This window comes from Marinospirillum sp., assembly GCF_035271045.1.
Classification (GTDB): Bacteria; Pseudomonadota; Gammaproteobacteria; order Pseudomonadales; family Halomonadaceae; genus Marinospirillum.
In genome coordinates, this window is record NZ_DATESC010000002.1 from 115344 (window position 1) to 173014 (window position 57671).

Annotated in this window: 54 protein-coding genes and 1 other RNA gene (1 of these 55 only partly in view); 13 read left to right on the forward strand and 42 right to left on the reverse strand. The window is 43.9% G+C overall.

Going from position 1 to position 57671, the window contains the following annotated elements:
• Nucleotides 1-179: 179 nt before the first annotated feature.
• The 8 genes from VJY63_RS01405 to VJY63_RS01440 form a co-directional block, all read right to left on the reverse strand.
• On the reverse strand, nt 180-1238 hold the full coding sequence (locus tag VJY63_RS01405; RefSeq protein ID WP_324047905.1) for an AI-2E family transporter: 1059 nt from the start codon (nt 1236-1238) through the stop codon (nt 180-182).
• 51 nt (nt 1239-1289) lie between these two features.
• Nucleotides 1290-1550: a hypothetical protein gene (locus tag VJY63_RS01410; RefSeq protein ID WP_324047906.1), complete on the reverse strand. Its 261-nt coding sequence runs from the start codon at nt 1548-1550 to the stop codon at nt 1290-1292.
• 48 nt (nt 1551-1598) lie between these two features.
• A complete protein-coding gene (locus tag VJY63_RS01415; protein WP_324047907.1) occupies nt 1599-3407 on the reverse strand; it encodes a Na/Pi symporter in 1809 nt (602 codons plus the stop codon).
• Nucleotides 3408-3488: 81 nt separating this feature from the next.
• On the reverse strand, nt 3489-4340 hold the full coding sequence (locus VJY63_RS01420) for a peptidoglycan DD-metalloendopeptidase family protein (protein ID WP_324047908.1): 852 nt from the start codon (nt 4338-4340) through the stop codon (nt 3489-3491).
• 9 nt (nt 4341-4349) lie between these two features.
• Entirely contained in the window at nt 4350-5573 is a 1224-nt protein-coding gene (xseA, locus tag VJY63_RS01425) for an exodeoxyribonuclease VII large subunit (protein WP_324047909.1), read from the reverse strand.
• Nucleotides 5574-5617: 44 nt separating this feature from the next.
• The gene (locus tag VJY63_RS01430) at nt 5618-6208 is read right to left on the reverse strand and encodes a YggT family protein (protein ID WP_324047910.1); all 591 of its coding nucleotides are present in this window, start codon (nt 6206-6208) and stop codon (nt 5618-5620) included.
• Nucleotides 6209-6249: 41 nt separating this feature from the next.
• A complete protein-coding gene (proC, locus tag VJY63_RS01435; protein WP_324047912.1) occupies nt 6250-7119 on the reverse strand; it encodes a pyrroline-5-carboxylate reductase in 870 nt (289 codons plus the stop codon).
• The gene (locus tag VJY63_RS01440) at nt 7112-7864 is read right to left on the reverse strand and encodes a YggS family pyridoxal phosphate-dependent enzyme (RefSeq protein WP_324047913.1); all 753 of its coding nucleotides are present in this window, start codon (nt 7862-7864) and stop codon (nt 7112-7114) included. Before VJY63_RS01440 ends, proC begins: the two co-directional genes overlap by 8 nt.
• Nucleotides 7865-7897: 33 nt before the next feature.
• On the opposite strand from VJY63_RS01440, the gene VJY63_RS01445 reads away from it, so the two are divergent.
• Nucleotides 7898-8932, forward strand: coding sequence for a type IV pilus twitching motility protein PilT (locus VJY63_RS01445; protein ID WP_324047914.1), 1035 nt, complete (start codon nt 7898-7900; stop codon nt 8930-8932).
• Between the two features lie 186 nt (nt 8933-9118).
• On the opposite strand, the gene VJY63_RS01450 is transcribed toward VJY63_RS01445, so the two are convergent.
• The 25 genes from VJY63_RS01450 to rpmH all read right to left on the reverse strand — a co-directional run bounded on the left by VJY63_RS01450 (nt 9119) and on the right by rpmH (nt 34811).
• A complete protein-coding gene (locus VJY63_RS01450) occupies nt 9119-10384 on the reverse strand; it encodes a heme biosynthesis HemY N-terminal domain-containing protein (protein ID WP_324047916.1) in 1266 nt (421 codons plus the stop codon).
• Complete coding sequence (locus tag VJY63_RS01455; RefSeq protein ID WP_324047918.1) at nt 10381-11511, reverse strand: uroporphyrinogen-III C-methyltransferase; 1131 nt, start codon at nt 11509-11511, stop codon at nt 10381-10383. Before VJY63_RS01455 ends, VJY63_RS01450 begins: the two co-directional genes overlap by 4 nt.
• A gap of 12 nt (nt 11512-11523) precedes the next feature.
• Nucleotides 11524-12288: a uroporphyrinogen-III synthase gene (locus VJY63_RS01460; protein WP_324047920.1), complete on the reverse strand. Its 765-nt coding sequence runs from the start codon at nt 12286-12288 to the stop codon at nt 11524-11526.
• Between the two features lie 3 nt (nt 12289-12291).
• The gene (gene hemC, locus VJY63_RS01465; protein ID WP_324047922.1) at nt 12292-13224 is read right to left on the reverse strand and encodes a hydroxymethylbilane synthase; all 933 of its coding nucleotides are present in this window, start codon (nt 13222-13224) and stop codon (nt 12292-12294) included.
• A 40-nt stretch (nt 13225-13264) separates the two neighbouring features.
• Nucleotides 13265-15109, reverse strand: a complete 1845-nt coding sequence (glmS, locus tag VJY63_RS01470) for a glutamine--fructose-6-phosphate transaminase (isomerizing) (protein WP_324047924.1) — start codon at nt 15107-15109, stop codon at nt 13265-13267.
• A gap of 1 nt (nt 15110) precedes the next feature.
• Complete coding sequence (gene glmU / locus VJY63_RS01475; protein WP_324047925.1) at nt 15111-16481, reverse strand: bifunctional UDP-N-acetylglucosamine diphosphorylase/glucosamine-1-phosphate N-acetyltransferase GlmU; 1371 nt, start codon at nt 16479-16481, stop codon at nt 15111-15113.
• A gap of 39 nt (nt 16482-16520) precedes the next feature.
• A complete protein-coding gene (gene mgtE / locus VJY63_RS01480) occupies nt 16521-17864 on the reverse strand; it encodes a magnesium transporter (RefSeq protein ID WP_324047928.1) in 1344 nt (447 codons plus the stop codon).
• Nucleotides 17865-17921: 57 nt separating this feature from the next.
• Nucleotides 17922-18980 carry an FAD:protein FMN transferase gene (locus VJY63_RS01485; RefSeq protein ID WP_324047930.1) on the reverse strand — a complete coding sequence of 353 codons (1059 nt, stop codon included), beginning with the start codon at nt 18978-18980 and terminating at the stop codon, nt 17922-17924.
• Nucleotides 18981-19007: 27 nt separating this feature from the next.
• Nucleotides 19008-20366 (reverse strand): magnesium transporter, encoded by a 1359-nt coding sequence (gene mgtE, locus VJY63_RS01490; RefSeq protein WP_324047933.1) that lies wholly within the window; start codon nt 20364-20366, stop codon nt 19008-19010.
• Nucleotides 20367-20480: 114 nt separating this feature from the next.
• Complete coding sequence (locus VJY63_RS01495) at nt 20481-20885, reverse strand: F0F1 ATP synthase subunit epsilon (RefSeq protein WP_324047936.1); 405 nt, start codon at nt 20883-20885, stop codon at nt 20481-20483.
• Nucleotides 20886-20916: 31 nt separating this feature from the next.
• A complete protein-coding gene (atpD, locus tag VJY63_RS01500) occupies nt 20917-22296 on the reverse strand; it encodes a F0F1 ATP synthase subunit beta (RefSeq protein WP_324047937.1) in 1380 nt (459 codons plus the stop codon).
• Between the two features lie 76 nt (nt 22297-22372).
• Nucleotides 22373-23245, reverse strand: a complete 873-nt coding sequence (gene atpG / locus VJY63_RS01505; protein WP_324047938.1) for a F0F1 ATP synthase subunit gamma — start codon at nt 23243-23245, stop codon at nt 22373-22375.
• Nucleotides 23246-23313: 68 nt separating this feature from the next.
• Nucleotides 23314-24858 carry a F0F1 ATP synthase subunit alpha gene (gene atpA, locus VJY63_RS01510; protein ID WP_324047940.1) on the reverse strand — a complete coding sequence of 515 codons (1545 nt, stop codon included), beginning with the start codon at nt 24856-24858 and terminating at the stop codon, nt 23314-23316.
• Nucleotides 24859-24874: 16 nt separating this feature from the next.
• Entirely contained in the window at nt 24875-25411 is a 537-nt protein-coding gene (locus VJY63_RS01515) for a F0F1 ATP synthase subunit delta (protein WP_324047941.1), read from the reverse strand.
• Nucleotides 25412-25423: 12 nt separating this feature from the next.
• Entirely contained in the window at nt 25424-25894 is a 471-nt protein-coding gene (locus tag VJY63_RS01520) for a F0F1 ATP synthase subunit B (protein WP_324047942.1), read from the reverse strand.
• Nucleotides 25895-25969: 75 nt separating this feature from the next.
• Complete coding sequence (atpE, locus tag VJY63_RS01525; protein WP_027848325.1) at nt 25970-26197, reverse strand: F0F1 ATP synthase subunit C; 228 nt, start codon at nt 26195-26197, stop codon at nt 25970-25972.
• 106 nt (nt 26198-26303) lie between these two features.
• A complete protein-coding gene (gene atpB, locus VJY63_RS01530) occupies nt 26304-27137 on the reverse strand; it encodes a F0F1 ATP synthase subunit A (RefSeq protein WP_324047944.1) in 834 nt (277 codons plus the stop codon).
• Between the two features lie 32 nt (nt 27138-27169).
• Complete coding sequence (locus VJY63_RS01535) at nt 27170-27535, reverse strand: ATP synthase subunit I (protein WP_324047946.1); 366 nt, start codon at nt 27533-27535, stop codon at nt 27170-27172.
• Between the two features lie 158 nt (nt 27536-27693).
• A complete protein-coding gene (locus tag VJY63_RS01540) occupies nt 27694-28494 on the reverse strand; it encodes a ParB/RepB/Spo0J family partition protein (RefSeq protein ID WP_324047948.1) in 801 nt (266 codons plus the stop codon).
• Nucleotides 28494-29138, reverse strand: coding sequence for a 16S rRNA (guanine(527)-N(7))-methyltransferase RsmG (gene rsmG, locus VJY63_RS01545; protein WP_324047950.1), 645 nt, complete (start codon nt 29136-29138; stop codon nt 28494-28496). The genes VJY63_RS01540 and rsmG overlap by 1 nt, the downstream gene beginning before the upstream one ends.
• A 1-nt stretch (nt 29139) precedes the next feature.
• Nucleotides 29140-31020, reverse strand: coding sequence for a tRNA uridine-5-carboxymethylaminomethyl(34) synthesis enzyme MnmG (gene mnmG / locus VJY63_RS01550; protein ID WP_324047951.1), 1881 nt, complete (start codon nt 31018-31020; stop codon nt 29140-29142).
• Between the two features lie 131 nt (nt 31021-31151).
• Entirely contained in the window at nt 31152-32513 is a 1362-nt protein-coding gene (gene mnmE / locus VJY63_RS01555) for a tRNA uridine-5-carboxymethylaminomethyl(34) synthesis GTPase MnmE (protein WP_324047953.1), read from the reverse strand.
• Nucleotides 32514-32582: 69 nt separating this feature from the next.
• Complete coding sequence (gene yidC / locus VJY63_RS01560) at nt 32583-34262, reverse strand: membrane protein insertase YidC (protein ID WP_324047955.1); 1680 nt, start codon at nt 34260-34262, stop codon at nt 32583-32585.
• A gap of 4 nt (nt 34263-34266) precedes the next feature.
• Nucleotides 34267-34662 carry a ribonuclease P protein component gene (rnpA, locus tag VJY63_RS01565; RefSeq protein WP_324047956.1) on the reverse strand — a complete coding sequence of 132 codons (396 nt, stop codon included), beginning with the start codon at nt 34660-34662 and terminating at the stop codon, nt 34267-34269.
• A 14-nt stretch (nt 34663-34676) separates the two neighbouring features.
• Nucleotides 34677-34811, reverse strand: a complete 135-nt coding sequence (gene rpmH / locus VJY63_RS01570; protein ID WP_027850542.1) for a 50S ribosomal protein L34 — start codon at nt 34809-34811, stop codon at nt 34677-34679.
• 357 nt (nt 34812-35168) lie between these two features.
• On the opposite strand from rpmH, the gene VJY63_RS01575 reads away from it, so the two are divergent.
• From VJY63_RS01575 to gyrB, 4 genes are read left to right on the forward strand one after another with little or no spacing between them, the layout of a single operon-like run.
• Entirely contained in the window at nt 35169-35906 is a 738-nt protein-coding gene (locus VJY63_RS01575; RefSeq protein WP_324047958.1) for a helix-turn-helix domain-containing protein, read from the forward strand.
• 17 nt (nt 35907-35923) lie between these two features.
• Nucleotides 35924-37033: a DNA polymerase III subunit beta gene (dnaN, locus tag VJY63_RS01580; protein ID WP_324047960.1), complete on the forward strand. Its 1110-nt coding sequence runs from the start codon at nt 35924-35926 to the stop codon at nt 37031-37033.
• A gap of 42 nt (nt 37034-37075) precedes the next feature.
• A complete protein-coding gene (recF, locus tag VJY63_RS01585; RefSeq protein WP_324047962.1) occupies nt 37076-38185 on the forward strand; it encodes a DNA replication/repair protein RecF in 1110 nt (369 codons plus the stop codon).
• A gap of 44 nt (nt 38186-38229) precedes the next feature.
• Nucleotides 38230-40650: a DNA topoisomerase (ATP-hydrolyzing) subunit B gene (gene gyrB, locus VJY63_RS01590; protein ID WP_324047963.1), complete on the forward strand. Its 2421-nt coding sequence runs from the start codon at nt 38230-38232 to the stop codon at nt 40648-40650.
• Nucleotides 40651-40718: 68 nt separating this feature from the next.
• On the opposite strand, the gene gmhB is transcribed toward gyrB, so the two are convergent.
• The 4 genes from gmhB to VJY63_RS01610 all read right to left on the reverse strand — a co-directional run bounded on the left by gmhB (nt 40719) and on the right by VJY63_RS01610 (nt 45205).
• Nucleotides 40719-41261: a D-glycero-beta-D-manno-heptose 1,7-bisphosphate 7-phosphatase gene (gmhB, locus tag VJY63_RS01595; RefSeq protein ID WP_324047965.1), complete on the reverse strand. Its 543-nt coding sequence runs from the start codon at nt 41259-41261 to the stop codon at nt 40719-40721.
• Between the two features lie 90 nt (nt 41262-41351).
• A complete protein-coding gene (glyS, locus tag VJY63_RS01600) occupies nt 41352-43418 on the reverse strand; it encodes a glycine--tRNA ligase subunit beta (RefSeq protein ID WP_324047967.1) in 2067 nt (688 codons plus the stop codon).
• On the reverse strand, nt 43418-44377 hold the full coding sequence (gene glyQ / locus VJY63_RS01605) for a glycine--tRNA ligase subunit alpha (RefSeq protein ID WP_324047968.1): 960 nt from the start codon (nt 44375-44377) through the stop codon (nt 43418-43420). The genes glyS and glyQ overlap by 1 nt, the downstream gene beginning before the upstream one ends.
• A 102-nt stretch (nt 44378-44479) precedes the next feature.
• Nucleotides 44480-45205: a 3-deoxy-D-manno-octulosonic acid kinase gene (locus tag VJY63_RS01610; protein ID WP_324047970.1), complete on the reverse strand. Its 726-nt coding sequence runs from the start codon at nt 45203-45205 to the stop codon at nt 44480-44482.
• Here VJY63_RS01610 and VJY63_RS01615 point away from each other — a divergent pair.
• From VJY63_RS01615 to waaA, 3 genes are read left to right on the forward strand one after another with little or no spacing between them, the layout of a single operon-like run.
• The gene (locus VJY63_RS01615; protein WP_324047973.1) at nt 45204-46319 is read left to right on the forward strand and encodes a glycosyltransferase family 9 protein; all 1116 of its coding nucleotides are present in this window, start codon (nt 45204-45206) and stop codon (nt 46317-46319) included. The two genes, VJY63_RS01610 and VJY63_RS01615, sit on opposite strands and share 2 nt — an antisense overlap.
• On the forward strand, nt 46309-47730 hold the full coding sequence (gene hldE / locus VJY63_RS01620; protein ID WP_324047975.1) for a bifunctional D-glycero-beta-D-manno-heptose-7-phosphate kinase/D-glycero-beta-D-manno-heptose 1-phosphate adenylyltransferase HldE: 1422 nt from the start codon (nt 46309-46311) through the stop codon (nt 47728-47730). The genes VJY63_RS01615 and hldE overlap by 11 nt, the downstream gene beginning before the upstream one ends.
• Nucleotides 47730-49016 carry a lipid IV(A) 3-deoxy-D-manno-octulosonic acid transferase gene (waaA, locus tag VJY63_RS01625; protein ID WP_324047977.1) on the forward strand — a complete coding sequence of 429 codons (1287 nt, stop codon included), beginning with the start codon at nt 47730-47732 and terminating at the stop codon, nt 49014-49016. The genes hldE and waaA overlap by 1 nt, the downstream gene beginning before the upstream one ends.
• A gap of 11 nt (nt 49017-49027) precedes the next feature.
• On the opposite strand, the gene ilvA is transcribed toward waaA, so the two are convergent.
• A complete protein-coding gene (ilvA, locus tag VJY63_RS01630; RefSeq protein WP_324047979.1) occupies nt 49028-50545 on the reverse strand; it encodes a threonine ammonia-lyase, biosynthetic in 1518 nt (505 codons plus the stop codon).
• A gap of 118 nt (nt 50546-50663) precedes the next feature.
• Between ilvA and rpiA the strand changes: the two genes are divergently transcribed.
• Entirely contained in the window at nt 50664-51344 is a 681-nt protein-coding gene (gene rpiA / locus VJY63_RS01635; RefSeq protein WP_324047981.1) for a ribose-5-phosphate isomerase RpiA, read from the forward strand.
• Nucleotides 51345-51452: 108 nt separating this feature from the next.
• On the opposite strand, the gene VJY63_RS01640 is transcribed toward rpiA, so the two are convergent.
• From VJY63_RS01640 to VJY63_RS01650, 3 genes are all read right to left on the reverse strand, one after another.
• Complete coding sequence (locus VJY63_RS01640) at nt 51453-52097, reverse strand: 5-formyltetrahydrofolate cyclo-ligase (RefSeq protein ID WP_324047983.1); 645 nt, start codon at nt 52095-52097, stop codon at nt 51453-51455.
• A gap of 20 nt (nt 52098-52117) precedes the next feature.
• Nucleotides 52118-52300: non-coding RNA, 6S RNA (gene ssrS, locus VJY63_RS01645), on the reverse strand.
• 26 nt (nt 52301-52326) lie between these two features.
• Entirely contained in the window at nt 52327-52644 is a 318-nt protein-coding gene (locus VJY63_RS01650; RefSeq protein WP_324047985.1) for a cell division protein ZapA, read from the reverse strand.
• 137 nt (nt 52645-52781) lie between these two features.
• Between VJY63_RS01650 and VJY63_RS01655 the strand changes: the two genes are divergently transcribed.
• Genes VJY63_RS01655 through VJY63_RS01670 form a run of 4 tightly spaced genes read left to right on the forward strand, consistent with a single transcriptional unit; the run spans nt 52782 to nt 57286 of the window.
• On the forward strand, nt 52782-53378 hold the full coding sequence (locus tag VJY63_RS01655) for a UPF0149 family protein (protein ID WP_324047987.1): 597 nt from the start codon (nt 52782-52784) through the stop codon (nt 53376-53378).
• Nucleotides 53379-53435: 57 nt separating this feature from the next.
• Complete coding sequence (gene pepP, locus VJY63_RS01660) at nt 53436-54767, forward strand: Xaa-Pro aminopeptidase (RefSeq protein ID WP_324047989.1); 1332 nt, start codon at nt 53436-53438, stop codon at nt 54765-54767.
• Complete coding sequence (gene ubiH / locus VJY63_RS01665) at nt 54754-56010, forward strand: 2-octaprenyl-6-methoxyphenyl hydroxylase (protein WP_324047991.1); 1257 nt, start codon at nt 54754-54756, stop codon at nt 56008-56010. The genes pepP and ubiH overlap by 14 nt, the downstream gene beginning before the upstream one ends.
• 1 nt (nt 56011) lies before the next feature.
• Nucleotides 56012-57286 (forward strand): FAD-dependent monooxygenase, encoded by a 1275-nt coding sequence (locus tag VJY63_RS01670; RefSeq protein ID WP_324047993.1) that lies wholly within the window; start codon nt 56012-56014, stop codon nt 57284-57286.
• A gap of 9 nt (nt 57287-57295) precedes the next feature.
• On the opposite strand, the gene VJY63_RS01675 is transcribed toward VJY63_RS01670, so the two are convergent.
• Nucleotides 57296-57671, reverse strand: partial view of a S41 family peptidase gene (locus VJY63_RS01675; protein WP_324047994.1) — the 3' end only. The gene runs 959 nt beyond the window's last position; 376 of the gene's 1335 nt are visible here — the last part of the coding sequence; its start codon lies off the right edge, out of view; the stop codon is at nt 57296-57298.

Here is a 57671-nt window from a genome sequence, read left to right on the forward strand (position 1 = left end):
GCCCAGTAGGTAAGCAGCCATAAAATGGCTAATAAAGGCATAATTATTAGCAAGCGAGTGATGACACCTAGCTGTAAAAGGGAGAAGCTCCAGAATTTCATCTTGATCGCCAAATGTTATAACATAACAAATAATAGTGTAAAGATAGCAGAAGTTGGTTTCTACGACTAGCGCTAATTTTAGCTTAAAGGCATTTTCTCTGACTCAATTACACCATTACCCAACATAACGGCTACCCACTGAGTAGACTGTGATTGCTCTAAGGCGATTTTAGCAATCATGGTTAATGGAATAGACAAAAACATCCCTGCTGCACCAAATAACCAGCCCCATAAAATTAATGATAAAAAAACAACCAAAGGTGACAGACCTAAACCCTTACCCATAAAGCGTGGTTCGATTAAATTACCCATCACTAGATTAACCACTAAATAGCCACCTGCAACTAAGCCTGCTTGCGGAAAACCTAGTTGTACAACGGCTAATAAAACCGCAGGAATGGCGGCTAAAATAGAACCAACATTGGGAATAAAGTTCATTAACATAGCGATTAAACCCCACAAAAGTGGAAAGTCTAAACCTAAAAACCAAACCCACAATGCAATTAAGCAACCGGTTAATAGGCTGATGGTTGATTTAATAACCAAGTATTTATTGACTTGACCTACAAATTGATTGGCGTTGCGTAACGATTTTTCTGCATTCGGTAAGGCTTGACGCAGCTTTAAAGAAAAAGAGGCTTCTTCTAATAATAAAAAAATCACAATAAAAATAATTAAGAATAGATTCGTTAATAAAGAACCCAAATTGGTGAGTGCTTTGGCTACCCAATCCATTATTTGTGATGGGTTGAAATGCATTAGCAGTTGTTTACTTGACACAGGCACACCAAACTTTTCTAACGAAGGCAGTAAACCAATCATTTCTGCTTCTAAACGCTGCTGGTAATCGGGTAAACGATTAATAAAGTTGTCGATTGCTGTAGTAACGACCATACCCAGTAAGCCACCAAATACGACTAAAAGTGTGACAATAATTAAAATAGCCATAATTGGAGGTACTTTATGACGGGTTAGAAAATGCAACGGTGGCGTACAAATAATGCCAATAAACAATGCCAGCATAATGGGAATAACAATGGCTTCAGCCGACTTCAGTCCTGCCAAAATAATGATAATGGCAGCTAAACCCAATAACCAAATCAGCCCAGGGGTTTTAATATTAAATAAATGAGGCATTGTAACTAACTAATCCTATGATTTTTTTGACAAGTTTACATTAGGCAAGCTTTAAGACGTGTTTTTCTTTAAAGCCTGTACACGCTCGATACCTTTACGCCGCTGGGCATAAATGACATCCAGTTTAAGTTGTAACGCTTCAATTTCATCAGCCTCATAAGCTTGTCTATTCGCTAATTTAGCTTGCAGCTTGTGCTCTTTTTCTTTTAGCACTTTTAAAACTTTACGAATTGATTTGATTTCTTGTTGCTGCGTTTTATTGTTAGAGTCTAAAAACTGACTGAGTTTTCCTAACAGCCTTTTTAGTTTCATGCGCTTTACTCCAAAATAAATACTTCCTTTTAATGGCTTGTATTGCCACTACTTAGCTACATTTGACTCTTTATCGACTAGTCGCTGAATTTCAATTTCATCCAAATTAAACTGATCGGTTGTTGCCGCTTCTTCCTTGCTTAGCAAGGCATGAACCGCAGCAATCAAGTTATTGGCTATGTCTGCTACATAGTTTTCATCATTCATGATTGAAGTAGCAATGTTAGCATTCAAGCGGCGATAACGAATCATTTCATCCAAATCATCAGTCATGGCACGACTGGCTTTTTGTATCGAAAGTTTAAGTGAATCTAATGACAAAGCTGTGGCACTGGAAGGCTCTTCTTTTAATAACAGCCGTAATTCACGCAGCAGCCTAGCCAGTTGTAAACGTATTTGATCATAACGCTCACGCACCGCAGGGTTAGACGATAAGCCATAGCGCGACAAGTTATTATGCAAATGTTTCATGCCTTTAACCGCCCCTACAATATTACGGCTGGCTTGGCGCAACACATACAATTCTTCAGTGGCAACGTGGGTCGACTCACGCATTTGTGCTTCGCTAATAAACGCCACAATCTCGCTGTGCAGGCTTTTGATTTTTTCTTCGTAAGCATTTTCTACATCAATCGGAAAAATACGCCGCGTGTTTTTAACTTCGGTAGATAATGATTCTTCTGATTCAATGACGCTGCGCTTTAAACTTAAACCGTGGGCCAGTAAGCCAAAGGCATTGTCGAATAAATGCTCAACCTCTTTACGCACTGCTGCCACCACACTAGAAGGCGTTTCTAACACTTCAGGGTAAAGGTAAAGCGGTTGCTCAGTGCTTTTTGGTACAAATTGAATGTATTTAATCAACAACACTTCTATTTTGTTAATAAAAGGCATAAATATGACCGCACCTAATACTCTAAACAAGGTTTGAAATAGGGCTAATTTCAATAAATAATCCGCTGCTGCTATGCCTAAATACACTGCCATCCAATCCACAGCTATTATTAACGGATTAATTAACACCATCGCTAATAAAGTGGTGACAAGACTAAAGACCACTTGTGCAGCAGCGACCCGTTTACCGCCCAAATTGGCCGCCAGCCCGCCCAAAGCTGTAGTGACTGCGCTGCCTAAACCCGCACCAATCGACAAAGCCAAAGCATTTTCATAGCTAACCTGCCCCGTTGCTAAAGCCGCAATCACAATCATTAAAGTGGCGTGGCTAGATTGCATAAGAAACGTAATTAACGTGCCAATTAGGGTGAACAGCAGCACGCCATACACGCCGCTAACACTGTAAGCCGATAAATCAAAACTGCCTTGTAGCTGGGTGAAACCTTCTTTCATAAAGTGAATGCCAAAAAACAAAAAGCCGATGCCTAACACTAAATTCCCTGCACCTTTAATGGTTTTGCTTTTTTGCATCAACAAGAGCACACCAAACACCAGCATTGGCATGGCATAACTGCCAATATCCACTTTCAAACCCAAACCTGCAATTAACCAAGCGCCGGTGCTAGTACCGATATTGGCACCTAAAATAATGCCAATACCACCGGCTAGCGCAATCATTTCTGAACTAACAAACGAGATAGTAATTAAAGATACCAGCGTGCTGGACTGCATAATGGTTGTGCTGGTAAAACCTAATAACAGACTTTTCCATAAGCGGTTGGTAGAACGCTGCAAAATGGTTTCTAACGCCCCACCAGCAAAGGCTTTAAAACCGTCTTCTAAGCAAATCATGCCAAAAATAAAAAACGCCACACCTAGGGCAAGATCCATAAACTCAGCGCCAACCCACAAGACATAGGCAAGCAACAGCAACACGAAAGGCAAGGTAAACTTTCTTAGCATACAACCCACCCATTTAGTTGAACGTTATTTTTTTTATAAAGCTGTTTTTTTTTAAGTTCTAGTTTTTTAAGTTCTAGTTTTTTATTTTGTTGCAGGTAAAAACAATTCAGGATCAACCCGCGCAGCGTTTAAGCTAATCGTCCAATGCAGATGCGGCCCAGTCGAGCGCCCTGTTGTGCCCACTTCACCAATAAATTGCCCCGCTTCTACTTCATCACCGACTTTTAAATCAGCAAACTTACTTAGGTGACAATACAAGCTGGTTAAACCTTGCCCATGATCTATCACCACCGTTTTACCGTTAAAAAAGTAATGGTTTTGGGCTGTAATACGACCGGGTAGCGCTGCTTTAATCGGGCTGCCTTGCGGGGCGGCTATGTCTAATCCGCTGTGTGGGTTGCGCGATTCACCATTAAACACACGACGAAAACCAAACGGGCTGGAATGACGGCCTTCTAAAGGTTTAATCAGTGCTGGCAGTGGTAAAATCATGGGGCGAAAGTGATTCATCGCACCCCTTAATTCAGGTGTTTCGCGTTGTACTCTGGCAAGGTCTTCGGGTGAAAGGTTAACGTGCTTAGGCGCAACGGTAAGGCTTTGCTGCGCGTAAGCTTTATCCAACACATTAAACGTTAAGGGTAAATCACCGTCACGGGTGCGCCAAAATGCTTGGGTTTGCCCTGTTTTTTGACTTAACGGAATACCTACCCAAGCGAACCAGCGGTTCTCTTTTTTTACGGTATAAACGCGCTGATTGTTAAAAAATACGTGTGGCGGTGCATCACCCCGTTGCGGAACTTCTAATATAGCGACACCACCGGCAACGCGAGATTCACGCGGCCAAGTGTCAGCCTGTGCTTGCAAACTAAACGCTTGTAAGCTAAGAAAAACCAAACCCAAAATAACGCTTAATGGATACCGATGAAAATGCATACTCACTCCTTAAATGTTTTCTGTTGCACTTCTTATGGCTGCAACAGCAACCGTGTCTACGGTGCAATCTAATGCGCCTTGTGCCAACCAAATTCTGATTGAATCGCCTTTTTGTACTTGCTGAGCCGAGTGTAGCAATTGTTGGTCTTGGGTTTCTGCCAAAGCATAACCACGGTTTAATGTATTCAACGGGCTTAGCGTGTGCAAACGTGTGGCTTGTTGTTGCAATTTTAAATGCCTAATCTGCTGCTGATTGGTCATGGATTGCTGCAATTTTTTTACTAATATCTGTAACTTTTGTTGTGTCTGCTGCAAGCGCTGTTGTGGGTGTTGTGTGTTTAAACGCTGGGTCAAATAATCTAAACGCTGTTGTTCACTACGCCAACGCTGCATCATGGCTAGCTGTAAGCTTTGTGCTGATTTAGCTAGTTGCTGTCTCAAATTTACGGCATCGGGGCTAGCCGTTTCTGCTGCAACCGACGGTGTGGATGCACGTTGATCGGCAACAAAATCCACCAAAGTAAAGTCAGTTTCATGGCCAATACCGGTAATCACTGGTATGGCTGAGGCTGCCACCATTCGCGCTAAAGTTTCGTCATTAAAGGCTTGTAAGTCTTCTAAATTACCGCCGCCACGCACCAACAGCAATACGTCTGGATTACCGTGGTATTGCGCCAAAGCAAATGCCCGTCGCAAACTGGCTGGGGCATCCGCACCTTGCACTAACGCAGGGTAAATAAATACTTGCGCCAAAGGCCAACGCCGCTGCAACACTTGTAAAACATCTTGCAACGCTGCGCCTTGTAACGAAGAAACCACGCCTAAGGTTAACGGCATTTTAGGCAAAGTACGCTTGCGTTCTATTGCAAACAAACCTTCTGCTGCTAGTTTCTTTTTAAGGGCTTCTAACCGCGCCAGCCAGTCACCTTCACCGCTAAAACGCATGGCTTCAGCCAGCAACTGAAACTGTCCACGGTCTTCGTAAAGGCTAACACTGCCCTTTAATTGCACCTGATCGCCATTAATCGGCTGACGAACCACCAAGCCATTACGCCCAGTAAACATTACACAAGGCAATTGGGCTTGCGCGTCTTTTAGAGTGAAATACCAATGCCCAGCACTGGACGCGGTGAAGTTAGACACCTCACCTTCAACCCAAAGTTGCGACAAACCTTGCTCTAATAATTGCCGCGCTTGTGCATTTAATTGGCTGACCGTTAGGCTGTTGTTCAAAAGGGTTTAATTTTTAACATGATTATTAAAGCCTGATAGCATGATTAAAGCCCAATAAATTGCGCTACTGGCTGTCCAGCAAGCTGCGCTAATATACCAACCAACAGACTTGAAGCTAGATTAATGCCTAAAAACACAAAAATAGGCGATAAATCTAAACCACCTAGGTTAGGAATGATTTTTCTAACCGGTGCCATTAAAGGTTCAGTTAATTGATAAACTAAAACTGCGCCAGGGTGATTGGCTTGTGGCGCAACCCAGCTGAGTACAATGGAAATAACCAATACAAAAAAGTACAAGTCTAATACCGTTTTTAGTACGCCGGTTACACCGCCAATAAGAATGCTAACTAGGTTTGCTGCACCCAAAAAATTAGTTAGGTATAAAGCAACGGTTATGCCGATGGATTTAACCACTATGGCTATTAATAAACTGGCTAAATCAAGTCGCCCCATAGGTTTTAACAACCCTTGTAACGGCAAGATGATGGGGTTAGTGGCTTTAACCACACCCTGCGTAATTGGGTTAAAATAATCGGCCTTGCTAAGGTGTAATAAAAACCTTAAAACAATCACAAAAGTAGCCAAGCTGAATAACAGCTGCACAAAAGAAGCCAAACCTGCGCCCATTCCCATATTGATACTCCGCCGCTTAATTCAGTGAATATTGATTTTCGCTATTCTACGTTAGCGCTGCTGATCTTACTGTTTTTTAATGCAGTTGCTAGTTCAACGGCACGCTTTGCTGCCGCCTGTGTTGCTGCTTCCACCAGTTCAGGTAAACCTTTATTTGCAAAAGTTTGAATGGCCTGTTCAGTGGTGCCGCCGGGTGAAGTGACTTTGCGCCTTAGTTCAGCGGGTGAATCGGTGGATTCTGCTAGCATTTTACCGGCGCCTGCTGCAGTACTTTTTGCAAGCTGTAACGCTAACTCAGGGGTTAAGCCTAGCTTCTCACCCGCTGCTGCCAGCGCTTCAGTAAATAAGAAATAATAAGCTGGCCCAGAACCTGAAATGGCTGTTACTGCATTAAGCTGCGCTTCTTCTGTCACCCAGTGCGCTGTGCCGACCGCTGTTGATATTGCTTCTACCCAAGCGCGTTGCTGGGTGCTAACACTGGCCGTAGCGTATAAACCGGCGACACCTGCACCTAATAATGAAGGCGTATTAGGCATGGAACGTACTAAAGGTAAATCACCGCCTAGCCAATCCAAAAGCGTTGCTGTGGTTAAGCCAGCCGCTATGCTGAGTAATAATGGCTTTTTTTGCTGTACGCTAGCCGCTAAAGAGGCGCATACCGCTTGCATCATTTGTGGTTTTACGCCTAAAACAACAAGGTCTGCCCAAGCAACGGCTTGTAAGTTATCGGTGGTAACACTAATCCCCGTTTCTTTAGCAAGCTGCTGTAACTTAATCTCATCCCGCCCCGTTGCCATTAATGAAGGCAGCGGATAACCCTGCTTAACAAGGCCACGTAAAATCGCACCGCCCATATTGCCTGCGCCAATAAAAGCTACTTTGGGCTGGGTATTACTTAATAAGTTAATCATGTGAATCCTTCTTTTCACGCGTACCAAAAATGGCTGTGCCTATGCGTACCAGCGTGCTGCCTTCAGCGATAGCCGCTTCTAAGTCGCCACTCATGCCCATCGACAAGGTATTTAAAGCCAAGTCAGGCAAGGTGCCTTGTAATGCTTTTTGTACATCTTTTTGTAAATCTTCTTGTAGCTGTTTTTGTAAAGCTGCTAGCTGGGCAAAGGCTTGGCGTTGCTCTGCAACCTTGTCGCTTGCTTTAGGAATACACATTAAGCCGCGCAATGTTAAGTGTGGCAGTTTAACAACCTGCTGCGCTAAAGCTAACAGCGCTGTTGGTGCGATGCCTGCTTTGCTGGCTTCATTGCTTATATTGACTTGAATCAGCACATTTAATTTAGGTAAATGCGCTGGTCGCTGGTCGTTTAAGCGCTGAGCAATTTTTTGTCTATCTAAAGTGTGCAACCAAGCAAAGTTTTCAGCAATTTCACGGGTTTTGTTGGACTGAACAGCGCCAATAAAGTGCCATTCTAATTCGGGTAAATCGGTTAGCTGCTGCTGTTTTTGTAATGCTTCTTGCAAATAGTTTTCACCAAATGCTCGTTGTCCGGTTGTGGCTGCTGCTCGAATGGCTTCAGCCGGTTGGGTTTTGCTCACCGCTAAAATTTTGACTTGAGCAGGGTCGCGCCTAGACTTATGACAAGCTTGAGTTACTTGCTGATACACCTTAGCAATGTGCTCGGGAATGACAGAATGCAACATTAGATAATCCTTCGCTTAATTAAGAGGTAAATAATGGATATTACCGAATTATTAGTCTTTTGCACAAAACAGAAAGCTTCAGACTTACACCTTTCTGCCAATTTACCGCCCATGATGCGTGTTGATGGCGATATGCGGCGTATCAATATTCCTGCGCTCAATCATCAAACTATTCATGCACTTATTTGCAGCATTATGAATGATAAACAGCGGCAAGATTATGCAACGCTTTTAGAGGTTGATTTTTCTTTTGAGGTGCGTGGTTTAGCGCGTTTTAGAGTGAATGCTTTTAACCATAATCGTGGTGCTGGTGCGGTATTCCGGTTAATTCCATCGCTGCTACTAAGCCTTGAGGAATTAGGCATGGGTGAGGTATTTCGTACTCTTGCTATGACGCAACGGGGTTTAGTCCTCGTCACTGGTTCAACTGGCTCTGGCAAATCAACGACGCTGGCAGCAATGCTAGATTACGTTAACGCGCGTAAAAATGCCCACCTACTAACCATTGAAGACCCGATTGAATTTGTGCATGAATCTAAAAAGTGCCTAGTAAATCAGCGAGAAGTTCACCGTGACACCTTGGGTTTTTCTGAAGCGTTGCGTTCTGCTTTGCGTGAAGACCCCGACATTATTTTAGTCGGTGAGTTGCGCGATTTAGAAACCATTCGCCTTGCACTGACGGCGGCTGAAACAGGTCATGCGGTGTTTGCAACGCTGCACACCAGCGGCGCGACTAAAACGATTAATCGCATTGTTGATGTTTTTCCAGCACAAGAAAAGTCGATGGTACGCTCGATGCTATCCGAGTCTTTACAGGGTGTTATTTCACAGGCGCTGTTAAAAAAACAAGGCGGTGGACGCGTTGCTGCTCATGAAATCATGATTGCTACACCTGCGATTCGTAACTTAATTCGAGACGATAAAATTGCCCAAATGTATTCCGCTATACAAACCGGCGCAACTTACGGTATGCAAACATTGGATCAAGCGCTAAAGCAATTGCTTAATCAAGGTTTAATCAGCCCTGAAGTGGCGCGTGAACAAGCCAAACAGCCAGAAAACTTTTAGTAACACTGGGTGAAAAAAAACCGCCCCGGGGGAGGGGCGGTAAAAGACTCGCTTGATGATGAGGAGAACCTGAAAAAATTAGCGGGAACCTACCGCCTAGCCAAAGCTTGTATTCTGATCAGGTAAAGGGTTCTCTCGAACCGTTAAACAATGATAATCAATCTCATTTGATTTTGCAAGCCTTATTTAAGAATGATTCTTATTTATTTCTATCGGGTTTTTCAAGGGTAAAGGTAATGCTGGTAATTGGCGCTGTAAGCCTTGTAAAGCAATTTTTTGGAATAGCTGACTTTGGCGCTCATCACCTAAAGCACTGTACAAACTTGCCATTTCTACACAAAGCTGGTCTTTTGCCTGTAGCTGATAGCTGGCTTGATAATATTCTAACGCTTTGCGCCACAAACTTTGTTGCTGACAAATTCGTGCTAAAGCGTGTAACAAAGCAGGGTCGTTGGGGCGTTCTTTTAGCCATTGTTCAGCTTCTAACAAACGGCGCTTGGGTTCAGCTTCAACAGGTAATAAACCATACGCTTCAATTAACTTTTCTGACCAAGTGTTTTTTAAGCTGCGTTTTAATAGTTGTTCTGCTAAAACTAACTCACCACGTTTAACCAAAACTTGTAGCCAAGCTAAAATTAACGGGTCTTCTAGCTTCATGTGGGGCGGTAAATTATCCCACAAGTCTTTGACTGCCGCTAAATGGTTTGATTGATGTAGATCGCGTAATAACGCATCAAAACGGTGCAAATAAACCTGCCTTTCTAGCTGGTTTAGCGTTTCTGGTGAGCTAATCTGATAGCGCCTAAAAAGGGGGATTAGCTGAATGAGCGGCTTCCAATCTGACAAGGCTAAATAAACGTCCCTTAACTGACGCAGCACCACTGGGTGGCTGGGCGCTTTTTGGTGTAAGCGCAGCAAGGTTGCAAGCGCTTGTTCATAATGACCTTTATCTAATTGAATGCGAGCTTGTAAAAAGTCAACTGCGACGCTGGCATCGGGTGTGTTTTTTTCTGCCGCTTGTAAAAATAGCTCAACGTCTTCGTCGCGGCCTTCGTAATGTGCCGCTTGTGCCGCAGCAAGGTAATTAATCAGTGGCATACTGCTATTTTTAGCGGCACGCGCTAATAATTTACGGGCTTTAGACCAGCGCCCTTGCGATAACTCAATCAAGCCTTTTGCTGTCAATTTAATTGCGCGTTGGTTTTTAAAGCGCTGTTGTTTAGCTTTTAAACTGCGTAAAGGATTGGCTAGCCAACCAATAAGGTTTAATACCCAAGCGGCAATTAACCAACTAGCGATAAGCAGCACTAGTCCTGTCCAAAACGACATTTCAATACTGGTTTGCCCATTGGGTAAAACCAATAGTAAATAACCAGTACCTTTTAAAAGTTGTTGCCCGATTAGCACCGCAATCGCTAAAAATATGAGCCATAAAAATACACGCTTAATCATGGCTGCTCCGTTGACTGTATCGCTTCAGAAGTAAGCGGAAGCTGTAGGCGGTAACGCTGAGCAATAAACGCTTGTAAGCTATCAAGGCTGGTTTCTGTTGTGGGTAATTTTTGTTGCACGGGTTGTTTGGCAAGCTTGCTGAGCTGTTGAATAAAGTCAGCAACGGCAGGTTGATTTGCATCAAAGCCTGATAAACGCTTAGCCGCCGCCGTCAGACTGGCATCATAAAGCGGCTGTTCGCTGGACAAGGCTGCCCAAGAGGCTTGTAATAACAAGGCACTTAATTGATGACGTAAAGCCAGTTCATCGTCTGTAAATGGCAAGGCTTCAATGGGTAATTCACGTTGACGCACAACCACTAGGCTGCGTATTTCTTGCCACAAATGCTGATACCAATTCACTTCATTACTTAATTGGCTAACGGTTTCTAGGTTTAAAGATGGTGCATCGGTAAATCTTTTTACTTGTAAAGTTAACGCCTTGTCGGCTAGTTCTTGTAGGCTTAGCGCCATAGAAACCTTGTCTAATTTGGGTAAAGCTTTAAGTTCTTCAATGTCTTCTAATAAATAACCACGCACACCTAAAGTACCGGGTACATTCGCTTGTTTTAAGCGCTGTTCAGCAGTTTTAAACAGGGTTAATGCGCCATTCACATCACCTTCAAGCTGCAGGCGTTGGTTGGCAAGGCGTAATAAATATTCAACTTCAGCTAATTGCCAATCACGGGGCTTAGGGTCTTTTGATTTTAGCAAAGCTTGTTGTAGATCGGTTAGGTTAAGTTCTTGATTGCTTAGTTTAAGTTGCTGCTGATTTAGCGCTTCTTGTAATGATTGCTGTTGTTCTTTTAAGCCACTAATCGCGGTTAAGTGATTAAGCGGTGCTTTTAATTGTTGATGCGTGGGACGTTCGGCAAGCTGCTTTTGTAAACTAATAACCTGCTGATAACCCAGCCAACCTAACGTAGCCGTACCCAAAAATGCCACTAAAATCAACAAAAATAGCAGCAATAATAACCTGCTACTTTTGTTGTTATTATTAGATTTAGGTGTTGAAACCGTAGTATTGGTCGTTTTTTTATCTAAGCTTAACGAAGACTTTTTAGGTGGCGCAGATTGCTTTGCAGACATAGCTCTTCCTCTTTATTGCAGCGCTTTTATTGCAACCAAGATAGCATCAGCGCCTGCACCCTTAGTGTTAACAATGGTATTAAAACCCATTTGCCGTGCTTGTTTTTCTATTCGGTAACTAGGCACTAATAGCCAGCAGCGGTTAAGTTGCTCTTCTAAAGTTTGCCGATTTTTAAATTTCATTTGCATAAATGCTAGGTATTGCAATAGTGATTCACCGCTGGTTACGACTAAAACTTGGTGGCTTCCGGCTAATAGCTGTTCAACCTGTTGCGGGTTTAACTTAGGTTTTACTCGCTCATAAAGCGGCAACACACTGACTTTAGCACCACGGGCGGTTAGGCTGTCATACAATAAGTCTCGGCCACCTAGCCCTTTAGCTAACAAAACTTTTTCACCGGCTAGCTGTTGTAATTCTGGGTGCAATAATAGGTCTTCGCTCTTATCACCTTGTTCAGGACAAACGGCTTCAATGCCTGCTTGCGCTAACCTGAGTTTAGTCCCTTGACCCACGGTATACCAGTTCACACCTACCGGCCATTGAGGCCAAAAGTCTTCTAGTGTTTCTAACAAAACATCGGCAGCACTAGGGCTAATAACCACCACACGCTGAAACAGGTCTAAATCCATTAACCACTGTTTTTGTTGGGCTTGCAAAGTCAGCGGTTCAATCGCCAATAAAGGCACATTGTTCACTTGGTAACCTGCCGCTTGCAGGGGCAAAACCAACCGCTCTGCCATAGCTTCAGGGCGGGTGGTTAATATTTTAATGGGCAAAGTTTAATCTACCTTAAAACCATAAACTTTAGACAAAATATCACCTGCACCCTGCGATAAAAGGTCTTCGGCTACTTTAATGCCTAAAGCAACAGGGTCGCTGGCTGGGCCTTTTGCTTCAGCACGTAAAATAAGCGTGCCTTCCGGTTCGCCCACTAGCGCTCGTAACCAAAGCTGATCGCCTTCTAAAATAGCATAGCCACCAATCGGCACCTGACAACCGCCTTGCAAACGTGTGTTCATGGCTCTTTCTGCCAACACACAAGTAGCAGAAGGTGCATCGTTTAAAGGCGCAACCAAAGCAGCGCAGCGTTCATCGCCTTCGCGCAGTTCTATGCCTAAAGCACCCTGACCACAAGCCGGTAAAGAAATTTCAGCAGGAATATCTAAGCGCACTCGCTCGCCCAAGCCCATACGTTGTAGGCCAGAAGTGGCTAATAAAATCGCATCGTAATCACCGGCATCTAGCTTGCCCATACGGGTTTGAATATTGCCGCGCAGCCAGTCCACTTTTAAATCGGGGCGGTTAGCTAATATCTGGCAACTACGGCGCAGGCTAGAAGTACCGACAATGCTACCGGCTGGCATAGCATCAAACGAGTCATACTTATTCGACACAAAAGCATCGGTAGGCGCATGGCGTTCAAGAATGGGCCCTAGCATTAAGCCTTCTGGGAATTCCATAGGTACATCTTTCATGGAATGCACGGCTATATCGGCTTCACCATTTAACATGCAGGCTTCTAGCTCTTTAACAAACAAACCTTTGCCACCAATTTTCGACAAGGGCGTGTTTAAAATAATATCGCCCTGCGTTTTAATGGGAACCAAAACCACTTCTAAATTAGGGTGCAAAGCTTCTAAACGGGCTTTAACGTGTTCGGCCTGCCACAAGGCTAAAGGGCTACGACGCGTGGCAATTTTTAACTGAGACACAAGAACTCCAAAATTTTAAACGGTTTATCTAATCTACAAACTATTCAACAGTAACCGACTTAGCCAAGTTACGTGGCTGGTCTACGTCGGTGCCTTTAAGCACAGCAACATGGTAGGCCAACAACTGCAAAGGCAGAGTGTAAATAATGGGCGCTAGCACATCGTGTACTTCAGGCAAGTGTAATACTTTCATGCCTTCTTCTGGTTCTAAAAAGCTTTCTGGGTCGGCAAACACAAACAGTTCGCCACCCCGCGCCCGCACTTCTTGCAGGTTAGACTTTAACTTTTCAATTAAATCGTCTTTAGGTGCAACCGCAATCACCGGCATATCGCTGTCTACCAAAGCCAAAGGCCCATGCTTTAACTCACCGGCTGGGTAGGCTTCGGCATGAATGTAAGAAATCTCTTTCAGCTTTAACGCGCCTTCAAGCGCAATGGGGTAATGGCTACCACGACCTAGAAACAAGGCATGGTTTTTCTCGGCAAAGTCTTGCGCCATGACTTCTATTTGTGTGTCTAGTTGCAAGGTGGTTTCGGCAATACGTGGCAAAGAACGCAAGGCTTGAACCAACTCAGCTTCCACAGCATCTTTTGCTTGTGGATCGGGCGAATGAGCACGGCGCAACGATAAGGTTAATAGCAGCAAGGCAGTTAACTGGGTGGTGAAAGCTTTGGTTGAAGCCACGCCGATTTCTGGGCCAGCTTGCGTCATAAGGCTTAAATCGGACTCGCGCACCAACGAAGAACCTGGCGCATTACAAATGGCTAACGAGCCTAAATAGCCAGCATTTTTAGCAAAGCGTAACGCAGCAAGGGTATCGGCGGTTTCACCCGATTGAGAAATGGTTACAAACAAGCAGTTTTCGGCAACCACCACATCACGGTAACGGTATTCGCTAGCCACTTCTACTTGGCAGGGCAAACCAGCTAAGCGTTCTATCCAATAACGCGCCACCATGCCAGCATGGTAACTCGTACCGCAAGCAATGATTTGCACCTGTTTAACCTTGGGCAATAATTCCATCGCCACAGCACCCAAGGCTTGTGGTAATACACGACTTTCTGATAATCGGCCTTCTAGCGTGGCAGCAATAACGGCGGGTTGTTCATAAATTTCTTTCAGCATAAAGTGGCGGTATTTGCCTTTTTCTGCTGCTTGGTTGCCATGTTCCCATTGCAGGGTTGGGCGTTCAATTTTTTCGCCCTGCTGATTGATAATGCGCTGTTCGGTTAAAGTCAGTGTGGCAAGGTCGCCTTCTTCTAGGTAAATAAAGCGGTCGGTTACTTGCAACAAGGCTAGAGGATCTGAAGCGCAGAAGGTTTCACCTATGCCCACACCAATAACCAGTGGACTGCCTTTACGAGCGCAAACCAGTTCATTCGGCTGTTGTTGGTGAATAACCGCCAGTGCATAAGCGCCTTCTAGCTGTAAAATAGTTTGCTTAACCGCTTCGGTCAGGTCTTGGGTTTGTTGATAAATTTGGTGGACTAAATGCGCCACCACTTCAGTATCGGTTTCTGAAGTAAACACATAACCAGCGGCTTGTAACTGCTTTCTTAAAGGCTCGTGGTTTTCAATAATGCCATTGTGAACCAAAGCAATTTCATCGCTTGAAAGGTGCGGATGGGCGTTGTTTTCGCTGGGTTTACCATGCGTTGCCCAGCGAGTGTGTGCCACACCTAAGTGACCTAATAAGGGTGTTATTATCAGTTTTTTTTCAACTTCAGCAACTTTACCCTGTGCGCGGCAACGCTGTAATTGATTCGCCGTATTAATCACTGCTAAACCTGCTGAATCATAGCCCCGATATTCTAGGCGCTTTAAACCTTCTAATAAAATGGCGCTAACATTACGTTCTGCCACTGCACCAACAATGCCGCACATATTAATTTTCCTGTTTTTTAGACGGTTTTGGCCAGTTAGCTTTTTGTAACTGTTTAGCCCGGGTTACTGCCAGTGCATGATCGTCAACTTTGCGAGTAATGATTGAACCCGCTCCAACCGTTGCACCTGCACCTATTTCAATAGGCGCAACTAAACTACTGTTAGAGCCAATAAAAGCGCCAGCGCCTATTTTTGTAACGTGCTTATTCACGCCATCGTAATTACAGGTAATAGTACCTGCACCGATATTGGCATTAGCACCCACTTCAGCATCACCGATATAACTTAGGTGGTTAATTTTAGCACCCTGACCCACACGCACTTTTTTAGTTTCTACAAAGTTGCCAATTTTGGCATTGGTTTCTAAATGCGTTCCGGGCCTTAAACGCGCAAAAGGGCCTACGTGGTTATTACCTGCTAGCACTACGTCGTCTAAATGCGTAAAAGCAGCCAGTTTAACACCTGCGCCTAAATGGGCATTTTTTATCACGCAATACGGGCCGATTTCAACGCCGTCAGCTAGCTCTACTTGGCCTTCAAAAACGCATCCAACGTCAATAAAAACATCACGCGCAGCATTTAATTCACCACGTACATCAATGCGTGCTGGGTCGGCTAACGTTACGCCTGCGGTCATTAATGCGATGGCTTGTTCTAGTTGATACACCCTTTCAAGTTCTGCTAGCTGCAAGCGGTTATTAACGCCTTCCACTTCAGCACTAGAAGCAGGCTGCACGGTTTCTATTAGTGTGCCTTCTTGGTAAGCCATAGCAATAATGTCGGTTAAATAATATTCGCCTTGTGAATTAGCATTTGATAATTGAGGCAACCAGCGGTGCAGCTGCTGGCTAGTGACTGCCAATATGCCTGTATTAATTTCTGTTATGGCTAATTGTTCAGGATTGGCATCTTTTTGTTCAACAATTGCTGTCACTTGCTCTTGTGCATCACGAATAATGCGACCATAACCTGTTGGATTGTCTAAATTAACCGTTAATAAGCCCATGCTTGTAGCGGTGGCGTGAGTTAATAGTTTTTTTAGGGTAGCGGCTTTAATTAACGGCACATCGCCGTAAAGAATCAGCACTTGGCTGTTTTCGCTTAGCTTGGGTAAAGCTTGTGCAACAGCGTGACCTGTGCCGAGCTGTTCAAGCTGTTCTACAAAGGCAAGGTCGTCACCAGTAAGTGTGCTGCGTACTTGGTTTGCGCCATGCCCAATCACTAAATAAATGGCACTGGTATTTAAGCTACGAACCGTGTCAATAACGTGTCCAGCCATAGGCTTACCCGCAATGGGATGAAGTACTTTAGGTAAGGTGGAACGCATTCTGGTTCCCTGACCTGCAGCAAGAATAACGACTTCAAGGGACATAATCGCTCCATAAAAGTTAATAATAAGGCTTAGCTAACTTTAAAAAGTCAGTATAGCCGTAGCAATCGAAAAATAAATTAATACGCCTATAATATCAGCAATTGAAGTCACCAAGGGGCCGCTAGCTGTGGCAGGATCCCAACCTACTTTAACCAATAAAAACGGCAAAGTTAGGCCGATTAAACTACCAATAATAACGATGATAAACATACTGTAGGTAACAACTTGAGCAATTTCTATACCGCCTCGCCAAAAGCCGATACCCATAATCGCCAACGCCATGGTTAAGCCTAAACAAGAAGCGACCATTAATTCGCGGGCTAATAATTTACCCCAGTCTTTAATGTCGATATCTCCCGTGGCTAAACCACGAATCATTAAGGTTGATGCTTGTGAACCGGCATTACCACCACTGGCAACGAGCAAGGGTAGAAAGAAAACGAGTACTACATAGGTTTCAATCATTTCTTCATAAAAAGCGATACCCGCACCCGAGAGAATATTGGCAAATACTAACAACACTAACCAATTAACGCGGCGACTATACAAGTTACGGATGGTTGCTTGCCCAAAACCTTCATCAGATGGACCAATGGATGCACCCTTATGCATATCTTCGGTTGCTTCAGCTTCTGCAACATCCATCGCATCATCATAAGTGACTATGCCAATTAAGCGTCGGTTATCATCAACAACAGGCAAAGCCAATAAGTCATAACGGCTAATTAAGCGCGAGGCTTCTTCTTGGGGTTCAGCCACATTAATACTAACCAATTCAGTGGTCATGACTTGATCGACCATTGCTTCAGGTTTAGCTAAAATAAGCTGGCGTAAAGACAAGGCACCGGTCAGTTGCTGTTCGGCATTTAGAATATAAATTTGATAAATTGTTTCGGCATTGGGTGCCGTGTGGCGAACTACTTCTAACGCTTGCGCTATATTGGTTTTAGTTATTACGGTGACATAATCACTCGACATAATCGAGCCGGTCGTCCCTTCTTCATAGCTGGCTAAGCGACGGATATCTTCGCGTTCTTCTTTGGCTAATAGCCTTAGAATATTTTGGCGCTTTTCTTCTGATAATTCGTTAAATAAATCGGCACGCTCATCAGAGTTCATATAAACAAATAACTGAGATAAGCCGGTTTCGGTCATTTTTTCAGCCAACTCGCACTGAGTAACGCCTTTTAAATAACCAAAAACATCGGCGCGTTCTTCTAAAGGAAGGTAGGTTAGAAGTTTAAGGGCGGCTTTTGTTGTTTGATGGCGTACAAACTCAGCTAAATCAGCCGGCTGAATTTCAGTGACTAGGCGCTCCAAAGTCAGCGTGTCATCGTCTGCTATCGCTTTATTTAAACCAGCGAGCTGTTCGTTATTAATCATTATGTCTCCCAAACAACAAAAACTTAGACTGGCAATAAAAACTTAAAGTAAACAGGCTTAACGCAATAGTTTATTGGTTAACTCCGCACCTAATGCCTGTTGTAAAGGGGTAGATATTTGGGTTTTCCAAGCCTCACTTTCTTTACTAATAAACAGCGCTTTAATATTTTTGCGGTTAGCTAAACTTAAACTGGCTTCTGTTCCCAATACCATAAACGCCGTTGCCCAAGCGTCTGCGGTGGCATTACTGGGGTGAATGACTGTAACTGACGTTAAATTATGGTCAATAGGCCAGCCGGTTTTAGGGTTAATAGTGTGCGACATACGCTTGCCATTTAATTCATAAAAGTTACGGTAATCACCTGACGTTGCTACCGACTCATTAATGAGTGGAATAATATGGTGTGCTGCTTGTACTTGATTGTCCGGCACTTCAATGCCAATACGCCAAGGTTGTTCTTTGGCACGATACCCAGCAACAATAATTTCACCACCGACATTCACTAAAAAATTATCCACACCCTGTTGCTGCAACCACTGAGCTACTTTATCCACGGCATAACCTTTAGCTACACCCGATAAATCAACAAAACTATCCCTAAAGCGCCGTGCTGCTTGTTGTTTTGTATCTAATTCTAAGTATTGATAACCCGTTGCTGTTAAACGTGTTTCTAGTAAGCTGCTGTCTGGAATGGCTTCAGGACGTGCTTCAGGACCAAAACTCCATAAATTAACTAAGCCACCTAGCGTTATATCAAAAGCACCCTCACTACTTTTTGAAATGGTTTGGCTAAGGTTAAATACTTCAAAAAGTGGTTTGGATAATAAAACCCATTCACCTAATGGTGCAGCGTTAAAGCGGTTAAGTTCAGAGTTAGGTTTATAAGTCGACATGGCTTCATCGACTTTATTAAGCTCGCTTTCAATGCCCATTTGTAGCTGCTTAATCTGCTCTGCCGTCCAATCATCGGGCAAAGTTGCTAACCAAAAACTGCCAAAAATTTCACCTTGTAAACGTACTGGCTGTTTTTCTTGTTGCTCATTACACGCGGCTAAAGTGAATAAGGCTAGTAATAAACTAGCTTTTAACATTAGCCCCCATTTTTTATTTAACATTGTATTTACTCTTTAAAGTAGTGCTGGTTAATGCAGTCCTAGCAACCAAGTGGCTAAAGCAAAATAAGTCACTACACCACCAGCATCGGCTAAAGTAGTGACTAAAGGTGTGGACGCCGTGGCAGGATCCCAATTTAAACGGTGCAACAAAAAAGGCAGGCTCATCCCTAATAAACTACCAAATAACACAATCACAATCATACTAAAGCCAACGACTAGCGCGATATCATAGCCGCCTCGAAACATTCCTATGGGTGAAACGGCAATTGCCATCGTTAAACCCAAAGCACCAGCAACTAAAAGCTCTCGCCCTAACAAGCGTGTCCAGTCACCTAAACCGACATCACCCACCGCTAAACCACGCACCATTAAGGTTGAAGCTTGAGCACCTGCATTACCACCGCTACCAATTAATAAGGGTAAGAAAAATACTAATGCCACTTTAGCAGCAATGGTATCTTCAAAAAACGCGATGCCTACGCCAGAGATTAAATTGGCAAAAATAAGTAAAATTAACCACATGACTCGACTGCGATAAAGATTAAATAGGCTAGTGCGTAATAAACCTTCTTCTAACGGTGCAATACTGGCGCTTAAATGAATATCTTCGGTGGCTTCTTCTTCAGCAACATCCATCGCATCATCGTAAGTAATAATGCCTAATAACCGCTGATTTTCATCAACCACCGGCAGCGCTAATAAATCATAACGACTAACCAACCTAACCACTTCTTGTTGATGTTGGTCAGGTAAAATAGTCACCAACTCTTCAGTCATTAATTGGTCTAAACTGGCTTTAGGGGCGGCAAGAATTAATTTACGTAAAGAAATAACACCCACTAGCCTATGGCGTGGATCAACAATGTAAGTGTGATAAATGGTTTCAGAGCCAGCAGCGGTACGCCGTAAGATTTCTAATGCACGTTGAACGTTGATACCTGTCGGTAATAAAGAAATCTCGGAGGTCATTAATGCACCTGCTGTGCCATCAGGGTAACGGGACAGGTGCTGTAAAGTGGCACGATTACGCGCAGGTAAATCTCTAAGTAAATCGGCTTGTTGCTCAGAACTGAGTAGGTTAAAAAGATCAGCAGCACTATCAGCAGGCAACGCTTCTAATAGCTCCATCAAAGACTCAAGATTAGAAACGGCTGCAACTTCTTCTTGGACTCCTTCTGATAAATAATCAAAAATCTCGGTACGGCGGGCCAGTGGTAGTAAATCTAAGCAGGTGGCTATTTCTTCAGCCGATAGTAAAGCAGTTAGCTGATCGGCAACATCAACGGGTTGTAAGCTAGCTTGAGCATAACGCCAGCCTAGTTCACCGGGTACAGGGGCTTCTATGGCTAGATTGAGTTCTAAAGGCTTGTCTTTATGTTCAGTCATCAGCTGCCTTCTCCTGCTGTAAAAGTTAAACAGTAAAAAGCAGAAAAGGCGACCAAAGCCGCCTTTTCTGATTGTGCAGTAAACTGCACTTTTGCTAACAACAAGTAAAGGTGCTTACTTATTGCGTATACCTTTCAGTAGCTGAATCGTGCGAAGTTGAGCGGCTGCTTGCTCATAACTCAGTTCAACACTTTCATTGTCAACAGCGCGTCTAGCGGCTTCTAACGCTTCTTTAGCTGCGGCTTCGTCTAAGTTTACCGCACGCTCAGCAGAATCTGCTAAAACGGTAACTGTCGTTGACTGCACTTCTAAAAAACCACTAGAAACGTAGATAAGCTCTTGTGCGCCACCTTGTTTGGTCAGCTTAATCGTGCCTGGTTTTAGTTCAGATAGTAATGGAGCGTGACCAGGCAATACGCCTATCTCACCCATTACACCCGAAGCCACCAGAAACTCAATTCGGCCATCAAACAATTTACTTTCAGCACTGACAACATTGCAATGCATTGTCATCGCCATGGGTTATCCCCCTTGGGTTATCCTGACAGACTTACTTCATACCCTTAGCTTTTTCGACTGCTTCTTCGATAGAGCCAACCATATAAAAAGCCTGCTCGGGCAGATGATCGTAAGTACCGTCCAAAATACCCTGGAAACCACGGATAGTGTCTTTTAAGGAAACATACTTACCAGGCGAACCTGTAAATACTTCCGCTACGAAGAAAGGCTGAGACAGAAAACGCTGAATCTTACGAGCGCGTGATACTGACTGCTTATCTTCTTCAGAAAGCTCATCCATACCCAGAATGGCGATGATGTCTTTTAGTTCTTTATAACGCTGTAGAACCATTTGTACACCACGCGCAGCGGTATAGTGCTCAACACCAACAACCAATGGATCTAACTGACGTGAAGTAGAATCGAGTGGATCAACGGCTGGGTAAATACCTAGCGAGGCGATATCACGAGACAATACAACGGTCGCGTCCAAGTGAGAGAAGGTCGTTGCTGGCGATGGGTCAGTCAAGTCATCCGCAGGCACGTAAACCGCCTGAACAGATGTGATAGAACCAGTTTTTGTAGAAGTAATACGCTCCTGCAAAACACCCATTTCTTCAGCAAGTGTTGGCTGATAACCAACCGCAGAAGGCATACGACCCAAAAGTGCAGAAACTTCTGTACCTGCTAGGGTGTAACGGTAGATGTTGTCCACAAAGAACAGTACATCACGACCTTCGTCACGGAATTTTTCAGCCATGGTTAAGCCAGTTAACGCGACACGCAGACGGTTGCCTGGGGGTTCGTTCATCTGACCATAAACCAAGGATACTTTGTCGAGTACGTTGGAGTCTTTCATCTCGTGATAGAAGTCGTTACCTTCACGAGTACGCTCACCAACACCGGCAAATACAGAGAAACCTGAGTGCTCTATCGCAATGTTACGAATAAGCTCCATCATGTTGACTGTTTTACCAACACCAGCACCACCAAACAGACCTACTTTACCACCCTTAGCAAAGGGGCAAACGAGGTCAATTACTTTGATGCCCGTTTCTAGCAATTCAACAGAGCTAGATTGTTCATCATAAGAAGGTGCTTTGCGGTGAATACCCCAACGTTCTTCTTCACCAATAGGACCGGCTTCGTCGATAGGACGGCCTAGAACATCCATGATGCGTCCTAGGGTTTTAACGCCCACAGGAACTTGAATTGGTTCATTAGTGTTATTTGCCACCAGGCCACGTTTTAGACCTTCGGTGGAACCCATTGCAATGCAACGCACGATACCATCACCGAGCTGTTGCTGAACTTCGAGTATCATTTCGCTGCCGTCGACTGTCAGGGCGTCGTACACTTTGGGTACGTCTGCCCGATCAAATTCTACGTCGATAACGGCACCGATGATCTGTACGATATGTCCGCTACTCATCTTGGTTCCTCTCAAACCTGCAAATAAAATCTGCTACCCTTTTAACTTCCGTAAAATCAGTTAACGGAAGCACTTATCAGATCGCTGCAGCACCGCCAACAATTTCGGCGATTTCTTGTGTAATAGCTGCCTGACGCGCTTTGTTATAAATAAGCTGTAACTCATCAATAAAGTCACCGGCATTATCTGTTGCACTTTTCATTGCAACCATACGCGCAGATTGCTCACAGGCAATGTTTTCGACTACAGCTTGGTAAACCTGAGATTCTATGTACCTAATCAGCAATCTATCTAATAGATGCTTGGGGTCTGGTTCATAGAGGTAATCCCAACCGGCTACCTTGCTCTTGTCACTTTTCTGTGCTGCTTCAGCTTCTAGGGGTAACAGCTGCTGAACCAATGGCTTTTGTGTCATGTTGTTAACAAATTCGTTATACACCACATAAAGCCGATCAATTTTGCCTTCTTCATAGGCATCCAGCATGACCTTAACGCTACCGACTAACTCACTTGCTTTCGGTGCGTCGCCCAGCCCGCTCTTGGCAGCCACCAGACTTCCGCCATAACGACGGAAAAAACTGCTAGCCTTACTGCCGATAGCACAAATATCTACTTCTGTGCCCTTGTTTTTCCATTCCATCACTTCCTTTACAGCTGCTTTGAACAAATTAATGTTTAAGCCGCCACAAAGACCGCGATCGGAAGAAACAACAATAAACCCAACCCTTTTTACATCACGTTCTTGCATATATACATGACGGTACTCAGGGGTAGCTTCAGCAAGGTGACTAACTACGTTTCTAATCTGCGTGGCGTAAGGGTGGCTGGCTGCCATGCGATCCTGAGCTTTACGCATCTTCGACGCAGCGACCATTTGCATAGCGCTGGTGATTTTCTGCGTATTCTTAATGCTCCCTATTTGGGAGCGGATCTCTTTTCCGACTGCCATACGCTTTCGCCTTCTTAGCCAACAAGTGCCAGAATCGGTTGATTATGCATCAGCCGATTCATAGCAACTTACCAGGACTGGGTGGCCTTAAACTGCTCTAAAGCAGATTTGAGTGCCGCTTCAATATCTTTAGTGTAGTCGCCGTTTACGTTAATCTGTGCGATTAAGTCTGCGTGCTCACTCGCCATATAGGCGTGTAGGGCTTTTTCAAAAGGCAGAACTTTACTCACTACGACGTCATCTAAATAATGCTTTTCTGCTGCAAACAGAGAAACACCCATTTCAGCAATGCTCATAGGGCTGTACTGATTTTGCTTCATTAGCTCAGTAACGCGCTGACCATGCTCTAGCTGCTTACGGGTTGCTTCATCTAAGTCAGAAGCAAACTGGGAGAAAGCTTCTAGCTCACGGAACTGAGCTAGGGCTAGACGGATACCGCCACCCAATTTTTTAATGATATTAGTTTGCGCTGCACCACCAACACGCGATACTGAAACACCCGCGTTCATCGCAGGACGAATACCTGAGTTAAACAGGTTCGTTTCTACGAAAATCTGACCATCGGTGATGGAGATTACGTTGGTTGGTACGAATGCAGATACGTCACCACCTTGGGTTTCAATAATAGGTAATGCAGTTAAAGAACCTGTTTTACCTTTTACTTTACCATCAGTAAACTTCTCTACATACTCAGCACTAACGCGTGAAGCACGCTCTAGTAAACGTGAGTGCAAGTAGAAAACGTCACCAGGATAAGCTTCACGTCCAGGTGGGCGTTTTAATAGTAGAGAAATCTGACGATAAGCCCAAGCTTGCTTGGTTAAGTCGTCATAAACGATTAGGGCATCTTGACCGCGATCGCGGAAATACTCACCCATGGTGCAACCTGAGTAGGGCGCAATAAATTGCAGTGCAGCTGCTTCAGAAGCAGAGGCAACAACAATAATTGTGTGTGCTAAAGCACCGTGCTCTTCAAGTTTGCGTACTACGTTAGCAATGGTCGATTGTTTTTGACCAATGGCAACATAAACACACTTAACACCGGTAGTTTTTTGGTTAATAATCGCATCAACTGCAATGGCAGTTTTACCGATCTGACGGTCACCGATAATCAGCTCACGCTGACCACGGCCTACTGGTACCATGGCATCAATTGCCTTATAGCCCGTTTGTAGTGGCTCATCAACGCTCTTACGCCAAATTACGCCAGGCGCAACTTTTTCAACTGCGTCAGTTTCTTTAGCGTCGATGGGGCCTTTACCATCAATAGGATTACCTAGTGCATCGACTACACGACCTAGGAGTTCATTACCCACAGGTACTTCTAAGATGCGACCAGTACAACGAGCCGACTGACCTTCAGCTAAGCTGAGGTAGTCACCCAGTACAACCACACCTACGGAGTCGCGCTCCAAGTTCAGGGCCATACCAAAGGCGCCCTGTTCAAATTCAATCATCTCGCCATACATAACATCGCCTAGGCCGTGAATTTTCACGATACCGTCAGCTACGCTTACGATGGTGCCCTCGTTTTGGGCTTTTGAAGTGACATCCAAGTTTCCGATGCGCTTCTTGATAATGTCACTGATCTCGGATGGATTCAGTTGCTGCATGCCTTGTCCCTCAAAATCAGGATTTCAATGACTCGGCCAGTTTCGCGAGTTTCCCGCGAATCGAGCCATCTATCACCAGGTCACCGGTGCGAATAACAACACCGCCAATGAGACGCTTGTCGATTTCAACTTTGAGTGTTACCTCACAGTTCAAACGCTTGCGTAGTGCATCTACTAGCAGTTGCTGTTGCTCAGCTTCTAGCTCAAAGGCTGAAGTGACTAGTGCTTCAACAGATTTTTCCTGCTCGGCCCTAAAGGCCTCATACATCCCAGCAATCACTGGAATTAATGGTAAACGGCTTTTTTCACTTAACAGCTGAATGAAATTGCTGCTCTTGTCATCGACTTTCACTTTACAAATGTCGAGAAGAAGTTCTGCTTTTGCACCACTGTTTAGTGAAGGGTTAAGTAAAAATGCAGCAACTTCTTTGTTAGAAGCGGCTTCAGCAACCATCCCAAGCATTGCGGACCAGTCAGCTAATTTACCTTCACTTAATGCATACTCAAAGGCGGCCTTCGCATAAGGCCTAGCGAGCGTGTTGTAATCTGCCATCAGACACCTCGCTTAGAGTTGAGCGGCGAGTTTGCCGACCAGCTCGCTGTGTGCTTTTGCATCAACAGAGCTTTGTAGGATTTGTTCAGCACCCTGAATAATTAATTCAGACATCTGTGCACGCAAATCATCTTTAGCACGGTTAATTTCTTGACTAACTTCAGCTTTAGCAGCGTCTACTAGTCGAACACCTTCAGCACGAGCCTGTTCTTTGGCTTCTTCAATTAACAGACTAGCACGTTTGTTAGTCTGTTCTAGAATCTGGGCTGATTGCTCTTTTGCTTCACGCAAAAGTTGTGTCGCCTTTTCTTGTGCTAGCTCTAAATCACGCTGAGCACGACTTGCTGAATCTAAACCCTCAGCAATCTTCTTCTGGCGTTCGCGCATGGCAGTTGTAATAAACGGCCATACAAACTTCATACAAAACCAGACAAAGAGCGCAAAGGAAATAGATTGACCCACAAGAGTCAAATTCATATTCATGGCGCAGTACCTTTTACTTGAGTTTAGGTTTGTTTCAAGTTTAGGGAGTTAATCTTTTGACTCCCTGAACCCAACTTAACCTGCAACAACAAAAATCAGGTACATAGCCATACCAACACCGATCATTGGGATAGCATCAAGTAGACCAGCCATTAGGAAGGTTTTTACTTGTAGTTGACCGCCAAGTTCAGGCTGACGTGCTGTAGACTCAAGTAGCTTACCACCCAATAGGGCGAAGCCAATACCTGTGCCTAATGCACCCATACCAATCATGATTGCGGCTGCAATGTATACGAGTTCCATGAGTTACTCCTAAGGTTACTAAGGTTGATTAAAGGTTGGGTTAAGGGTTTTTGCTACTAAAACTCACCAACCTGCCTTGCAGCAAGTTGGCTGGTTACTGTTTAATTTAATGTTCTTCGTGTGCAGCGCTGAGATAAACCACAGTTAGCACCATAAAAATAAAGGCTTGTAGTGGAATAACTAAGATGTGAAATACTGCCCATAGCCACTGTAAGCTTATACCAAGTACACCCATCATGATGCCAGCACCATACATAAGGGCAATCAAAATAAACACAACTTCACCTGCGTACATATTACCAAATAGACGCAGTGCTAAACTTATAGGTTTAGTAAATAGACCAATCAATTCTAAAACTAAGTTGACGGGAATCAGTAACCAGTGATTAAACGGTGTAAAAGATAGTTCTTTAGCAAAACCACCAATGCCTTTAACTTTAATGCTGTAGAGCAGAATTAAGATAAAAACACCAATCGACATACCAAAGGTCGCATTAGGATCAGCTGTCGGTACTATTTTAAAATAATCAGCACCCATTGCGTGTGCTAAGCTTGGAATCCAGTCAACAGGCAACCATTTAAGGCTGTTCATCAAAAAGATCCATACAAAAATAGTTAATGCTAAAGGTGCAATAAGCGCATTTTTACCGTGGAAGGTTTCTTTAACCAAGCCATCAACAAATTCAACACAGGTTTCAACAAAGTTTTGCAAGCCACCGGGCACACCCGAGGTTGCATTTTTAGCTGCCATGCGGAATAAAAATAGAAAAATTAGGCCTGTAAAAATTGACCAACCCATCGTGTCGACGTGAATGGCCATAAAGCCCATATCAGCCGCTTCTTGTGCAGTTTCTGCCATTTTCCAGCCTAACTCTGGGTGCTGCCCATAAGTCATGTTTTGCAGGTGGTGCTTAATATACTCTACAGGTGTACCAGCCATGATCTACCTCAAACTGTAATTGCAGTTGTGTTTTACTTTACCAGCCAAAAGTTCAACCAGCTAAGCAAAATAACTGCCGCATAAGTGCTTAAAAGTGAAATTGGGTTTGAAGGTTGCACTAAAATAAAAGCTAGTACAAAAAGTACCACCGTCAAACCAAACTTAACGCCTTCAGCTATAAAAAACATTTTTACTAAGTTTACTTGTTGCCTTGCACCTTGATACATAAAAACTAAATAACTAAAAACTTGTTGTGGAATATAAGCGATCATTGCGCCTATGATGATTTCTAGCAGTGAATCTGGCCAAACTATTAGCGCTAAACCACAAATTATAACCAAAGCTAAAAATTGCTTTATTAGCCATTTAGCTAAAGGTGGACGCGGAAGTTGTGCCATAAATTTTAAAGCCTTTTAAATCCGCTAGCGACTAAAAAACCACTGCATATTTACTAAAACCCACGGGATTATAGAGACTTAGCAACTTTCCTTCAACAACACTCGTTAGCTTTGTTAAATAGATGCGACCAAAGTCTATGGTTGGTTTGATTTATGACTTAGCGTAGGTGTTGCAAGATACCGTCTAATTGAGACAAATTCGCATAATGAATCTCTAGTTTCCCTTTGCCTTGTGCTGAGTGCTGAATTTTTACACTGGCACCCAAACTAAGTTGTAGTTGCTCTTCTAATTTGGCAATGTTTGGGTCTCTAGCTGTTTTAACTTGGCTTTTTGAAGCGTTTTTTTGCGTATTTTTTACCAAAGCTTCGGTTTGCCTAACGGATAAACCTTTCGCAACGATTTGACGAGCAAGGACTAATTGCTTGGTGCTTTGTAAACTTAGCAAAGCCCGTGCGTGCCCCATGTCTAAATCACCGTACTCAAGCATTCTTTGTACGTTTGGATGCAATTGCAACAAGCGTAATAAATTAGTGACGGCGCTACGCGACTTGCCTATTGCATCAGCAACTTGCTGCTGTGTTAATTCAAACTCTTGTTGTAAGCGCTGTAAAGCAACTGCTTCTTCCAAGGCATTAAGGTCTTGGCGCTGTAGATTTTCTATTAAAGCCAGTGCAATAACATCGCTATCTGTCGCATCACGTACTAGGGCAGGAATAAACTCTAAACCGGCTAACTGTGCAGCACGCCAGCGCCTTTCGCCTGCAATAATTTCGTAATAGCCATCTAGTAAAGCTCTAACCACAAGTGGTTGCATAATGCCTTGTTGACGAATGGATGCCGCTAATTCTTCTAAAGCTTCGGGCTGCATATTACGTCGAGGTTGATATTTTCCAGGTCGCAAATAGTCTACAGCGAGCTGTTTTAACGCACCCTCTTGCCCCATTTTACTGACAGGCATTATTTTTTTGCCTGTTTGACTAAAACCAGTAAATGTCGCTGCCCCTCTTCGTTGGGGATTTGCAATGGATGGCTTTGTTGGCAGGTGTATTCTTTTGGCAATTTGGCTAATTCATCGTCAGGATACAAGCCTTTCATGGCTAACCATCGTGCATCTTCAGCGGCTAAAGGCTGGGTTAGTGTTACAAAATCTTTAAGGCTAGCAAAAGCACGGCTAACCAGTTGTTTGCTTTTTATTGGTAACTGCAACGCTTCAGCACGTACCTGCTGTACTACAAAGTTATCTAACTGTAGCGAAGCTTTAACTTGAAACTGAAAGCGGGTTTTTTTGCCATTAGAATCTAACGATAATACCTGTAAATCGGGCTTCATAATGGCTAAAGGAATGCTGGGTAAACCGGCACCTGAGCCGACATCCGTTAGTTCGCCACTTTGTATAAAAGGCAAAATAGACAAGCTATCCAACAGGTGACGATCTATCATTTCAACAGGGTCACGTACAGCTGTTAGGTTGTAGGCTTTATTCCACTTAATTAATAATTGTAAGTAAGCCAGCAGCTGTTCAACTTGTAAGTCACTTGCTTCAATGTTCATTGCCGCTAAACCAGCTCGCAGCCGTTGTTCAAATTTTGCGTCTGTTATCATGCTATTTCACCAATATGGAACGTTTTTTAAGGTGAACAAGCAGCATGGATATTGCAGCAGGTGTAACACCAGGAATACGGCTGGCTTGTGCCAAACTGGCTGGACGTACATTGGTTAATTTGTTTTTAATTTCATTCGACAAACCACTAACCTGAGCGTAATCCAAGTCTAAAGGTAATAGCGTTTCTTCTTGGCGTTTTACACGCTTAATTTCTTCCGCTTGGCGATCAATATAACCGGCATATTTTACCTGAATTTGAACCTGCTCTTGTACTTGTGGATCAACCGGTAATTCACCTGGTGCTAAGTGAGCCAAATCCCAGTAATTTAATTCTGGACGCTTCAATAAATCCAACAAGGGTTGTTCACGATTTAAAGGCTGCTCTAACTTATTATTTAAACTGTTGGCTGCAGGTGTGTTGGGATGAATAAAAGTGTCTTTTAGGCGGGCCTTTTCTAATTCAATAGCATTGCGTTTGGTTTCAAACGCTGCCCAGCGTACATCATCGACCAAACCTAGCTCGCGGCCTTTTTCAGTTAAGCGTAAATCAGCATTGTCTTCACGCAGCAACAAACGGTATTCTGCGCGTGAAGTAAACATTCGATAAGGCTCAGAAGTACCCAGCGTAATTAAATCGTCGACTAATACACCTAAATAGGCTTCGTCACGCCTTGGACACCAGCTGTCTTTTTCTTGTGTTCGTCGGGCGGCATTCAAACCAGCTAACAACCCTTGTGCTGCAGCTTCTTCGTAACCCGTTGTGCCGTTAATTTGACCGGCAAAAAACAGATTGTGGATTACTTTAGTTTCTAGGCTGGGTTGTAAATCTTGCGGATTAAAAAAGTCGTATTCAATCGCATAACCAGGTCGAACAATGTGGGCTTGTTCAAGGCCGCGCATGGTGTGAACTAAGTCTAGTTGCACATCAAAAGGCAAGGATGTAGAAATGCCATTTGGGTACAACTCATGCGTTGTAAGACCTTCAGGCTCCATAAATACTTGATGGCTATTTTTATCTGCAAAACGGTGAATTTTATCTTCAATTGAAGGGCAATAACGCGGCCCAATGCCTTCAATCACACCTGCGTACATAGGTGAGCGGTCGAGATTATTACGAATGATTTCGTGGGTTCGTTCGTTAGTGTGCGTTATATAGCAGCTAATTTGCTGAGGGTGGTGCTGGGTTTTGCCTAAAAATGACATGACAGGTAATAGCGCATCACTTGGTTGAGCTTCCATTACTGAAAAATCGACACTACGCGCGTCAATTCTAGGTGGCGTACCCGTTTTTAAACGACCAACGCGTAAAGGTAATTCGCGTAATCGGTGTGCTAATGCAATAGAGGGTGGATCACCGGCACGACCACCAGAATGATTTTGCAAACCTAAGTGAATAACGCCACCCAAAAATGTCCCAGTGGTTAATACCACGCTGGTTGCATAAATTTTGATGCCAGTTTGCGTAACTGCGCCACAAACCTTGTCGCCCTCAACAATTAAATCATCAGCAGCTTGTTGAAAAATTTGTAAATTAGGCTGATCTTCTAACATTGTGCGAATGGCAGCTTTATACAGAATACGGTCTGCCTGCGCGCGCGTGGCTCTAACCGCTGGGCCTTTGCGTGCGTTTAAAACGCGAAATTGAATACCTGCTAAGTCGGTGGCCTGTGCCATCGCGCCGCCTAATGCATCCACTTCACGCACTAGGTGACTTTTTCCTATCCCGCCTATCGCTGGGTTGCAAGACATTTGCCCCAAGGTTTCTACGTTATGAGTGAGCAGCAGCGTTTTACAACCCATGCGTGCAGCAGCTAATGCAGCTTCTGTTCCTGCATGGCCGCCACCAATAACCAGTACATCAAAACGGGTTGGATAATCCACAGGCATACCTCAAAAAATTCACTAAATAAAGCCGCCGATTATAGCCTGAAAGTGACTTTGTCACAGCAGAAATCTACTTTATCCACAGGTACAGACTTAACGACAGAACAAATGGTATAAAATTAAAGTAATTATTTACCAATACAAAACTCACCAAAAATTTTGCCAAGTAGGTCATCCGCCGTAAATTGCCCAGTGATTTCTGATAAGCTTTCTTGTGCACTACGCAGGTCTTCAGCTAATAACTCACCCGCACCGTGCATGGCTAGCTGTAAGCTGCCTTTGTGGATAACGTCGCTGGCTCTTTGTAATGCATCTAGGTGCCTGCGTCGTGCAGAAAAACCGCCTTCAGTGGTATTTTGTAAGCCCATTACTTGTTTAAGGTGCTGCCTTAACTGATCCACACCCACTCGCTGCTTAGCAGCAATGCGAATAACGGGAGGCGTTGTGGATAAGTCAGTGTCAGGTTGCTCTTGGGTTAGATCAATTTTATTTCTAATAAGGGTTAAACGCTCAGGGTAAGGTAGGCGCTTAACAAATGCTGGCCAAATTTCTAAAGGATCTAAACTGGTTGTTTCTTGTGCATCAACTAACAGTAAAATTCGATCAGCTTTTTCTATTTCTTGCCAGGCTCGCTCAATGCCTAGCTGCTCAACTAAATCATCTGATTCCCTTAAACCTGCTGTATCAATTAAATGCAGCGGCATTCCATCAATGTGAATGTGTTCTTTTAAAACGTCACGAGTCGTCCCTGCAATTTCTGTTACCAAAGCTTTGTCATAGCCAGCCAAAGCATTCATTAGGCTTGATTTACCGGCGTTAGGTCGACCCGCTAACACAACGTTCATACCTTCACGCATCAAATAACCTTGCCGTGCTTCGTTTTTTACCGCTGCTAGCTGTTCAATAATTGTTTGTAACTCATCGTTAACTTTACCATCGCCAATAAAGTCAATTTCTTCTTCAGGAAAGTCAATCGCCGCTTCAACGTACATACGCAAATGAATTAATTTATCCACAAGGGCATGAACTTTTTGTGAAAATACACCCTGTAAAGATTTCAGGGCATTATTAGCGGCTTGGCGTGAGGTGGCATCAATTAAATCAGCGATAGCTTCGGCTTGCGCTAAATCCATCTTGTCGTTTAAAAATGCCCTTTGTGAAAATTCACCGGGTTGCGCCAATCTAACCCCAGTTAGCAATAAATTTTCTAATAGCCTATCCAACAACATTGGCCCACCGTGGCCTTGGAACTCTAAGACATCCTCGCCTGTAAATGAATTTGGGCCAGGAAAGTAAAGGGCTAAACCTTCATCAATGACTTCACCTTGTAAATCTAAAAAGGGTAAATAATGCGCGTGGCGTGGGGTAAGTTCTGTGCCTAATAATTGTTTGGCAATTGACTGACACAAAGCACCTGAAACTCTAACAATGCCCACACCACCTCGACCGGGTGGTGTAGCAACAGCCGCAATAGTGTCTTGTTGATCCATGATTTTTACTCTTTCTTATTGGTGCTTAAATAGCAAAACCCCCTCGCTGGGGAGGGGGTTAAGATTACATCAAGTTTTGGCTAGTTTATCTTTGTGTTTATCTTTGTCTTTGTCTTCATTCTCGATTTTACGAGTGATATACCACTGCTGCAAAATGGATAAGAGGTTATTCACGACCCAGTAAAGCACTAAACCTGCTGGGAAGAATAAGAAGAAGAAAGTGAAGATAATGGGTAGCATTTTCATAATCTTCGCCTGCATTGGATCTGGCGGCGTAGGGTTAAGTAGTTGCTGAATAAACATACTAGCACCCATAATAATAGGCAGTACAAAGTAAGGGTCTTTCATGGAAAGGTCAGCAATCCAAAGTATAAAAGGTGCATGACGCAGTTCAACAGACTCCATGAGCATCCAGTAAAGCGCAATGAATACTGGCATTTGTACTAAAATGGGTAAACAGCCACCCATAGGATTGATTTTTTCTTTTTTGTAAAGCTCCATCATCGCTTGTGAAAGCTTTTGACGGTCATCACCAGCCTCTTCTTTAATGCGCGTTAATTTGGGTGCAACACGACGCATATTAGCCATAGAGCGGTAAGCTGTGGCTGAAAGTTTATAAAATGCCGCTTTAATAGCAACGGTAACTAAAATAATGGCAAAACCCCAGTTACCAACATAGCCATGAATAAAATCAAGTAACCAGAATAGCGGTTGTGCAATAAACCATAAAAAACCGTAATCAACCGTTAATTCTAGGTTAGGCGCAACAGCTTTCATGTCATCTTGAATTTTAGGGCCAATGTAAATATCAGCAGAAAGTTGGGCAGTATTGCCAGGCTCAACTAGGTATTCAGAACCATTAAAGCCAACAATGTAGTTGCCTGCTCTATCGGTACGCGTACTAAAAAAGCTGCTTTCAGTTTGTGAAGGTATCCAAGAAGCAATGAAATAGTGTTGTAGCATCGCAGCCCAGCCACCGACTGAATCGACTTTGAAACCATTATTTTTGATGTCATCAAAGTCTACTTTTTGATAGCGTTTTTCATCTGTAGAAAAAGCACCACCTAAATAAGCTTTCATGCCCATGGCTTCACTTTGACTTGGATCAGCACTGGCATCACGCTTAATTAAACCAATGAAACTGGTGTTAAGTGTACGGTTTGATGCATTATCAAGTTGGTAATCAACTTTAATTAAATGACTGCCACGCGTAAAAGTGAAGGTTTTAGTTAAGGCAACACCATCAACATCAGCGGTTAAACGCACTTTAAGTTGATCGTCTCCTGCTGCTAAAACATAGTTATTTTGTTGGCTAGTCAGGTTTAAACGCTGCTTATTCCCTAAACCACTGAGGTCACTTTGTACAACGTAATGACGGTATTGGTCATCTTGCAGCAGTACAAAAGGGTCTTGTGATTTAACTTGCGCTTTATGTTGCAATAACGCTGCGTAAACTAAATCACCACCTTTAGGATTAATCCGAATATCAAATGTATCGGTTTTGACGCTAATTAAATTCTGGGTTGTTGAAGTTGCAGAGGGCAGCGCTTCAATCGTGTTAGCCGAAGATTTATCTAATTTTAGTACTTCGTTATCGTCAAGCGCCAAATTATTATTAGGTGCTAATTGTTGAACTTGAGGAGCTGAAGCTTGAACATCTTTCTGCTGGTAGTCTGTATTCCACTGAAGCATCAGTAGATAGGCGACTACCGCCAGGGATGAAAAGAGCACTATGCGTTTTACGTCCATGGGATCATTGCCGCTTAATCGAAGAAGATAAATTTGTAGTCGCTTTTTTCACGCGTCTACCGAGTTGTGACCAAGCGTCTGTCAAACTTTTACTGAGTTCTTCAGGTGTGACTTGGCTGGCACCTTTGATGGCAAGAACAATAATGTCAACGGGTGGCAATTGCTGTTGATTTAACCGGAAAGATTCACGAAACATACGCTTAAATCGATTACGAGTAACGGCCAATTTGACATTTTTCTTGCCAATTACAAAACCTAGCCGTGTTTCTTCAGATTTGCTGGGTGCAGCAAGTAACAAAAAACCGGGGCAGTAGACTTTGTAACGGGTATTTTCAAAAACATAACGGAAATCCTCGGGCTTGAGAAGTCTCAGTTGCCGAGGATAACCGAATTTTTTCATCGTCAGATTAACGTTTAAGCTGACAGACGCTGACGACCTTTGGCACGACGACGAGCCAGAACTTGACGACCAGCTTTAGTGGCCATACGGGCACGGAAACCGTGATTGCGCTTGCGTTTGATAACGCTGGGCTGAAATGTACGTTTCATGTTTTTTTACTTCCACAGGGTGTTGAAGGTTTAAGGAATCTCCTTGGGTTGGAGACCCTAGAGAAACTTTTTTTTGATGCAAGACCGGCGATTTTAAAGCGTTCTGCAGCAAAGCGCAATTTTTCCTTGCATTCGATGCATTCGATTAGACGTTTTTTAGGAAGAAAGCTAATAATTAATAAATATTCTAAAGGTCTTTTATTATTATAGTTGTTATTAGGTAAGCTGCATTTGATTGGCTGCATATTTTTATCTTATAAAACAATGGCTTGTATTTATATTGGGTTGGTAAGCTGGCTTGTGGATAACTGGCTGTTAAACGATTAGAATGAAGTGATTATTAAGAGGAGTAGCAAGGTGTTAGTTGATGATTTGTGGTCAAAGTGTTTAGCGATTTTAGAAAAGGAAATGCCTGCTCAACAAATAGCGACTTGGCTACGTCCTTTGCAAGCAAAAATAAAGGGTCGTAGCTTACAATTATTCGCGCCCAACCGTTTTTTTTTGCAGTGGGTAACTGATAAATACGCCTCACGTTTACATCAGCTAATACAAGAAACCTCAGCAGGAAAAGTGCTTGATATTTGTTTTGCTGTTAGCACTAGAAAAGACGTTAAAAAATTAATGGATGTTTACAACCCTTTGTTTGTTTATTTAGAAGGTAGGCAGAAAATTATTTTAACTTCTGATCACTATTCCAAAGGCATTGCGATTAAAAAGTGGTTGAAAAGCCATTTTGGATGTGAGCTTACTGTTGCTATTGAGCCACCTGAGTTAGAATTACACGCTACTCTACTGATGAACAAAGCAGAAATAACCGTTGAGACTATTCAGTGTAGGGTGGCTGAGTATTACAAAATAAAAGTGGCCGACTTGCACTCAAAGCGGCGTAATCGATACATTGCAAGACCTAGGCAAATGGCAATGGCTTTAACTAAAGAGCTAACCAATCACTCTTTACCAGCAATAGGCGATGCATTTGGTAGACGTGATCATACGACAGTTCTATATGCTTGCCGAAAAATTAAGTCTTTACAGGATGAAAGCGCTGCTATACGTGAAGACTGGAAAAACTTATTCCGTTTATTGACCCGTTAATTTTTAAGGCTTTGAAGATGAAATTTTCCGTATCCCGTGAAACATTGTTGCGCCCTCTTTCAATTATGGTAGGTGTTGTGGCTCGCCGTCCCACTTTACCTATTCTTGCTCATATTCGTCTTGATGTTAATGAGCATGGCTTGACCTTAACGGGTTTAGATTTAGAAGTAGAACTGACTTGGCGCTTGGGTTTGCAGCATTTAGACGTTGGCGGCAGTATTACTGTTCCTGCTAAAAAGCTTTCTGATATTTGCCGCTCGTTAAGTGAAGGTGCGCTGCTAGAATTTACCCTAGATGAACAACGCATTATGGTGAGGTCGGGTCGTAGCCGTTTTGTACTTGCAACGCTGCCTTCTTCAGAATTTCCTTCCATGCAGCTTAGTCCTATTAAGCATCAAGTTGTATTACCGCAAAATCAGTTATTAAATTTAATTCGTCGTAATGATTTTGCAATGGCGCGTCAAGATGTGCGCTTTTATTTAAATGGTATGTATTTTGAGTTGGCGACGGATCGTTTAAGAGCAGTAGCAACGGATGGTCACCGTTTAGCGATGGCAGATGCTGCGGTACAAATAGGCGAAGTTAATAAATCCAGCATGATTGTGCCTGCTAAAGCCGTTAATGATTTGGCGAAATTATTAGATGCGACTGAAGAACCCGTAACCTTAATTTTTGGCGAGCAGCATTTTCAAGTGAATATGGCTAATGCGACGTTTGTTTCTAAGCACATTGAAGGCCGCTATCCCGATTATGAGCAGGTTATTCCTCGTCAAAGTGATAAATTAGTGACTTGTGATCGTTTAATGCTACGTAAGATGTTGTCACGCATTAGTATTTTAGCTAATGAAAAACTGCAAGGCATTCGTTTGCAATTAACGAATGGTACTTTGACGTTGATTGCTAAAAATTCGGATCAAGAAGAAGCCGAAGAAAGTATGAATATCGACTATCAAGGTGAACCTTTAGACATTGGTTTTAATGTGGGTTACTTAGTTGATGTGATGGATAATATCGGCGATCAAGTCGAACAAGTACAAATTGCACTTTCTACACCCAGTGCCAGTGCTTTAATTCAAGCCGCCGGTGGTGGCGATGCTTTTTATGTCATTATGCCGATGCGTCTTTAATCGTTTATCAGCCTGCTATTTGTAATCCAGGCTGTCTTTTTAATGACCATTCAACGGCTTAACCTAACGCATTTTCGCAACATTGCCGCTGCTGACTTAGAACCAGCAGCAGGCATTAATGTGCTGGTGGGTGAAAATGCCAGCGGTAAAACGTCTTTATTAGAAGCGATTTATCTGTTGAGTTTAGTGCGTTCTTTTCGCAGTAAAAAACTGAATAATTTAATCAGTCATTCGGCTAAGCAATTTACTATTTTTGCACAAGTTAAAGCCGATGAGTCAAATGTCTATTCGCTGGGAATTCAGCGCAATCAGCAAAGTGCAGCTACTGAGATTTTATTTCGTGGTCAAAAATCGACGAGTGTTGCGGAGTTAACAGCAACACTGCCTGTGCAACTTATTAATCCCGATGCTTTTTGTTTGTTAGAAGGTAGCCCTAAAGAGCGTCGTCAGTTTTTAGATTGGGGCGTATTTCACGTTGAACCCAGTTTTATTCACTGTTGGAAACGTTTTCAAAGAGCGCTTAAACAACGCAATAGCCTGCTTAGGCGTGATAGAATAGACAACTTAGAATTGCAGCTTTGGGAGCAAGAATTAGCCATTAATGGCGAGCAAATCACTGTGCTTAGGCAAGCTTACTTAGCACAATTAAAACCATTATTTGCCCATTTGTTAGAAAAGTTTCTTAAATCGCAAGACTTCACGCTTAACTTTCAGCGCGGCTGGGATAAGCAACTTAGCCTTGCTGAGTCTTTGTTGGCCGCTAGGGTTAAAGACCGTGAGCAGGGCTTTACACAAGTCGGCCCGCAGCGAGCTGACATTCGTGTCGCTATTAATGGCTATACTGCAATGGACGTTTTATCGCGCGGGCATCAAAAGCTTGTGGTGTCTGCTTTAAAGCTTGCTCAAGGAGCGCTTTTATCAAAGATTAGGGGTAAGCAATGTGTGTATTTAATTGATGACTTGCCCGCTGAATTAGATCGGCAGCATCGAGCTGTTTTTTGTGACGTGTTAGAGCAACAATCAGGGCAGGTATTTATTACTGGCGTTGATGCTAAAGCACTTGCTGATGGGTGGCAAAAGCCAGTAAATATTTCATGGTTTCACGTGGAACATGGACAAATCAGTCCAAAGCCATACCTTGGTAACAAGTAAATAATAAAGTGTTTTTGATACCTAGGAATTAATGGGAGTGGGTAATGAGCGAAAATAATTCCTATGACTCAACCAGCATAAAAGTGCTGAAAGGGTTGGACGCAGTACGTAAAAGACCAGGTATGTACATTGGTGATACCGACGATGGCACTGGTTTACACCACATGGTTTTTGAGTTGGTTGATAACTCGATTGATGAAGCTTTAGCAGGCCACTGTAGTGAGGTTAAAGTCATTATTCATCACGATGAGTCGGTCAGTGTATCTGACGATGGGCGTGGTATGCCTGCTGATATGCATGAAGAAGAAGGCGTATCGGCTGCTGAAGTTATTATGACAGTGCTCCATGCTGGTGGTAAGTTTGACGATAACTCTTACAAGGTTTCTGGCGGTTTGCACGGTGTTGGTGTTTCAGTTGTTAACGCTTTGTCTGAAGAATTAACGTTAACGATTTGGCGCGAAAAACAAGTCTACGAACAAGTTTATAAACACGGTGTTCCACAAGCCCCACTGACCGTTGTTGGTGCTACAGAAAAAACAGGTACTTTGGTGCGTTTTCGCCCTTCACCTGCAACATTTAATAATATTGAATTCAGTTTTGAGATTTTAGCTAAGCGTTTGCGTGAATTGTCTTTTTTAAACTCAGGTGTAAGAATCTCGCTGCATGATGAGCGCACCAGCCGTGACGAAATTTTTCACTATGAAGGTGGCTTGAAAGCTTTTGTTGACCATTTAAATACTAATAAAACAACATTAGGTAAGGTGTTCTATTTTAGTCATCAGCGTGAAGAGGATGGCGTAAATGTTGAAGTTGCTATGCAGTGGAACGATGGTTATTCAGAAAATATTTACTGCTATACCAATAACATTCCACAGCGGGATGGCGGTGCTCACTTAGCTGGTTTTCGGGGTGGGTTAACCCGTGTGCTTAATCAGTACATAGAGCAAGAAGGTTTGGCTAAAAAAGCTAAAGTTAGCACGACAGGCGATGATGCGCGTGAAGGTTTAACCGCCATTGTCTCAGTGAAAGTACCTGATCCCAAGTTTTCTTCACAAACTAAAGATAAGCTGGTTTCTTCTGAAGTAAGAACTGCTGTTGAGCAAGAAATGGGTAAAACGTTTACTGACTATTTACTTGAGTTTCCTCAAGAAGCTAAAGCGATTGTTGGTAAAATGCTGGATGCTGCACGGGCACGAGAGGCCGCACGTAAAGCGCGTGAAATGACACGCCGTAAAGGGGCTTTAGACATTGCTGGTTTACCCGGTAAATTAGCTGATTGTCAGGAAAAAGACCCTGCACTTTCAGAAATTTATCTGGTGGAAGGGGACTCTGCTGGTGGTTCTGCCAAGCAGGGGCGTGACCGTAGAACTCAAGCGATTTTGCCATTGAAAGGTAAGATTTTAAACGTCGAAAAAGCGCGTTTTGATAAAATGCTTTCTTCTGCTGAAGTCGGCACGCTGATTACGGCATTGGGTTGTGGTATTGGTCGTGAAGAATTTAATGCCGATAAATTACGTTACCATTCCATTATTATTATGACGGATGCTGACGTGGATGGCTCACACATTCGTACTTTGTTGCTAACCTTCTTCTTTCGCCAAACGCTAGAGCTAATCGAGCGTGGGCACATTTTTATTGCACAGCCACCTTTGTATAAAATTAAGCGTGGTAAGCACGAGCAATACTTAAAAGACGAGGCAGCTTTAGAAGAATATTTAACACAAACGGCTTTAGAAGGAACTTCACTTTACGTAAATCCTGAAGCGCCGGGTCTTTCTGGTCCTGCATTAGAAAAATTGGTCATTAACTACCGTGCAACTCGAGTGCGTATTGAGCGTTTATCCAGAATTTATCCAGAATTTGTGTTAACGCAAATGATTGATGCTGCAACATTAGATGTTGAAGATTTAAAAGACAAACAAAAAGTGGCCGCTTGGGTAGAAAACCTAGAAAGCGTTGTGGTTAAGGCTGCCAGTGAAACGACACAAGTGCAGATGCACATTGTTGAAGATAGCGAGCGCGGACTTTTCTTACCTGCTGCTGAAGTCATTGCACACGGTGTGCCAACCGACTATGTATTTAACAAAGACTTTTTTAAATCAGCTGATTACGCTGCGTTAAGAGCCTATGGTCAAGCAATGGATGGGCTGATTGAAGACGGTGCTTACCTTGCGCGTGGCGAAAAAAAACAGCCAGTAAAACGCTTTGAAGAAGTGTTAAGTTGGATGATGGTTGAAGCACGTCGAGGCGTTAATATTCAGCGTTATAAGGGGTTGGGTGAAATGAATCCTGAGCAGTTATGGGATACTACCATGAACCCTGAAACACGCCGTATGTTACAAGTTACTATTGAAGATGCGGTATCAGCGGATATGATGTTTACCACTTTGATGGGTGATGAAGTTGAGCCGCGCCGTAAGTTTATTGAAGACAATGCTTTGTCTGTTTCTAACCTAGACGTTTAGTTAGACAAACCGCTAGCAATAAAAAGCCCCAAAATTAAAAAATTCGGGGCTTTTTTTAATGGCTCACTTTAGCAAGCTAGTAATTGTTCGGCCAATTCAGCAAGATTGGCAACTACTTTTACAGCGTCTAATCCCTGACCGTCTGCCAAGGTTTTTTCGCCTTTGCCGGTGCGTACTAATACGGCTTGGCAACCTTTGGCTTGACCCGCTTGTAAATCACGCAAGGCATCGCCAACCATGATTGCACCCGTTAGGTCTAAATTTAAGGCTTGGCTAATTTGATCCAGCAAACCTGCTTTAGGTTTACGGCAAGCACAGCCATCATCTGGCCCGTGTGGACACCAAGCAATGTAGTGTAAATCGCCACCAGCCGCACGTATTAGCCTTAACATTTTGGTGTGTTGTTCATCTAAATCTTGCTGAGAAAATTTACCGCGCGCAACACCGGATTGATTAGTGGCAACGGCTAAAGTCCAGCCTGCTTTATAAAGCTTGGCGATGGCTTCAATTGATCCTGCCAGTGGAATCCATTCTTTGGCACTTTTAACAAAAGCATCAGAATCTTGGTTGATGACACCGTCACGGTCGAGTATTAATATTTTTTTTAGCATGCTTTTTCTAAGTATTTATTGCGATTAAATAGAGCTTTCTTTTATAAAAAAAGGGGAGCGTTAAGCCCCCCTCTTTTTTTTCATCAATGGTTACTGTTGCAGTTGTGCTATGTCTGCGGTGTGCATAAATAGCGCTTGTAAAGAAGCCAGTAAAGCTAAGCGATTGCTTTTAACTGCTTCATCGTCTGTCATGACCATTACGTCATTAAAGAAGTTATCAACAGCCTCACGCAAGCCTGCCAAGCAATGTAGCGCTGCTTGGTAATCGCCTTGTGCATAAAAAGGCGCGACTTCAATGGCTTTATCTGCAACCTGTTTAGCCAATTCCACTTCAGCGGCTTCGGTCAGCAAGTGAGTATTTATTTCTGCAGTAGCAGAATAGTTTTGCTTACTTAAAATGTTGTTAACTCGCTTGTTAGCAGCGGCTAAAGCAGCGGCTTCTTCAAGCTTACTGAAGCTGGCAACGGCTTGCATACGACGGTCAAAATCATGTGGATGAGTAACGCCACGGCCACGCACGGCTAAGAATACGCCGGTAGCAATGTTCTGTGCTTGATACCAAGCACGGAAGCGATCCAACATATATTCAAGCAACGCATTTTCAACTTCAGCGGCTTTAGGTAGATTTTTATGCTGTTTTAATGCGAGTTGAATCAATGCTTTAAGGTCTAAATCTAGTTGGCGGTTAACCAAAATGTTTAACACGGCAAGTGCAGCACGGCGCAAGGCAAAAGGATCTCTAACGCCGGTTGGTTTTTGGCCAATACCAAAAATGCCGGTTAGCGTATCAAGGCGATCTGCCAAGGCAATACAAATACCCACAGGTGAAGTAGGTAGTGCATCGGTGGGGTTGCGTGGTAAATACTGTTCGCGCAACGCTAAGCTAACTTGGGTATTTTCACCGTCTTGAGCCGCATAAGCTTCACCCATAATGCCTTGCAGTTCTGGAAACTCTAAAACCATTTCGGTGTTTAAATCGCACTTACTTAGGTACGCTGCACGTTCAACTAGCTTAGGGTCGGCTTGAATTTGTGCAGCAATGGCTTGTGCTACCACGCTAACACGCTGGGTTTTGTCTGCCAAAGTGCCAAGCTGCTGCTGAAAAACAACGGTTTCTAAACCAGTGTAACGGCTGGCAAGCGGAGTCTTTTTATCCGATTCAAAAAAGAACGCCGCATCGGCTAAGCGGGGGCGAATAACTTTTTCGTTACCCGCAATAACGATTGAAGGATCACGGCTTTCAATGTTACAAATGGTGGTAAATAACGGCAGTAAAGCGCCTTTAGCATCCACCATGTGAAAATATTTTTGGTTAGCTTTCATGGAAGAAATTAAGCAAGCATCGGGTACTTCCAAGAAGCGTTCTTCAAAGCTTCCGGTTAAAGCCACCGGCCATTCAACTAAGCCAGTCACTTCATCCAGCAAGTTTTCATCAATCACCGCAGTGGCTTGATGGGCAACGGCTTCGGCTAATACTTGCTGGTGAATGACTTCACGGCGTTCAGCAAAAGAAGCCATGACTTTAGCGCTTTTTAAGCTGCTTAAATACGCGCTGGGATCAGTTAATTGCATTGCTTCAGGGGCGTGAAAACGGTGGCCATAGGTAATACGGTCAGCCGTTAAACCCATGACTTGGGCAGGCACAACTTGGTTGCCATGTAGCATAACCAGCCAATGCACTGGACGTGAAAATTCAATCCGGCTAGCACCCCAACGCATCCGTTTGGGTACGGGTAAACTAGCAAAAGCTTTATTAACAATTGCTGGTAGAAGGTTAGTGGTGGCTTGGCCTTGTTGCGTTGCACGAAAAACTAACCAGCTACCCTTGTCAGTTTCTAAGGTTGCTAAGCTAGCCATGTCAACACCACAAGAAGCCGCAAAACCTAACGCTGCTTTGCTAGGTTCGCCGTCTTTATAGGCTGCTGCTAAGGCAGGGCCACGGCGTTCAATGACTTGATCGGGCTGATAGCTAGCTAGTGCTTTAACGATAATTGCCAAACGGCGTGGTGTGGCGTAAATTTCGGTGCTGCTAAAAGGTACGCCTGCTTCAGTTAAACCGGCTGTAACGCTGGTGGCTAAGGCTTCGGATAAGGGTTTTAGTAAGGACGGTGGCAGTTCTTCACAGCCTAATTCCAACAGTAAATCAGCAGTTGCCATTAGGCTTTCTCCTCATCAGCAGCCAGTTGCGCTAAGACTTCTTCGGCAAGTTGTTTGGGTGCCAGCGGAAAACCTGCCGCACGGCGTGAATTAAAATACAGCAGCGCCACTTCTCTTGCCAAAGTACGCACGCGTAAAATAAAGCGTTGGCGTTCAGTGACTGAAATCGCGTGACGCGCATCCAGTAAGTTAAAGGTGTGAGAGGCTTTTAACACCTGTTCATAAGCCGGTAAAGGCAGCTTGGCGGCTAACAGTTTATTGCACTCTTTTTCACACTGATCGAACCAGCCAAATAAAGCATCAACGTCAGCGTATTCAAAGTTATAAGCACTTTGCTCTTGTTCGTTTTGTAGCCATACATCACCGTAAGTCACGGGGTTGCCCTGTGGGTCTAGTGTCCAAACTAGGTCGTAAACGCTGTCTACGCCTTGTAAATACATGGCGATGCGCTCTAAGCCATAAGTGATTTCACCCGTAACTGGGTAGCATTCAATGCCGCCCGCTTGCTGGAAATAGGTGAATTGGGTAACTTCCATGCCATTTAGCCATACTTCCCAACCTAAACCCCAAGCACCTAGCGTAGGCGATTCCCAGTTGTCTTCAACAAAACGCACATCGTGGACTAAAGGATCAATGCCCATCATGCGTAATGAATTTAAGTAACGTTCTTGAAGGTCTTCAGGCGAAGGTTTCATCACCACTTGAAACTGGTAATAGTGTTGTAGGCGGTTAGGGTTTTCACCATAGCGGCCATCGGTTGGGCGGCGCGAAGGCTGCACATAAGCCGAGTTCCACGTTTCTGGCCCTAAAGCGCGAAGAAAAGTGGCAGGGTGAAAAGTGCCTGCGCCTACTTCCATATCAAGGGGTTGCAAAATTACGCAGCCTTGATCGGCCCAGTATTGTTGTAGGGCAAGAATTAAGCCCTGAAAAGTTGAGACATCTGGCGTTGACAAAGTCATGGTCAAAACTGCCCTTGCATCGGTGAATGGAGGTGTATATCAATGAATACAGGTGAATAGGTAAGATTATACCTTATCCTTTTTTAGCTTTCAGGTTCTGAATTAAGTCAGCGTGTAGCCTGCCATAAAACTTTTGAGCCAAGCGTTGGATTGTTGGGCATCTAACTTAGTCAGCGCCCTAGCTAAACGGTTAATATTGCTGGTTGCTAATGCTAGCTTAGGCTGTGTTAACTGACAGCGGTCAAAGTCAATCAACCACACTTGGGTCAGTGATGGGTTTAAAGTTGAGCTTACTAAAATATTACGTGGATTAAGATCAACATGGTTTAAACCCACGGCATGAAAAGCAGCGACTGTTTCTCCAACTTGTTGCAGCAATGTGTTTAGGCTTTCTTGGTCGTTGGTTAACAATAAATCATGCAACGGTTGAGCATTAGGAATACGCCGCGTCATTAAATCGGCTGAATACACTAAACCTGTTTTTTTAACACAAGCGGCTAAAGGCGTAGGAACAGGCAAGCCCATTGCAAGCAACTTGGCGGTTAATTTAAATTCTTGCCAAGCACGGGTGTTTTCTAAACCGTGCCAAACATAGCTGTCTTTAATTAAACGCCCTGGTAAACCACCTCGGTGATAATGCCGCCAAACGGCTTCACCGACGGGTGTTTCAATGAATAAACTGGTGCCGCGACCCGGTGCGCCACCCAGTACGGCTTGTTGGGTTTGCCAATAATTAAGATCAAACCAGTTTGCGTTGATTTTTGAGATTTGGATACTGTCATATAGAATAATCAGTCCCTGATCCTTTAGCTGTTGGAAATTGCTCATGCCGTCTTTGTCGTCCAGTCTTAATCTTGGTGATGTGTGTATCCTGAGGCTTTCTGCATTAGGTGATGTTTGCAACCTAGTGCCTGCCGTTAGCGCTTTGCAAAAGCAGCAACCTGAAATAAACATTACTTGGATTGTTGGTCGTGTTGAGTATAACTTACTGGCTGGTTTGGAAGGAGTCGACTTCTTTATTTACGATAAGAAAAGCGGCTTAAAAGGTATGCGCGAATTGCGTAAAGCAATTATCGCTAAACGTAACGGTAAGCCGTTTGATGTGCTGTTGCATATGCAAGCTGCGCTTAGAGCCAGTGTATTGTCGCGTTTTATTCCGGCCAAACGCCGCATAGGATTTGATGCAAAGCGAGCTAAAGACAACCAGCGCTGGTTTGTTAACGAGCAGATTCCAGCCAATCCTAATACTAAGGTTGGGCATGGTTTTATGGATTTCGTTGATTATTTAGGCGTTCCTAAAACAGAGCCTGTGTGGAATATTCCCATACCTGAAGCTGACCAAGCCAGCGCTCAACAGCTAGTGGCTGGGCTGGGTCAGTATTTAGTGATTAGCCCTTGCTCTAGCTTTAGAAAACGTAATTGGCGTAATTGGGAAAACTTTGCAGGTTTTGCTCAAGTGATAGATTATGCCAAACAAATTTACGGTTTAGATACGGTCATAGTCGGTGGAAAATCTGAATTAGAAAAAAATGCTACGGCACAAATTATTAAGTATAGCCAGTCTAAGATTTTAGATTTAACCGGCAAAACTAACTTAAAAGTTTTGCTGGCGGTCATTGATAAAGCGGAACTTGTTATAGCACCTGATTCTGGCCCTATTCACATGGCTGCAGCCAGAAACAAACCTGCTTTGGGTTTATATGCTACCAGTAACCCAAAACGTACTGGTCCTTGGTTTGATACTTATGTGGTTAATCGTTACCCCGATGCCGTTGCAAAATATTTAAAGCAGCCTTTAACTGCACTAAGCTGGGGGCAGCGGGTTAGAAGCCCGGATGCGATGGGCTTAATTACCCCTCAAGATGTGATAGAAAAACTAGACCTTATTGCTACTGATTTAGACTTAGAAAAATCTACAGGATTTAAAACCAATGAAAGTTAATTTTACAGCCTTCGAGCAAGCCACTATTTTAGTGGCAGGTGATGTCATGTTAGACCGTTATTGGCAGGGTGCAACCCATCGCATTTCACCTGAAGCGCCTGTGCCTGTGGTTAAAGTACAAACGCAAGATGATCGCTTAGGTGGCGCTGCTAACGTGGCTTTAAACTTAGTTAGTCTGGGGGCTGGTGCTAGTTTGGTAGGCATTGTGGGGCAAGATGCTAATGCTCAATTGTTGGATACACGTTTAGATCAGCTGGGTATAAAAACACTATTTGACCGATCAGAAAACCAACCAACGATTACTAAAATTAGAATCATGAGCCGCAATCAGCAGCTTATTCGCCTAGATTTTGAAGAAAAATTAGAAGCAGGGCAAAGTTTGTTAGATGCCTTTAAAGACGGCTTAAAAACAACCGATTTAGTGATTCTTTCAGATTATGCCAAGGGAACGCTAAGCCAAGTACAGCAGATGATTCAAATGGCGCGTCAAGCGGGTAAGCGTGTGCTGGTTGATCCTAAAGGTCAAGACTTCTCTATTTACCGCCAAGCCAGTGTATTAACGCCTAACCTTAGTGAATTTGAAGCAGTCGTTGGCGTTTGTAAAGATGAAGCCGAATTAGAAATAAAAGGCGAACAACTGCGTAGCGAGCTAGCGCTAGAAGCCTTGTTAATTACGCGCAGTGAAAAAGGCATGACACTAATACGTGAAGGCTTAGCACCGCTACATTTACCCACTCGCGCCCAAGAAATTTACGATGTAACGGGTGCTGGTGATACCGTTATTGCCGTTTTAGGTTTGGCGCTAGCTTCGGGGCATGATTTTCCTGAAGCGATGATGCTTGCTAACTTAGCTGCTGGTTTAGTGGTCGCTAAACCGGGTACAGCAACGGTGAGTTTGGGTGAGATTTATACTGCGCTGCACAGTGATACTTTGCTGGAATACGGGGTAATAGACGCGAAGCGTTTAGCTAAATTAGTTGCTATCGCTAAAACTAAAGGCGAAAAAGTGGTTTTCACTAATGGCTGTTTTGATTTACTTCACGCAGGCCACGTTGCTTACCTAGAAGAAGCGCATAAATTGGGTGATAGGCTAATCGTTGCAGTCAATTCAGACGCTTCAGTAAGCCGTTTAAAAGGCGCTTCACGCCCTATTAATGCGTTAGATAACCGGATGCGTGTGTTGGCTGGTTTGCAGTCAGTGGATTGGGTTGTACCTTTTGAAGAAGACACGCCCGCCAAAATTATTGCCCAGCTAATGCCGAATGTCTTGGTTAAAGGTGGCGATTACCAAGTAGAAAGCATTGCTGGCGCGGATACCGTTTTAGCCGCAGGTGGTGAAGTTAAAGTGCTGACTTTTGTGGATGGTGTTTCTACTACGGCGATGGTGCGTTCTATTTTGGATAAGCATTAATGGCCTATTTTTCGCGATGGATTTATACCTTTTTATTAAGCTTAGCTTCACCTTGGGCTAACAAGCGCATGGCGCGTGAGAAGGTGGATGCGTTTTCAAAAGATCAAAGAGCAGGGCATATATCACCGTTTGAAAAGCCCGTTATTTGGGCACATTGTGCTTCTATGGGTGAAGTATTAGCCGCCGAGCCATTACTTAAAGCACTTCAAGAGCGTCATCCAAATAAACAACTGGTGGTGACTACTATGACCGCCACGGGTGCAGCGCAAGTTAAGCAGCGTTTGCCCGAAGCTAAGCATTTTCTAGTACCGCTAGATTTACCAAGGAACACACAAAGGTTTATTAAAACATTAAAGCCAGAAGTAGGGATTATTTTTGAAACGGAACTCTGGCCTAATTTAATTCATTCTTGCCACCTTGCTGGCGTGCCATTAATCATTGCTAATGGGCGTTTATCCACTAAAGCGTTTATTGCTTATAAGAAAATTCGTCCGTTAATGGCCGATGCTTTAAATAAAGTGGCGCTGCTGGCGGCAAAATCGGCTGATGATGCTGAACGTTTTATAATATTAGGCTTTTCTGCTGCAAGGGTTGAGGTTACGGGTAGTATTAAATTTGATTTACAGCTACCCACGGATGTGGCGGAACAGCTAGCAGCGCTCAAAGAAAATTTAAGCTGGGGTGAGCGTCCGGTTTGGATCGCTGCGAGTACCCATGAAGGTGAAGACTTGCCTTTGCTGTTAGCGCATCAAAAGCTATTAACTAAGCAGCCTGATGCCTTGTTAATTTTAGTGCCACGTCACCCGCAGCGGTTTGATGCCGTAGCTGAGCTAATAGCCGCGCAAGGTTTAAGCTTAGCAAGGCGTAGCGCACAACAGCCCGTGATTGCCAGTACACAGGTTTACTTGGGTGACACTCTGGGTGAAATGCTGTTGTTGTATGCTTTAGCTGATTTAGCTTTTGTCGCTGGTAGTTTAGAACCGATTGGTGGGCATAACTTATTAGAACCAGCCGCGGTTGGTGTGCCGGTAATTACTGGTCCACACTTAGAAAATTTTAGCGAAGTTGCTGAGTTATTGCGTGATGCCGGTGCTTTAAAAGAAGTGCAGCAGGCAGATGAGTTACCGGCTTTGTTGCAGCACCTTTGGCAAAATAACAGCACTTGCCAAGCCATGAGTAAGGCTGGCAAGTACGTTGTTGAAGCTAACAAAGGTGCGTTGCGTAAACAGTTGTTGCTGGTTGAAAGCCTGCTGCCTGAAAATGCTTCACCTAAACAGCAGCGCTAATCTAAATCAGCTTAGCGCAAGAACAGCCGGTAGGCTGGGTTGTCACTTTCATGCCAATAGCGGTAGCTGATTTTGTCTAAATAGGCTTCGACATCAGGTCTATCGCCATTAGGTACTTGAAAGCCAACCAGCACGCGCCCATAAGCAGCACCGTGGTTACGGTAATGAAACAGCGAGATATTCCAATCTTGCCCTAGATTATTTAGAAAATTAAGCAGCGCACCGGGGCGTTCTGGAAACTCAAAGCGGTAAACTTCTTCGTTGCTATCTAAGGCGGCACGTCCGCCACCTAAATGCCGTATGTGCAGTTTAGCTAACTCGTTGTCGGTTAGATCAACAACGGGGTAATCTGCTTCTTCAAGCGCTTTAATGAGTTCTTCTCGATCATTGCAGCCCGGCTTAATTTGAATGCCTACATAAATTTGTGCTTGTTCTGGATCAGCATAACGGTAGTTAAATTCTGTCACCATACGTCGGCGGCCAATAATTTTGCAGAAGTTTTTAAAGCTGCCGGGGCGCTCAGGAATGCCGACGGCTAAAATGGCTTCACGCTTTTCGCCTAGTTCGGTGCGTTCGGCAATGTGCTGTAAACGATCAAAGTTAGTGTTAGCACCTGAATTAATACAGATTAAACTACGGTCGGTAATGCCCGTTTGTTCAACGTATTTTTTTAAGCCTGCTAAGGATAAAGCCCCAGACGGTTCGGCAACGCCACGGGTGTCTTCAAAAATATCTTTAACGGCTGCACACATTTCGTCGGTGGTAATCGTAATGACTTCATCAACGTATTCTTTACAGATTTTAAAAGGCTCTTCGCCAATTTGAGCAACCGCAACGCCTTCAGCAAAAATACCGACTTGGCTAAGAATAACCCGCTCGCCTTTTTCTAAAGCGGCTTTTAAGCAAGCGGCATCTTCTGCTTCTACACCAATAATTTTAATCTCTGGGCGTAGGTATTTTACATAAGCAGCAATACCCGCGATTAAGCCACCACCACCTACTGGTACAAAAATGGCGTGAATGGGATTAGGGTGTTGGCGCAAAATTTCCATTGCCACCGTGCCTTGACCTGCAATGACATCAGGGTCGTCGTAAGGTGGTACATAGGTATAACCGTGCTCTTTGATTAATTCTAAAGCGTGGGCTAGCGACTCATCAAAAGCATCGCCTTTTAAAATAACCCGTGCGCCTCTAGCTCTAACGGCCTGTACTTTAATATCGGGCGTAATGCGTGGCATAACAATAATGGCTTTTACGCCCATGACCTTGGCAGCCATCGCTAAACCTTGTGCATGGTTGCCTGCTGAAGCGGCAATAACGCCTTTAGCTTTTTCGGCTTCAGTAAGCTGAGCCATTTTATTGTAGGCACCACGTATTTTAAAAGAATAGACCGGTTGTAAGTCTTCGCGCTTAATCCACACTTGATTGTTTAAGCGTTTAGACATAAAACGGGCTTCAGATAAGGGTGTTTCTAGGGCGACATCGTAAACACGCGCCTGGAGAATTTTTTTTACGTAATGTTCAAGCATGATGAGGGTTCTTCCACAAACTGCATTAGAATAAGATAACACAAACATTGTGGAGCTTTGCTGCGCTTGCGTCTAGTAAAGTGCAGCAGAGGTTTTGACCCATCCAGTAGGAAATCTTATGAATCAAAATGAAATGAAGCAGGCTGTGGCTAAAGCGGCACTAGAAGAAATTCGTGGCAAGCTAGAAAAAGATTCAATCATTGGGATTGGCACGGGTTCTACAGCTAATTTTTTTATTGATGAATTAGCCAAGCTAAAGTATGACTTTGAAGGTGCGGTGGCCAGTTCTGAAGCCAGTGCTGAACGCCTTAAAGCCCACGGCATAAAAGTCTTAGATTTAAACGCATCCGGTCGCTTGCCTTTTTATATTGATGGTGCTGATGAAGTGAATGGCCGTTTACAAATGATTAAAGGTGGTGGTGCTGCACTAACCCGTGAAAAAATTGTTGCCGCTTGCAGTGATGTTTTTATTTGTATTGCTGATGCGAGTAAACAAGTGGCTATTTTAGGCGATTTTCCGTTGCCCGTTGAAGTTTTGCCAATGGCACGCAGTCATGTTGGCCGTGAGCTAGTAAAACTTGGCGCTGATCCTCAATGGCGACAAGGCGTTACGACAGATAATGGTAACTGGATTATCGACTGCTACAACTTTATGTTAGATGACCCCATTAAGCTGGAAAGCATGATTAACAATATTACTGGCGTGGTTTGTAATGGCATTTTTGCACACCGCCAAGCGGATATTTTGTTGTTGGGTAGCGCTCAAGGTGTTGAGCGTTTAATTTATTCAAAAGGTTAAGGGACGTGTTTTTATTATGAAAAAGAAACCCGATTTAATGGTCGTTCTTTCGTTGGTCTTTGTTTTAGGTTTATTAGTGACGGGTTACGCGCAAAGCTTCTTTTTAACCTAAAGCTGATATTTTTTTGAAATTTTGTAAACTTTTGATGGTGTTACAATGCCAGCAAGTGGAATATCCCAAGTTTCTAATGGAAGGCATTCAACTTTCTGGCATTCATGTGCTAAACCAATCAATTTAGGGCGCTTGAAGGCTGCTGGTTTTATTGCCAGCGTGCGATCATAAAATCCACCGCCCATGCCTAATCTGCCACCTTGTGCATCAAAGCCTACCAAAGGCATTAAAATTAAATCTAACGCTTGAATTGAACCGTTGTTATGGCGTTTTAGCCCATAGCCTTTTAAGCGGGGTTCTAAAATACCCAAGCGATTTTTATGCAGCGGTGTGGTTGGTGTAAAGCGAATAAAAAACAATTGATTTTTATGCAGCGGATGTAAAACAGGCAGGTAAACTTTTTTACCCATTTTATGCGCCATTTTAGCCAGCATTAAAGGATTAATTTCACCATCGGTTGCCATATAAATCGCTAAGCGAGTAGCATTAATAAACCAAGCCTGCTGACGAAGGTGCTGACAAATAAGCTGTGCAGCTTGTTGCTGTTGGGATTTGGTGAGTTGACGGCGTTTGTTGCGTAGGCTACGTCTTAGGTTTTTACGCGCTAAAACGGTGTGTTCGCTAGAAAAATAAGGGGTCATTTGATTTTAAATCGCAATTTTAAAATCCCAAGGTGCCGCTGCTGTCGTATTCCCTGAACCGTAAGGTTCAAGGTGGAAGTAACCGATTCACTTCAGGCTTTCCGCTACGAGGCGGACTTGCACACCAGCAAAGTCAGAGAAACTTCCAGTTTTTGCAACATAGGCTCGAGGACGTAGACAACTGGCTAACACCTCAGGACTGAACGCAGTTTAACAAATAAAAAAATATTTATGGAACTTTTCGTGACTCAACCAGTGTATCGAGTTCTGCGATTGCAGAATCCATTTTATGATTAAGCTGCACTATTTTTGCGTCTCTATTAAGATTCGCTTCGTCTAATTGTAAAAACTCATTAGTAATATTAAGCGCAGCAATAATGGCCAAGCGCTCTAAGCTAAGCACTTTACCGGCATGGCGTATTTCTAACATTTTTTTATTTAAATGACGCGCAGCCTGCAACAAACCGTCCTGCTCTTGGGGGGTGCAGGCAATCAGGTATTTACGGTCCAGCAGGGTGATTTCAGTGGTATTCTTGTCACTGCTCATACATCTGGCTCCAACGCCTTTAAAAAGCAAGAGTCTACTATAATGTGACCTTTGTTCTTGGTCAATTGTCGTACATTTAGCAAATGTACGCTAGTTTTATAGATTTGTTTAACTAATTTGAAAGAATGAGAAACTTTATGTCCTTGGAACGCGATCAAGCAGCATCAATTGATTTTGATACGCTTGCAGATTTATGTTTACGCCACCGTTGTTTTCAATCACCTTCGCTTTTTCATGGTGTGCTTGCCGGTCAGCTTTGTGGTCAAGCACGTTTAGCGCGTGACCATTGGTTATTATTGTTAAGCCAATTACTGGGCAGCGAAAAGGCTCAGTTAGAAGGCGACGATAAATTACTCGCTTTAAGGCTGTTAGATCAAGCATTAGAAACATTAAGTGCTGGCGGGTTAGATTTTGAACCTTTACTACCTGATGAACTTTATGAACTAGAAGAGCGCTTTGTTGCCCTTGTACAGTGGGTACAAGGTTTTTTGAAGTCATTAAAATCAGCCAACTTAGCAGAGCGAGAATTATCAGCAGAAGCACAAGAAGGCCTAGATGATTTACAGCGTTTAGTTGAACTGGGCAAAGAAAATCTTCAAGCTGATGAAGCGAATGAGAAAGACTTAATGGCCATTACTGAATTTGTTCGTATGGTAACGATGCTTCTTTATACTGAATTGCATCCAGGTCAACCTCAGGTTGAAAAAGTAGAAAAACCTCAAAATCTTCATTAAAACCCTTATTTAAACTTGCATTCAAACCTTTATTAAATAGTGATTGCTGGAGTAATAATGGAACACTTACCTGTCGAAGTCTTTATTAAGCGCCGCCGCGCATTAATGGATAGCTTGCCTGATAAAGCGCTGCTGTTGGTTCCTTCAGCAACGCTAGTAACGCGCAGCCGAGATACTGAACACCCTTTTCGCCAAGACAGTGACTTTTGGTATTTGACGGGCTTTAACGAACCAGATGCTTTGTTAGTGCTGATGAAGGGTTACGAAAAAAGTGAGCAACTGCTGTTTAATCAGCCTAAAGATAAGTTAATGGAAACTTGGACAGGCATTCGTTTAGGTCAAGTGGCTGCCGTTATTCAATTAGGTTTTGATCAAGCTTTTGCTTTAGCCGACATTGACCAGCAGCTACCAAAACTTTTGGCAGAAGCTAGTGAAGTTTGGATGCCGTTAGAAGATGAAGCGCTTTATTCTCGTTATTTATTTTGGCGACAACAAGTAAGAACGCGGTTCAAACGCGTCGCAAGCCTACCCACTCGAATAACGGATTTAAGTCAGCAATTAGGTGAGATGCGTTTACTTAAACAACCTGAAGAAATTATATTGATGAAGCAAGCGGCACGTATTTCGGCTGAAGCCCATTGCCGCGCGATGCAGGTTTGTAAGCCTAGTATGTATGAATATCAGCTACAGGCTGAAATTGAATACGAATTTAGAATGCAAGGCGCAAGCGGCCCTTCTTATAGCAGCATTGTTGGCGCTGGCGATAACGCTTGTGTGCTGCACTATGTTGAAAATAGCGCGGTGATGCAGGCGGGTGATTTAGTGTTGATTGATGCCGGTGCTGAATATCAAGGTTACGCCGGTGATATTACCCGTACTTTTCCTGTGAACGGTACTTTTTCTACCCCGCAACAGCAGCTGTATAACCTAGTGTTAAAAGCCAATGAGTTAGCCATTAGCTTAACGCGCCCTGCTGCAACGCTGGATGAATTACACCAAGCGGTGGTGCGGTGTTTAGTAACAGGTTTGGTGGAGTTAGGCTTGCTGCAGGGGGATGTTGAATCCTTGATCGAAACCGAAGCCTATAAAGTCTTTTTTATGCACGGTACGAGCCATTGGTTAGGTTTAGATGTGCATGATGTTGGCTTGTATAGGCAAGAAGGCAAAGCACGTCCGCTGCAAGCTGGCATGGTGTTTACCATTGAGCCAGGTTTGTACATTGCCCCCGACCAAGCCGATGTTGATCCTCAATGGCGTGGTATTGGTATTCGTATTGAAGATGATGTTTTAGTCACCGCAACGGGCTGTGAAGTGTTAACCAGTGGTGTACCCAAAACGATTGCAGGCATAGAAGCCTTAATGAAAGGTGACGATTATGCAAGGCACTAATGTTGATTGCTATGATTTGGTGATTATTGGCGGTGGTCTAGTTGGTGCAAGCCTTGCGTTAGCGTTGCAGCCTTTAGCCGAACAGTTAAATTGGAATATTTGTTTAGTTGAAAATCAACCGCCTGCTGCCGAGTCAGATTTGCAAGCGTCTTCTTTGCAAAAATGGCAACCCAGTTTTGATGGGCGTTCAACAGCATTGGCTTGGGGAACACGGCAAATTTATGAGCGCTTAGGTTTATGGAATGCGTTGCAGCAACACGCTAATCCGATTGAACACATTCAAATTACGGACCGTGGTTTTTTAGGTTCGACCCAGTTACATCATGCTGAGCAGCAGGTTGCTGCGTTAGGTTATGTGGTGCCAAATAGTTGGCTAGGTAAGGTTTTGTGGCAAGGATTGGCAAACGCTAAAAACACCCACGTTTTAGCACCCGCAGCGATTACTGCGGTTCACTTTCCCAGTGCCGAACAAGCGTTGTTAGAAGGGCAATTTAACGGCGAAGCTTTAACTTTAAAAGCCCGTTTAGTGGTCTTGGCTGATGGTGGGCGTTCGGGCATTAAGCAGCAGCTAGGCATTGCTGATGAAGTGCATGATTACGAGCAATCGGCGATTGTGGCTAATGTGCGACTGTCTAAACCTCACCGAGGCTGGGCTTACGAGCGCTTTGCCACCGATGGGCCGATGGCGCTGTTGCCTTTGGCTGGGCGTGAAATGGCATTGGTTTGGACGCGTACCAGCGAGCAGGTTGACACAGAAATGGGCATGAATGACGCAGGGTTTTTAAGTGCCATTCAACACAGTTTTGGCAGCCGTGCTGGGCGTTTTCAAAAGGTGGGCGAACGTTTTGCTTACCCGCTTAAAAAAGTTCGTGCTAAAGAACAAGTCAGGCGCAACCTAGTGTTGCTGGGCAATACCGCGCATTACCTGCACCCAGTGGCAGGGCAAGGCTATAATTTAGCCATACGTGGTGTGATGACGTTAGCTGACGCACTTGCGAATGGCGCTCAGCAAGCTGCGGATAATGGGCAAGTTTTTCATCCTGGCGAATTACCGCTGTTGCAGCAATGGCAGGCGCAGCGTGCTTTAGACCAGTCTAGCGTAATAGAGTTGAGTCATGGCTTAATTGGGTTGTTTGCTAACAACACCCCTTTGCTAGGTCATGCACGCGCAGCGGGTTTAATGGGTTTGAATTTAACTGCACCATTACGACGTTGGATTACGGCTAAAGCGATGGGAGTCTAAAATGCAGCCACAAGATGCGATTAAACCAGATGCAATTAAACCAGCGTCCAGCAAAGCCTATGATTTAGTGATTGTTGGCGGTGGTATGGCAGGTATGGCCTTGGCCGCCGGTTTAGCCCAGACCCATTTAAAGCTCGCCATTGTTGACATAGCTGAACGCCCCCCTAATTGGCAGGCTACGACTTTTAATTCGCGTGTTAGCGCCTTGTCAGAAACCAGTCGCCAGTTATTAGACCGCTTGGGTGCTTGGTCAGCCATGCAAAAACTGCGGGTTAATCCTTATCAAGGAATGCGCGTTTGGGACAGCCAAGGTACGGCAGAAGTAGCGTTTAGTGCTGCTGAAGCAGGCGTTGCTCACTTAGGTTATTTAGTTGAAAACTCGGTAACGCAGCTAGGTTTATTAGACGTGGTGGCTAAGCAAACTAACCTTGACTGGTACCTTGGTGTTGAAGCGGTGGCGATTAGTGACGCTTTAAATAATCAGGGGCAGCGCCGGATCACGTTAAGTAACGGTATTGCTTTAACGGCAGTGCTGATTGTTGGTGCTGATGGTGCCAACTCACGGATAAGAACTTTGGGCGCGTTTAAAACCCGCGAATGGAATTATGGTCATCATGCGCTAGTGACCAGTGTGCGAATGGAAAAATCGCATTCTAATGCTGCTTGGCAAAGCTTTAGCCAGCAGGGTATCTTGGCGTTTTTACCCCTTAATCTGGATGGTGATAACCACTGGTGCTCGATTGTTTGGTCAACACATCCAGAGCAGGCGGCTGAGTTAATGCATTTGGATGCAACGGCTTTTAATCAACGGCTAACAGCGGCTTTTGAAGGGCGTTTGGGGCAGGTTGAGTTTAGTGAAAAGCGCGAAGTTGTGCCTTTGCGCCAACGCCATGCCATTAATTATGTTAAGTCAGGTTTGGTTTTAATCGCTGATGCTGCCCACACAATTCACCCTTTAGCAGGGCAGGGCATTAACTTGGGTTTTGCTGACGTAGCCGCTTTAACGCAGGTGATTAAGCAAGCCGTTATCAATAAACAACCTTTGGGTAGCTTAACGGTTTTGAATGCTTATCAGCACCAGCGTAAGCCTGATAACCTTGCGATGATGGCATTAATGGAAAGCTTTAAGCATTTATTTGCCAGCCAAAATTTACCGGTACTGCTGCTGCGTAATTTGGGTATGAAGCTGGTGAATACTAACCCTTGGATTAAGCGCCAGCTCATTACGCAAGCGCTAGGTTTACGTGTTTTAGCGCAACAGAATAAGCCGCTTTAGTTGTGGATTTTAGTTGCGGCTTTTAAAAATGGCTAAGCCACGTAGTAGATTCAGTGCTTCATTCAGCGGGTAATCTTCAACAGTATCCAAGGGGCTGGCAACTTCTTCATTGAGGGCGGGCGTGGTTTCATTATTTAAGTGCCCGTCTAAGTCGGCTTCTTTAGTTGTTTGATTGGTTTCTAAGGGCGTGATACGCGCGTTAACGACTTCAATATCGGGCTGAATGCCTTCGGCCTGAATTGAGCGACCATTAGGCGTGTAATAAAGTGCGGTGGTCATTTTTATGGCACGGTCATTGTTCAGTGGCAAAACAGTTTGTACCGAACCTTTACCAAAACTGGTCGTACCCATAATTAAAGCCCGTTGATGGTCTTGCAGCGCACCA

What these genes read in the sequence shown, in the direction of transcription:
- gyrB (WP_324047963.1), top strand. Translation starts at nt 38,230, where the DNA reads ATGAGCGAAAATAATTCCTATGACTCAACCAGCATAAAAGTGCTGAAA.
- mgtE (WP_324047928.1), bottom strand. Translation starts at nt 17,864, where the DNA reads ATGATTAATAACGAACAGCTCGCTGGTTTAAATAAAGCGATAGCAGAC.
- mgtE (WP_324047933.1), bottom strand. Translation starts at nt 20,366, where the DNA reads ATGACTGAACATAAAGACAAGCCTTTAGAACTCAATCTAGCCATAGAA.
- VJY63_RS01655 (WP_324047987.1), top strand. Translation starts at nt 52,782, where the DNA reads ATGTCCTTGGAACGCGATCAAGCAGCATCAATTGATTTTGATACGCTT.
- VJY63_RS01450 (WP_324047916.1), bottom strand. Translation starts at nt 10,384, where the DNA reads ATGATTAAGCGTGTATTTTTATGGCTCATATTTTTAGCGATTGCGGTG.
- atpB (WP_324047944.1), bottom strand. Translation starts at nt 27,137, where the DNA reads ATGGCTGGTACACCTGTAGAGTATATTAAGCACCACCTGCAAAACATG.
- pepP (WP_324047989.1), top strand. Translation starts at nt 53,436, where the DNA reads ATGGAACACTTACCTGTCGAAGTCTTTATTAAGCGCCGCCGCGCATTA.
- VJY63_RS01430 (WP_324047910.1), bottom strand. Translation starts at nt 6,208, where the DNA reads ATGGGAATGGGCGCAGGTTTGGCTTCTTTTGTGCAGCTGTTATTCAGC.
- ubiH (WP_324047991.1), top strand. Translation starts at nt 54,754, where the DNA reads ATGCAAGGCACTAATGTTGATTGCTATGATTTGGTGATTATTGGCGGT.
- VJY63_RS01670 (WP_324047993.1), top strand. Translation starts at nt 56,012, where the DNA reads ATGCAGCCACAAGATGCGATTAAACCAGATGCAATTAAACCAGCGTCC.
- rpiA (WP_324047981.1), top strand. Translation starts at nt 50,664, where the DNA reads ATGAATCAAAATGAAATGAAGCAGGCTGTGGCTAAAGCGGCACTAGAA.
- waaA (WP_324047977.1), top strand. Translation starts at nt 47,730, where the DNA reads ATGGCCTATTTTTCGCGATGGATTTATACCTTTTTATTAAGCTTAGCT.
- proC (WP_324047912.1), bottom strand. Translation starts at nt 7,119, where the DNA reads ATGATTAACTTATTAAGTAATACCCAGCCCAAAGTAGCTTTTATTGGC.
- rpmH (WP_027850542.1), bottom strand. Translation starts at nt 34,811, where the DNA reads ATGAAACGTACATTTCAGCCCAGCGTTATCAAACGCAAGCGCAATCAC.
- atpG (WP_324047938.1), bottom strand. Translation starts at nt 23,245, where the DNA reads ATGGCAGTCGGAAAAGAGATCCGCTCCCAAATAGGGAGCATTAAGAAT.
- VJY63_RS01455 (WP_324047918.1), bottom strand. Translation starts at nt 11,511, where the DNA reads ATGTCTGCAAAGCAATCTGCGCCACCTAAAAAGTCTTCGTTAAGCTTA.
- recF (WP_324047962.1), top strand. Translation starts at nt 37,076, where the DNA reads ATGACCATTCAACGGCTTAACCTAACGCATTTTCGCAACATTGCCGCT.
- VJY63_RS01445 (WP_324047914.1), top strand. Translation starts at nt 7,898, where the DNA reads ATGGATATTACCGAATTATTAGTCTTTTGCACAAAACAGAAAGCTTCA.
- VJY63_RS01540 (WP_324047948.1), bottom strand. Translation starts at nt 28,494, where the DNA reads ATGCCTGTCAGTAAAATGGGGCAAGAGGGTGCGTTAAAACAGCTCGCT.
- mnmE (WP_324047953.1), bottom strand. Translation starts at nt 32,513, where the DNA reads ATGGATCAACAAGACACTATTGCGGCTGTTGCTACACCACCCGGTCGA.
- gmhB (WP_324047965.1), bottom strand. Translation starts at nt 41,261, where the DNA reads ATGCTAAAAAAAATATTAATACTCGACCGTGACGGTGTCATCAACCAA.
- hldE (WP_324047975.1), top strand. Translation starts at nt 46,309, where the DNA reads ATGAAAGTTAATTTTACAGCCTTCGAGCAAGCCACTATTTTAGTGGCA.
- glmS (WP_324047924.1), bottom strand. Translation starts at nt 15,109, where the DNA reads ATGTGCGGCATTGTTGGTGCAGTGGCAGAACGTAATGTTAGCGCCATT.
- rnpA (WP_324047956.1), bottom strand. Translation starts at nt 34,662, where the DNA reads ATGAAAAAATTCGGTTATCCTCGGCAACTGAGACTTCTCAAGCCCGAG.
- VJY63_RS01495 (WP_324047936.1), bottom strand. Translation starts at nt 20,885, where the DNA reads ATGGCGATGACAATGCATTGCAATGTTGTCAGTGCTGAAAGTAAATTG.
- VJY63_RS01485 (WP_324047930.1), bottom strand. Translation starts at nt 18,980, where the DNA reads ATGTTAAATAAAAAATGGGGGCTAATGTTAAAAGCTAGTTTATTACTA.
- VJY63_RS01650 (WP_324047985.1), bottom strand. Translation starts at nt 52,644, where the DNA reads ATGAGCAGTGACAAGAATACCACTGAAATCACCCTGCTGGACCGTAAA.
- dnaN (WP_324047960.1), top strand. Translation starts at nt 35,924, where the DNA reads ATGAAATTTTCCGTATCCCGTGAAACATTGTTGCGCCCTCTTTCAATT.
- VJY63_RS01415 (WP_324047907.1), bottom strand. Translation starts at nt 3,407, where the DNA reads ATGCTAAGAAAGTTTACCTTGCCTTTCGTGTTGCTGTTGCTTGCCTAT.
- VJY63_RS01615 (WP_324047973.1), top strand. Translation starts at nt 45,204, where the DNA reads ATGCCGTCTTTGTCGTCCAGTCTTAATCTTGGTGATGTGTGTATCCTG.
- VJY63_RS01410 (WP_324047906.1), bottom strand. Translation starts at nt 1,550, where the DNA reads ATGAAACTAAAAAGGCTGTTAGGAAAACTCAGTCAGTTTTTAGACTCT.
- VJY63_RS01520 (WP_324047942.1), bottom strand. Translation starts at nt 25,894, where the DNA reads ATGAATATGAATTTGACTCTTGTGGGTCAATCTATTTCCTTTGCGCTC.
- ilvA (WP_324047979.1), bottom strand. Translation starts at nt 50,545, where the DNA reads ATGCTTGAACATTACGTAAAAAAAATTCTCCAGGCGCGTGTTTACGAT.
- VJY63_RS01610 (WP_324047970.1), bottom strand. Translation starts at nt 45,205, where the DNA reads ATGAGCAATTTCCAACAGCTAAAGGATCAGGGACTGATTATTCTATAT.
- rsmG (WP_324047950.1), bottom strand. Translation starts at nt 29,138, where the DNA reads ATGATAACAGACGCAAAATTTGAACAACGGCTGCGAGCTGGTTTAGCG.
- VJY63_RS01640 (WP_324047983.1), bottom strand. Translation starts at nt 52,097, where the DNA reads ATGACCCCTTATTTTTCTAGCGAACACACCGTTTTAGCGCGTAAAAAC.
- VJY63_RS01405 (WP_324047905.1), bottom strand. Translation starts at nt 1,238, where the DNA reads ATGCCTCATTTATTTAATATTAAAACCCCTGGGCTGATTTGGTTATTG.
- VJY63_RS01440 (WP_324047913.1), bottom strand. Translation starts at nt 7,864, where the DNA reads ATGTTGCATTCTGTCATTCCCGAGCACATTGCTAAGGTGTATCAGCAA.
- atpE (WP_027848325.1), bottom strand. Translation starts at nt 26,197, where the DNA reads ATGGAACTCGTATACATTGCAGCCGCAATCATGATTGGTATGGGTGCA.
- VJY63_RS01420 (WP_324047908.1), bottom strand. Translation starts at nt 4,340, where the DNA reads ATGCATTTTCATCGGTATCCATTAAGCGTTATTTTGGGTTTGGTTTTT.
- glmU (WP_324047925.1), bottom strand. Translation starts at nt 16,481, where the DNA reads ATGTCCCTTGAAGTCGTTATTCTTGCTGCAGGTCAGGGAACCAGAATG.
- atpA (WP_324047940.1), bottom strand. Translation starts at nt 24,858, where the DNA reads ATGCAGCAACTGAATCCATCCGAGATCAGTGACATTATCAAGAAGCGC.
- glyS (WP_324047967.1), bottom strand. Translation starts at nt 43,418, where the DNA reads ATGGCAACTGCTGATTTACTGTTGGAATTAGGCTGTGAAGAACTGCCA.
- VJY63_RS01515 (WP_324047941.1), bottom strand. Translation starts at nt 25,411, where the DNA reads ATGGCAGATTACAACACGCTCGCTAGGCCTTATGCGAAGGCCGCCTTT.
- yidC (WP_324047955.1), bottom strand. Translation starts at nt 34,262, where the DNA reads ATGGACGTAAAACGCATAGTGCTCTTTTCATCCCTGGCGGTAGTCGCC.
- VJY63_RS01535 (WP_324047946.1), bottom strand. Translation starts at nt 27,535, where the DNA reads ATGGCACAACTTCCGCGTCCACCTTTAGCTAAATGGCTAATAAAGCAA.
- glyQ (WP_324047968.1), bottom strand. Translation starts at nt 44,377, where the DNA reads ATGACTTTGTCAACGCCAGATGTCTCAACTTTTCAGGGCTTAATTCTT.
- atpD (WP_324047937.1), bottom strand. Translation starts at nt 22,296, where the DNA reads ATGAGTAGCGGACATATCGTACAGATCATCGGTGCCGTTATCGACGTA.